Below are 57,152 nucleotides of genomic sequence, written 5' to 3' on the forward strand. Positions count from 1 at the left end.
ATACTATCGCTTTACCTTTCACTCAGCTTACATTTTTGTAAGATTTATCGCTATATGCGATTCATTAGCCAATACTGTGTAATCGCAAAATATTCCCGAACATTAGACTGAATGATAATAGGCTTTGGCGTTTTAGCAGAAAGTCCATCTACTTGTAACCCTTGTTTCTCAGCAATTTTTTTGGCACGAAATACATGAAAATCATTTGTAACAATCATCCCTTTTTTCTTATTTGCTGGAATAAGCGCCTTTGAAAATTCAATATTCTCGTCTGTATTTGTTGAACGATCTTCCATAATAATTCTTTGTTCTGCAATATTCTGCTTCATTAACCCTTGCTTCATAGCTAGCGCTTCCGAAATATCTTCTCCTTTTCCTTTACCGCCGGATACTATCACAATCGTCTGTTCGTGTGCCTTCAAGTATTCCGCTGCTTTATCAATGCGATATCGTAAAGAATAAGAAGGCTCCGTTCCTTTCACCTTCGCCCCTAAAAGAATCATGTAGTCTGCATCATCCGGCGCTTTCATATGACCATGCTTATAAATGTTATATTGTAAAATACTCATATAACCTACTACGATCATAATTAAAATTAAGCTATACTTAATAATTTTTTTCTTCTTTAACATCTACACATACTCCTATTTTTCTCTATATTCCCATCATAATATCCACTTGTTCATTTGTATATCTCAAATTTCCAATTCACCCTTATTTATCCTCAAAAGGTAATATTTATAATCAATATGGGAATATTGAGTAACGTATACATAATTTACAGCATGAATTTTATATAAGAGGTGTAGACATTGATTGCTTTTTTATGTAATGTAACATTCTTTTTTTTATTGTTTATTATAGCGATTAAACTATTAGGAAAATCAGCATTGGCACAGCTTACACCACATGATTTTGGTGCCATTATTTTTTTATCCTATCTAGCATTTCAAGCTATACCAGTTGATGGGATATGGGAAGGTGTTGTTGGTATGATTGTTATTACATGTCTTCACCTTTTCATTACGAAACTTAGTTTACTAAATAAGCTCAATCGTTTTATCCTTGGTCAACCTACGATTCTAATTAAACATGGAAATATTCTATTCGAGAACTTAAAACAAAGTAGATATCCAATAGCTGAGTTGCTTTCTAACCTTAGAGTAGCGGGATATCCTAGCGTAAGTGAAATCGAATATGCGATTTTAGAAGCAAATGGCGCAATTAGTATTTTACCAAAAAGAGAACTTGTTCCTCTTACTCCTAAAGATATGCATATGGATGTTACTTATGCCGGTCTACCAATCGCCCTTATTGTTGATGCGCATATCCAATATGATAATTTAAAATTAATCCATAAAAATGAGAAATGGCTCCGTAATGAGTTACTAAAAAAAGGATTTGAAGACATCCAAAACATTGCATTTGCTTCTGTTCAAGAAACAGATGGCTCTTTTACAATTAGCTTAAAAAATAAGAAATCCTCTTAATAAATTAAGGGGATTTCTATCATACTACATGCTCTCTTTCTATATTCCGTACTGATACAGGATGAGAAATACGATTCATTCCAAATACGATAATCGCTGTTAACAACTCTGCGACTGGCATTACAAGCCAAATTCCGTTTATACCAAACAACTTTGGCATAATCCATAGTAATGGAATGATAAATAATAAACCACGGCTCAAAATAATAAAAACTGACTTCCTCGTTTGTCTTACTGACTGAAAATATTCTCCATATACAATGTTATAACCTAAAAATACATATTGAATAAAGAAAAGACTGATTCCCGTTACAGTTAGTGTAAGTAATTCTGTTGATTGGACATCAAATAGACCGATAATGTATTTCCCAAAGAATAATCCAATTACAATCGCTACACATCCAAGTGCAACAGCTGTTTTTACTGCAAAGTGTAGCCCTTCTTTCAACCGTTCAGGTAAATTTGCCCCATAATGAAAACTTGCAATTGGTTGTAAAGCTGCTCCAACACCAAAGAACAATAATAGTGTCATGGAGTGAATACTATTGACCATCGCGTATGAAGCAACACCTAATTCCCCTGCATATTGAATAAAGGCTATATTAAATCCAATTGTTACAATCGCTACTGTTATTTCTGTGGTAAAACTCGGAAAACCAATCACCATAATTTGTTTGACTGTATCCCATTCAAAATGAAATTTCGTCCATTTTAAAATACTACTTTTTCTAAAGAAATGGCTTAATAGCACAAGAAAACCAATTGCTGCTGATAGAATAGTCGCTGCCGCTGCTCCTGTGACACCCCAACCAAACATAAAAATAAAGATATAATCAAATACAATATTTAACAACGCTGTTACAACAAGCCCTGCCATCGCTAAATTTGGGTTTCCATCGTTTCGTATAAACGTACTTAAAATATTTTCTAATACGTATATCATTCCAAATGTTAATAATACTGTTAAATAGTCTAATGCATACGGTAGAATTACTTCATTCGCTCCAAATAAATAAGCTAAATCTTCTATTCTCCATAAACAAATAGCCATTAATATACCCACAATTACAACTGCCACTATCATCGATTGCGTAAAGATAGACCGCGCTCGCTCTATTTTATTTTCACCTAATGCTATCGAGTATAGTGTAGCCCCGCCCATTCCAATCCACAATGATATAGAGAAGAAAATGGAAAAGGCCGGGACAGCAACGTTTACTCCCGCTAAGCCATTCGCTCCGACGCCCCTACTAATCATAACTGCATCGATTACAATGTTCACCGACATTAATACCATTCCAAGAACCGCTGGTATTAAATACGATATAAATAAACTTTTTATTGGTTTTTCTCTTAATTTCTCAGTTGTTTCCATAACAAAGTGCTCCTTTACAATTCTCTGTTCACATTTTAAACCTTCAAGTAACTTGAAGGTCAAGCGAGAATTTAAAATACATTTTTGTTATACAACCTCTTACTTCCTTTTTATTACTGGAATTTGTATCTCTGTAACTTGCTCTTCTGGATTCTCTGTCACAGACCAGTCAATTAAAGCGAGTTCAATTGCATCTCCAGATACTTCATATCCTTTTTCCTTGATATCCCTTAACAGCTTCTTATAAGTTCCATCCGTTTCTTCATATGGTCCATGATGATAAGCACAAGCGAACATCCCTTCTTTAATTTCATCTGAAGTAGTAATTTGAAACGGCATATACTCAAGAAGAATAAAGACACTGTTATATGATTGAAATCTTTTTTGAAGTAATCCTTCTTTTGATACTGTCACACCTAGGTCCCCTGAAAATAAACTATCATCTATTTGCTTCATATTTTTTTGAAGTGAATGGATATAATACTCAAACATATCATCCGTTATATTCGGTGCAATAGTTAACGCTGTAATTTTTCTCTTTGGTATTTTTTTAAATGTCACATGATTCGCTTTTGAAGCAGTAGCTTCTTTCATCATTTCAATTTTACGATTCATTTTCGCCAATGCATATTCAATTTCCCTTTGTTTCTTCAACATCATTTCTTGCTGTTTTTCCAGCAACTTTAAAGCATAAGGTGGATTTCTTTCATCAATATATGTCTTGATTTCTTTTAACGAAATATTTAACTGCCGTAAAAATTTAATTGTATCTAAAAGTGAAAATTGATCGATTGTATAGTATCGATAATTTGTTTGTGGATCAACAATGGATGGATGAAAAATACCTTTTTCATCGTAATAACGTAACGTTGATTCCGCAATATTATGCATTTTTGCCATTTCACCAATTGTAAAACGTTGATTCAATAACATATTTCCTACTCCGTTTCTTTCAAATAAATTTATTCCTGCAAACAAATTTATTTTCTTTTTCTTATCCTTCATTATATAGGCATATATTCCTTATTCAAAATGAAGCATCCGCAATGAAAATCTGCCAATTTAACATTGATTTTTCTTGAAAGTTATTATATATTTATTACAGGTTCAAATTACAAGTTCAAAAGAACCTGTACAAAGACCTCTTGTTTAATGTGTTTTACATAGTATTACATTAAGCAAACTCCGAGAAATCGTATAATAAAAACAAAAATGAAAAGGGGAGATGAGATGGAATTTTTCTTTCAAATTGCGTTAATTTTATTAAGTACAAAAATCGCTGGTGACATTAGTGTTAGATTAGGCCAACCTTCTGTGCTTGGAAAATTAATCGTTGGTATTATAATCGGTCCAGCTGTATTAGGATGGGTTAACAATTCAGATTTACTCACACAGTTAAGTCAAGTTGGAGTTATTCTCCTTATGTTTATGGCTGGTCTCGAAACAGATTTAAAAGAACTAAATGAAAATCGTAATTCTTCTTTAGCAGTTGCTATGGGAGGTATTATTCTTCCATTTGTAGGTGGTTATGTTGCAGGACTTGTCATTGGTATGGATCAAGCAAATGCTGTCTTTTTAGGATTACTTCTATGTGCAACAAGTGTTAGTATTTCTGTACAAACACTTCGCGACTTAGGAAAAATGAAGACACGAGAAAGCACAACGATGCTAGGAGCTGCTGTATTTGATGATATTCTTGTCGTTATTTTACTAGCCTTCGCCATGAGCTTCTTAGGTGCAGGTGATGTGAGCCTAACTATGATTATCTTGAAAAAAGTTGTCTTCTTTGCTTCCATTATCTTAATTGGATGGAAAGGCGTTCCGATGATTATGCGTTGGTTATCACCACTACGTGTATCAGAATCTATCATTAGTGCAGCTCTTATCATTTGTTTCGCTTTCGCATACTTTGGTGAAATACTAGGAATCGCTGGAATTATCGGTGCATTCGCAGCTGGTATTGCGATTTCTCAAACAGATTATAAACATGAAGTAGAAAAGAAAGTAGAGCCAATTGCTTATGCAATGTTCGTTCCGATCTTCTTTGTAAGCATCGGTATGAACATTACGTTTGCAGGTATCGGAGATAAAGTATGGTTTATCTTAGCATTAACAATCATTGCTGTGTTAACGAAGCTAATTGGTTGCGGACTTGGTGCACGAATGACTGGATTTGACTTACAATCTTCTACAATCATTGGATCTGGAATGGTTTCACGCGGTGAAGTCGCTCTTATCATCGCGGGGCAAGGACTTACTTCTGGACTACTAGCACAAGATTACTTTACAGCAATCGTTATCGTCGTTATTTTAACAACAATGATTACACCACCAATGTTAAAATATTCTTTCGGTGTAAAAGATAAGCAATTAAAACAAAGTGCATAGTAACTATGTAGAGTACTAGTTTCATAATATAAGAACGAGATGATTCTCTTCAAAAGACAATCATCTCGTTTTTTTATTTATACAGAAAATAGGAATATGCCTCTAAAAAAGCGAATGAAACATATATGTATCATTATAAATTCTTTTGGAGGTATTTTATGAATCGTAAAGATATTTTTTTAGAGCAACTTCTTGCTTGTCATAATGAAAACAATTGGTTTGTCTCACTACAAAGTGCACTCGATGGCCTTACAGAAGAACAAGCTGCTTGGAAAAATACAGATGGGACAAATTCTATTTGGGAAATCGTTAATCATCTAATTTTCTGGAACGATCGCATTCTAAAGCGATTTTATGGTTCTTCTGTTCAAGAGCATATCGAAACGAATGATGATACATTTCAAAATACAAGAAATTTAGATTGGAATTCTACAGTCGCCCAAATTGATACGATTATGGACAAGTGGCAAACCGCTTTACATACTTGTGATGAAACAAAACTCGACCTACCGCGATCAGCGGAAGACGAAGAAACATGGACCTCTGTTCTACTAAACTTTACAATTCATAATGCTTATCATATTGGACAAATTATCTCTATTCGTAAGCAACAGGGGAATTGGAATAGCGAACACGGTGTTCATTAGTAAAACGATACGCGAAAAAGCGAGCCCCTATCCTCTTCGGCTCGCTTTTCTATTCCTTTATACAATACGTTCCATCGCTGTCTTCAATACACCGACAACAAAAGCAATTTCTTCACTCGAAATAATAAGAGGCGGTGCTATTGTTAAAACGTTGTTGTAGCCTGCTGTTGTCATTCCATTACGTCCAATGATTAGTCCCTTTTCCTTACAAATGTTTACTACACTTGTAATTTTAGTATTATCAATTGGATCCTTTGTTACTTTATCACTTACCATTTCAATTCCAACAAGCAACCCTTTCCCTCTAATATCTCCAACAAGTGGATGATCCCCAATCTCTTCTTTTAACTGTTCTAATAAGAGAGATCCCATTTGTGCAGAACGCTCAATTAAATTTTCATTTTCCATAATCTCTAAGTTTTTAAGCGCTAACGCACAAGCAGCTGGATTGCCACCAAACGTGTTAATATGACGGAAAAATTCATATTCTCCTGTGCCTTTGAATGCTTCATAAATTTCTTTTTTCACTGCTGTTGCCGATAATGGTAAGTATGCACTTGTAATCCCTTTTGCCATTGTAACGATATCAGGTTTCACATCGTAATTCATAAAACCAAACGCTTTTCCCGTGCGCCCAAAACCACAGATGACTTCATCACTAATTAATAATGCGCCATGTTTTTGGCATGTCTGATGAACGGCTTTCATATAATCTTGCGGTGGCATCAAAATACCTCCGCCCGTAATAATTGGCTCCATAATAAATCCAGCTATCGTTTCACTTAATTCCCACTTCATAACACGATCAATTTCTTTCACACAATCTACATCATAAATATTTTGTGATGTAATCTCTGGCATTCGGTAACAGTCTGGCGGCGTCACATGTAAGAAACCTGAAGCAAATGGCTCATATTGATACCTCCGCTGTGCCTGTCCTGTAGCTGCCATCGCTGCCATTGTATTCCCATGATAACCACGATAACGTGATATAAATTTATAACGGTGTGGTTCCCCCCTATATGCATAATATTGACGAGCAATTTTAAATGCTGTTTCATTTGCTTCTGATCCACTATTTGAGAAGAAAATGACATATTCTCCTTCAAGCCATTCATTTAACTTTTCAGCAAGTCGAATTGCCGGTTCATGTGATTGTGACATTGGAAAATATGATAATGTTTGCAATTGCTCATACGCTGCTTCAGCAAGCTCTTTTCTTCCGTATCCACTATTCACACACCAAAGCCCACTCATACCATCTAAGTATCTTTTACCCTCTATATCTTCCACCCAACATCCTTCGGCTTTAGCCCCAACCATTGTGCTATTTGGGCTAAAAGGGCGCATGCCATGCCACACATACTTTTCATCCTTTTCTAATAACACATCTGTTTGTTTTGTTTTCACCATACATTCCACCTTCCAAAACAACTTATATTTCTTCAAGCTGCACTGGTGCCATGATGAGGTAAAACTTTTCCCTATTTATTTTCATTCCACATGAACGAAACAAATCCTACCAACTGCATAGTAATATTTTTAAGCGAAATTTCAAAATAAAAGAGCTCTCCATCCAACTGGAAAGCTCTTTTTCTGCTTAATGCGCAGATACATCACTAACCCCATGACCTGTGTTAGATTTAACAAGAATTTCATCAAATTTCGCTGCATCTTCTTTCTTACTTGAGAAGATTGTCCCTAAGTATGCTGCTAAAAATCCAAGTGGAATAGAAATAATCCCAGGTGTTGTGTAAGGGAATAACGCTTCTCCAACAAAGATTGCTTTCCCGGCTTCAGGACTCCAGACATTCGGGCTTAGTGCCACTAATACGATAGCTGAAACTAAACCAACAACCATTCCGCAAATAGCTCCTGTTGTATTAAAACGTTTCCAATAAATTGTAAATAAAATAACTGGTAGGTTCGCACTTGCAGCCACCGCAAATGCTAATGATACTAGGAATGCAACATTTAACGTTTGAGCAAATAACGCTAAAATAATAGATAATACCGCTACACCAATCGAAGCATAGCGTGCCATCGATACTTGTTCTTTTTCTGTTGACTTACCTTTACGAATAATCTCATTATAAAAATCATGTGCAAACGCTGAAGCTGCTGTTAAAACAAGACCTGCCACAACGGCCAAAATCGTCGCAAATGCAATTGCAGAAACGAAAGCAAATAAGAAATCTCCGCCAAGTGCTTTTGCTAATAAAGGTGCTGCCATATTACCAGCTGGGTTTGCCTGAATAATTGCCGCATTCCCTACAAATGCAGCTGCACCAAATCCTAAGAAAATCGTCATAATATAAAACGCACCAATTAACCATGTTGCATATACAACCGACTGGCGTGCTGTTTTCGCATCACGAACAGTGAAAAAGCGAACGAGAATATGAGGTAAACCAGCTGTTCCAAGAACGAGACCTAAGTTTAAAGAAATCGTATCTAATCCATCCTTATACTTCACTCCTGGATTTAAAAATGCTTCCTTTAGAGGTGTTGCAGTTTTCATCTGTGCAAACATTTCAGTTACGCTAAAATTAAATTTAGCAAATACAATTACTGAAATAATAAATGTCCCTGCCATTAGCAAGACAGCTTTTACAATTTGTACCCAGCTCGTCGCTGTCATACCTCCAAAAATCACATACACCGTCATTAACGTTCCAACAATTAAAACCGATGTCGTATATTCAATTCCTAATAATAGTTTAATAAGTGCTCCTGCTCCTACAAGTTGGGCAATCATATAAAAAATTGAAATTGTCATCGTATTTAAAGCAGCTACTCCGCGCACTTTTTTCGCATCAAAACGAGCTGCAATCATATCAGCTAATGTATATTTCCCTAAGTTTCTAAGCGGTTCGGCAACAAGGTATAATACAACTAAATAAGCAACAAGAAAACCTATGCTATAAAAGAAACCATCAAATCCAGTTAATGCAATTGCTCCTGCAATTCCTAGAAAAGAAGCAGCTGACATATAATCTCCCGCAATGGCCAGACCATTTTGCCATCCAGTCAAGCCTCCTCCTGCCGTATAAAACTCGCTCGCATTTTTCGTTTTTTTCGATGCAAAGTATGTTATGACGAGTGTACCAAGAACAATGATTAAAAAGAGTGCAAACGCCGTTACGTTCAAGATTATCCCCTCCCTTTTTGTATATCTTGAAGAATTTGTTGTGAAGCCCTGTCGAACGATTCCGCTTTTTTGCTATACATCATACATAATGCCCATGTCATAATAAATTGGGCAAAGGCAAAAATCCAAGCCCACGTCACATCGCCAAATGCTGATGTATTTAATACTTTTGAATACGATGTCAAAATAGGTAGTGCGATAAAAAAGCTCAAAAAGAAAATACTCATCGGAACAATGAATTTCCGTTTCTTTTCTAACAGTGCTTGAAATTCTGCTGACTGAACGACTTCTGTATAATTTACCTCACTTTGCAACTTGCGTGCTGAACTATCATCTCGTTTCATTTCCTCTGTCACCTCTCCCTCATTCTTTAAATCCAATCCCTTCGTATAACAAAAAACTAAATTTTATAAATATTCAGAAACTTATACTTAATTTTAGACAATCTTTCCTTCTCTGCAAAGATTTTTCGCTAGACATTTTTCGTCATATTTTTTCAATTTTTTAATATATTTTTGTGAAATAAAGGAAACGTTTATCGTACTACTTCTTGATTTTTCTCTTTCTCTAGATCGCGTGCCGTCTTACTTAATTCAACATCTTTCCCATTTTTATACGTACCAAATAAAAAATCATACACTGGGTTCGACACTCCAAACCAATAATTTTCATTCTTATAATGATGCAATATATGCTGTTTTTTTAACCATCTACCAAAACGAGTCGATGGCCGTATTGGCCTATGTGCGATATAATGTTTCCACTCATACACAAGCAGCATAACAATCATTCCCATTCCAAATGAAAGTGTAATCGTTACATGATTTGTCACTCCATACACAATGAACAAATAAATCGCAAACCCTGGCATGCTATACCAAACTGGTAAAAATAATAGTTTTAAATCATCAGGATACACATGATGATCATAATGTAATCTCTTTAACATTTTCAGTAGAAATGGATTCTTAGGAGGTTTCATATGAAACAAAAACCGATGTGTCACATATTCATTAATTGTATAAAAAATGATCCCCGCAAGGCATGATATAGCCGCTATCCCTGTAAATAATTGCATTTGCAAAATAATGATAAAAAGAATTAGTACTCCAAACATAATGATAATATCATGTTGCAAAAAAAACTCTTTCCATACTCTTTTCATTCACCCTATCCCCTTTCTTCGAACAAACAGCCGTAACATATCGTTACGACCGTTTCTTTTCCTATCTATATTATTCTCTTTAGATTACAAATTTGCTCGCTGTTCTATTGTAGAGAAAAAATTTTGCGAACCAAATATATTTTGTCTCGGTATAATGTGTTCAACTGCAAAGACAGTTACTTCTCCTCTCTGTACCTCTCCAATAATAAGTCCCAATATTTCATGATTTACAGCAAATGTTGGTTGCTTTGTTTGAAGTAATCTTTCAACAGTTTGAAGAATGGCTTCATATAAAGGATCCCTATCCGTTACTTCTTTTCGAATCTTTGGTGCTAATGTAATGATAATTTCTTTTCCATTAACTGTGGTTCGATACATAAAAATCTCCCCTTTAGTCTTATATGAACAACTGTAATGCTTTATATGCAAAATGAATCGAATACCCGACTAAGATAAAGCCAGCTCCCGCTGTAATATAACCGAGTGCCTTTGGCTTAAGCAATGTTCGTCCAAAGTGAACAGAAAAGGCAATATTTAAATTCCACAAAATAATGCCTCCAATGATGCAAAGACTATATAAAAAAGCCTCTTGTTTTGTTACCTTCGTAAGCAGCGAATTAAGTGTACTCCCATATACACCAAACCAAAAAACAAGATTTAACGGATTAGATACCGCAATTAAAAACCCTGCCATAAAGGATTGGCGAAGTCCACCTACCTCTTCTTGTTTATATTCCATATTTGAATGTGAAATTCCTTGTTTTACACTTTGAAATCCTAAATAAAACAATAAGAAAAAACCTATGCAATACATAAATGCTTGTACATATGTATACATAAATACAGAAGATAATCCAAAGTAAATTAAAAGCATAAATAAAATATCTGCACTCATCCCCCCTATCCCAACAAGCCAAGCATGCCAAAAACCACGTTCAATCCCTCTTTTTAACATTTCAATATTAATCGGTCCTACTGGTGCAGCTAATGAAATTCCTAGTATAAATTGCTGTATAATTGCTCCAATCATCGCTATATCCTTTCTATATCTTTTTACTATTAACTAATGAGAATATTGTTAAAAATAGACTAGATTTTATGAAAAATATACATATATAAAATGCCCTTTTTTATCCAAAACATGCAAAAAAGCCGCTCCTTTTGAAGTGCACCCCGATTGTTAGACACAGTCTAACAATCGGGGTGCACTTTTTTTATGGCGGCCTTCATTTCTTCACTTTATGATGAAATGGACATTTCCCTTCGATTGGCTCAATGTCATCTCCAATAAAATATTGCTTCCATTCACGGTGATTCGGATCGCCGTAATGACTAATATTCGGGTGTTTTGGCAATTGGTCCCATTTTTCAACTCGTTCTCTAACCATTTGTCTTGAGTACGAACCTTTCGGCCGATCTCCTTCTAATCCGTCAAATATGATTCGTGGCTGAAATCCAATAATAAGCGAGTTCCCTAAATGTCTCGTTTTTCTTTGTTTATAAGCTGGAGCATTCCCAAACGCAAACATTGGCTCCCCGCCAAATGAAAATTCCCATAAATGATGATCTGGATTTTCTGGAATCTGCTTTGGCCATAATTGATTATCTTCTTCATGTAAATATTGTAGGACCCTCCAAAAATACGCTCGGTAATGTTCAAGTGAGCATTCTTCACGTTCTGGCTCAACAAAAAGAAAAAATCCTCTTCTTACAACGGGTCGTTCGTTCATCAACTGTAAAAAAGTAAGCATTGTCTGTGGTAGATGACTCCAATCATCATGAGACAAGAATGAGTAGCGAAGTTCATTCTTCTTTAAAGCCGTTAAACCAAAATAGCAAGGAAAGGTTGGATCTAGTACAACGTTGGAGAATTTTTCAAATTCTTGCGAAACCCATCTTGGTATATCTATCCTATTTTTCATTCCTTCATTATCTAATAAATAGGACTGATTCATTCTCTCACCTCATTATGTACAATATTCACTTAAATATATTAGAAAAAAAGCTTGTCCTATACCATAAAAAAAACTTGTGTGAAAAATTATTTAAAAATACAAAAATTTAAAACCGCTTACTTGACTAAAATCTACCATTTCGTGTATATTTAAAATATCATTTAGCAGAATATTCGATAATATAGCATTTTCAGTTTTATGGATTCGCAAATATTTCAAATGAACTTCACTAAATGAAAAAGTAATCGTTTTTAGGAGGAATTGTAACATGCAAGGAAAAGTAAAATGGTTTAACAACGAAAAAGGTTTTGGATTTATCGAAATTGAAGGCGCTGACGATGTATTCGTACATTTCACAGCTATTCAAGGCGACGGCTACAAAGCTTTAGAAGAAGGTCAAGAAGTATCTTTCGATATCACTGAAGGAAACCGTGGACCTCAAGCTGCTAACGTAGTAAAACTTTAATCCCACATATAACAGGAGGTTGCCTAATCGGTAACCTCCTTTGTTATTCCTTTGTATATTTCTCTTTTACAGAGTAAAAACTATGTGAAATGTGACAGAATACAAAGGAGGAATGGAGATTGGGTTCCCATGTAAATGATTTTGAAGAAGTAAAATTCCGCGTAGAAACAGCACAAAAAATGGTAGGTTCTGCGACAATTACAATGGATCCAGAATCACTGGAACATGCGACTAATGCAGTTGAATCTGCACGCTCTCAACTTGAAACAATGAAATCTGTTGCAACAGATTTAGATGAGCCTTTTTTAATGAACGAAGAAAAAAAATTAAGTCTATGCGAACATCAATTGAAAGAAGCTAAGCACTAAAAAAGCATCCAGAGATTTACCTCTGGATGCTTTCTTATGATAATTGATCTCCATATTTTTTCAACTTCTCTCCAACAGTACATTGCCGAATACAAAAAGAATGGGCATAGTACTTACTATGCGTTTTCCGATAATGTTCCTGTAAAAAACATCCTTCGCAGTATGTTTCTAGTAAATCATTCACCTCTGTAATGAGCTGCTTTTTCTTCACCTCTGCACCTCTCTATTCGGTTATTTCTTTATGACTGTCAATTACTGTTCCTTCTAATGCTTGCGTTGCCAATTGATGCGCTTCTTTATTTTGTTTTCTTGCTACTGGTTCACAAACAAGCTTTAATTTCATCTTCTTTGCTTTTTGTTCAATCTGATCTAAATAATGATTCAAATGTTCATCGTAGCACGGCCATTCTCCAGCTAATTGCTGAAGGACGACTTGAGAATCGCCATGTAGTGTAACCAGTTCATATTTGATTCCTAATTCCTCTAGCACATTCATTCCATATAATAATGCTGCGTATTCCGCTTCATTATTATCATATATACCGTCTATATAAGCATTTCGACGAATCCGGTACACCTTCTGACCTTTTTTATAGTAAATACAGATACCAATTCCAGCCTCTTTCGTTTCCAGATCATATCCCCCATCAAAGTAAATGCGAATATCTTGTGGCTCCTCTTCTATTTGTTTACTGAGCTTTTTCATCTCTTTTAGCGTCCATTCCGCTCCCATTTCGTCATAAAATAATAATTCCTTTACTCTTCCAGTTTTCTCAAAATCAGTTGCAAATTGAAATGCTTCTTCTATGTTCATATAATCTGTTATTAATTCTGTTTGAAGACCATGTTTTGTTTTATAGAACCAAGTTATTTTGTATTTCATACTATTTCCCCTTATATATATGACTTCATACTTTTTATTTTAATATATATTTTACCTAGAGACACAATATTGTATGCGAATGAAAATGGGGTAATTATTATTTATAACATAACAAAAAAGAGTTGCTACATCACAAGCAACTCTTTCAATACATTTTACATAAATCTCTTAAATTGTACACGTTTATTAATCCCATACATAACAGGCATACCAATTGCCATTACGACAAATTCACCGGCTGCACATGTAAGCCATGTAAATAAGAATGGTAAATCAAATGCAAGATGAAGTTCAATCGCTATCATAAACATGGTAACTGTAAAGATAACTGTATTAAAAATCATCCGAGCCCAGACACCCTTAATAAAACGCATGGAAATAATAGTAGCAAGAAGTGCAAGAACAGATTGTCCCACTCCAAATACTAAATCATACGCAATCATAGGTGAGAAAAAGAGATTTGTTAAAAATACACCTAAGACAATTCCATAAATTGATTTCTTATTAAATACAACGAGATGATTAAACATCTCCGAAATACGAAATTGTACATTCGTAAAGCCAAATGGCTGAATAAGTGCAGAAACAGCAATATATAACGCTGCTAAAATACCATTACCAACTAATGTTTTTATATTCATGACAAAATCTCCTTAGTTTTTTTCCGTGGGATGGTTTCGAACCACGTGATTCGTTTTTAAACAACAATTTTATATTGTACGCAATAGTCAACCATTCGTCAATAGATTCTTCTCATTCACTACCTTTTTTCTTATAGACAACGTATAATAGAAAATATGAAAGATTTAGGAGGTTTCACTTCATGACAGCAACAATTCAAAATGAAAAAGTAATCGTTTCCATCTCTGAAAAAGGTGCAGAGTTACAAAGCGTTCGCTTAAAAGAAGACAACACAGAATATATGTGGCAAGGAGATCCTAAATATTGGGGGCGCCGTGCACCAATTTTATTCCCGATCGTCGGTAGATTAGTGGACAATACATATCATGTAGATGGTAAACCTTATTCATTGACACAACACGGCTTTGCTCGCGATCTTATATTCTCGGTAAAAGAGCAAAACGAAACAAAGATTACATATGCTGTGACTAGCAATCAAGAAACTTTAGAAAAATATCCGTACGAGTTTGAGCTACTTGTATCTTATGAACTAGATGAGCAAAACATACATGTTACTTATGAAGTGATTAACCCTACTTCAAAAGAAATGTTCTTTTCTATCGGAGCACATCCAGGCTTCAATTGTCCTTTAGTAGAAGGTGAATCATTTACAGACTACCACTTATCATTTAATGGCCCTGAACATTTAGAAACAAGCGTTCTAGAAGGACCGTTTCTTTCAAAAGAAAAACAACTAATTGTTGAAAACAAAGCAGAGTTACCACTTACATACGATTTATTCAAAAATGATGCCCTTATTTTTGAAAATATGGATACAAACGAAATTTCTATTCGCTCTCATAAACATAATAAGTTTGTAAAAGTAGCATTTGAAGGGTTCCCATTCGTTGGTGTTTGGACACCAGGTAATGATGCTCCTTTTTTATGTATCGAACCTTGGTATGGAATTGCCGATGAAGTTGAACCAGCAAAAGATTTCAAAGAGAAAAAAGGCGTACAATTCTTACAAGCGAATGAAACATTCACATGCCGCTACAGCATTACAATTGGATAAAGTGAAACTTTAATCAATGAGGGTTTTCTTCATCCCCCACTGATTATTAGCCATCACGAATCGGGCTTTTACGGGCAGCCCCTCTCCCACCTAACTTCTTTGTTTTTGCTGAATTTTGAGGTGGGGGGCTTACTGCACGTTAATGCGGGGTAAAGTGCATTTTTCATATTCAATCCCTCACCTTTAAAATTAGGTGAGGGATTATTATCAGCTAACGCTATATAATAATGGAGGTTGTCAATCTTGATTGAAGTATATATTGATGGTGCATCCAAAGGAAATCCGGGTCCTTCTGGTGCTGGGGTTTTTATTAAAGGTGTGCAGCCAGCTGTGCAATTATCACTACCACTTGGAATCATGTCTAACCATGAAGCCGAATATCATGCATTACTCGCCGCATTAAAATATTGCACAGAACATAATTATAGCATTGTATCTTTTCGTACAGATTCACAGCTTGTTGAACGTGCTATAGAAAAAGAATATGCAAAAAACAAAACATATGCACCACTTTTAGAAGAAGCACTAGCGTACATCAAAAGGTTTGATCTTTTCTTTATAAAATGGATTCCAAGTAGTCAAAACAAAGTTGCCGATGAATTAGCTAGAAAAGCCATTTTACAAAATTAATGGGGGTTTTTAGTATGAAAAAAGGATGGATTGCTCCTCTCGCTTTATTATTTGTCTCCTTTATTTGGGGATCCACGTTTGTTGTCGTTCAAAATGCAATGTCATTTGTTGGGCCATTTACTTTCAATGGTATTCGTTTTTTATTTGCTGGAATCATTTTATTATTTGTCCAATTCACGTTCTCGAAAAAAACTTCAAAACAAGAAATTCAACATAGTAGTATTGCTGGTTTAATTGTCGGATTTTTCTTATTTGTCGGTTATTTATTACAAACATTTGGATTACTCTATACCACTTCTTCTAAAGCAGGATTTTTAACTGGACTCAGTATTGTTATGGTTCCAATTCTTTCATTTATCTTTTTAAAACAAAGAGCTACACCTTTTATCATACTTGGCATTACCGCTGCAACAGCTGGCTTATATTTACTAACCGCTGGTGACTCTTTTCAATTGAATATTGGTGATATACTCGTTCTCGGCTGTGCAATTGCCTTTGCAGCACATATTCTCATTAACGGGTTCTTTTCCAAAAAAATCTCACCTTTATTACTAAGCACAGCCCAAGTATTATCTGTTGGAATTTTCTCTTCCATCTGTGCTTTTTTATTTGAGGATTGGGAGAAATTATTTTCACTCTCTTTATGGACCAATTCTGCTTTTTTATTTGCTCTACTTGCAACATCCCTATTTGCAACATCAATCGCCTTTTTTATTCAAACAGCTGCACAAAAACATATATCCCCAACAAGAGTTGCCATTATTTTCGCAATGGAGCCTGTCTTTGCCGCATTGACAGGTGTACTTGTCGCAAACGAACAGCTTTCCATTTCCGCAGTGCTTGGTTGTCTTTGTATTTTCTTAGGTATGATCTTTGTTGAACTTCCTTCAAAAACAAAAAAAGAAGCGCAGGCTGCGTGATGTTACGCTTGTAACATCCGCATAAAAGCCTTTGCGCTTTTTTTATCAGTAATTTTCTCTTCCTTTAATCGTTCTAATAAAGCGATAAAATAACTGCCATCAAATTGCAATTGATGTTTAATTGTTGCCTCAATCGCTGCATTCACAAGCCCATCAGATGCACCTGTATATCCTTGACCAAACATAATAAACCCTTGTGCATCCTCTGATAATTTAAATCCTTTTGTGTGTAAGAATGACAGATAATCTTGTACTGTTTGCATGCTGTTCCCACCTACCAAAAAATTCTCCACTTCCTATCATACATGTTTTAAGGCTTTATGAGAATGCATTTTCTTTGACAATCTTTCTTAAATTTCTTGATTTCCTAATAGATAAAAATAACATTACTATCGCAAGAAAATTCAAATATAGTCCTAACCAGATAATTAAACTACATTTTAAAATAAATCCACCAATAAAAAGGATTCACTTACAGCATCTAGAAATAGACATAGTGAACCTAGATTAACGTTAACTTTTTTCACGTCCCATCTATCTTAATTGTCCTATTTGGGACTTAAACTGAAAGGATAGTTGCCTACAAATAACGAGGTTAACAGAAATTCATACATTTTAATTGAAAAGGGGATATTTAATGAAACAAGCACTATTAATCATTGATGCACAGCAAGAACTGATTGACGGTAACGAACAAGAAACTGCAGTATTTCATAAAGAGCAATTATTAACGAACATAAATATAGCCATTCAAAAAGCACTTCAAGCAAATGCTCTTATTATTTTCGTCAGGGATACTGATGTCGCTTCCGGCATGGGGAAAGGATTTCAAGTACATGAGGAAATCAGAATTCCGCATGTAGCACAAATCATAGACAAACAAGCAACCAATTCATTTTATAACACCTCTTTACATACGATTTTAAAAGAGAAAGAAATTGGTCATCTTGTTATAGGTGGTTGTAAAACCGAGCATTGTATTGATACTGCCGTTAGAACAGCAACTGTACAGGGATTTGATGTCACCTTAATCAAAAACGGTCATTCCACAAATGATTCTACGATTTTATCAGCCCAGCAAATTATTGAACATCACAATAAAACACTACATGGTCATTATAATGTCGATCATTTTTCTATTGTTAGAGATGTCGAGGAAGATTTATTTTCCCCTATTCATAATCAATATCGTGAGTAGAAAAATGGTATTCATAAATGAAAAAAGATTCCTTTTTTAAAAGGAATCTTTTTTCATCCAAATACCTGTGCAGCAATTCCATATAATTCACCATTTCGTTTCAAAAATTGAGTGCTGTTTTTCAACATAATTGGTGGCTGATCTACCTTTTGAAATCCAGCTGTCTCGAGTACTTCCATAAACATTTCTTTTCCTTCTGGTACATCAATTCTAAGTTTTCCCTTATAATCTTTTGCCAAATGATGAACAATGCCACTTGCGATATTATCAGTTAGTGCAACAGTAGGTCCTATAATTCTATTTTCTGGAGTTTGCACACTCATTCCATATCCCACAATATTATTTTCTCTGTCTTTTACAACTACACATTGTTCAGATTGTTCGATTCTTCTCTGTATAAAATTACGTCTATTTACACCGAAAGCCGCTTCATCTAATTTCACAATTCTATCACTATCTCCTTCATCGTAATCCATAAAAATGTATTGCTTACTTCCGTCGTAATCTTTAGGAGTTACATACTGATTGCATATATATTTTGAAACATGACTAACCACTTGAAACCCTAATTTTTCATATAAAGGTTCTCCCTCTTTTGTAGCAATAAGCATAATCGGTGTCTTTTCTGAAACACTTCTTATACAAGCCTCTGTAATCCTTCTGCCAATCCCTTTCCCTTTATACTGCGGATGTACAATGACCATGCCAATAGATGCTAGTTTCTCTCCATATGAGATGATAGCTGCACTGGCAATTATTTCACCCTTCTCATTCTTTTCTCCATATACAATTCCTGATTGAAAAATAGTTTTGATTTCTCCTGAGCTATAATCCCAACCAACTGATTCGGATAAATGAATAAGACACGGGATATCTTTTTCCTCAATTCTCTCTATTACAATCACTATCTATCCTCCTTCTATATTCCATTAATGAATGTCTCCATACAACTCCCTTAAACATTCGAACTAGAAAAGCACTTATTATTTAACTGCAATATCATAACAAATTATTTTATCAATATTCCATTCAATTCTTTCTGAAATATCATAATTTCTAAATCACTTTTTAGCATCTTTTCAATGTCATATTTCATAATACACTCTCTTACCTCTGGTTGAAAAATAACAATGGCACCATACTTATCTTGAAACCATTTTTGTTGTCTTAGTAACTTGAATTTTTTGTTAACGATCCTTTGTTTTTTTGATGGAACAGAAAGAATTAACTGTAACGCCATCTTTTCTATTAACTCACTCATTTCATTCCCCTTCTTTCTCTGTTACAAACCCACTCTTACGTATGATCAATATATAAAACCCCTTCGAGCCATGCATGAAGGGATTTTATATAATTTTTTATCCCGCATTAACGGGCAGTAAGACCCCCACCTCAAAATTCAAAGAGTACCGAGCAAGATGGGATCAACTTGCCCATAAAATCCCGATTCGTGAGGGCTAATAATCAGTGGGGATGAAGACCTCCCCACTGGTTAAAGTTTCACTTTATCATATTCAACTACTCGATGCAGAATATGCCGCATGTCTCTTTTCAATTTTTTCTTCTATTTCTCTTATGTTCTCTTTATCGTTCAATAACAATTGTTTATTTTCTATCAATAATTGTTTAAAGGATTTTCTAATTTTTTTTCGCATGTTTCTTTTCCTCCTTCACGATTACAAATAACTTATCAAAGGATTATTTATATGAAAGATAAGTAATTATCTGTGTAGTTTTATAATAAAAGATTCGTGTGAAATCTATTTGAATTTCACATGAAAACTATGTATTTTTTCTGATAACTTTATCAATTAAAAGAAATTACATAAAAAATAACGCCTAATCAAAATGTATTTGATCAGACGTTATCTATAGTGATAAGCAACCTCTCTAGCATTGCTTTTACAGCATATTTATAAATATTTCAGGTCTTCCCCAGTTCATTTCTCCGCAAACAAATCGTACTTTCTCTTCATCAATTGTATGCAGTCCTTTGTCTAGCGCACATGAAATTGGAACTTCACAATGAATTTGTGCTAATTGTAATGATATATTTAAGTTCTCTAAATCACTTTCAATTTTTGTGCGCTGCGCTTTTGTTAATGCCGCTATATTTTCTAGCACTGCCGCTACTGTACCATGTTCTTGAATGAGTTTATATGCTGTCTTCTCACCAATTCCTTTTACACCTGGATAGTTATCACTCGTGTCTCCCATAAACGCTTTCGCGTGAACGATTTGCCAAGGCTCTACACCTTTTTCTTCCATAATCTTCTCTGGTGTATAATACTCATAGTTTCCAATACCCTTACGAAGAAGCATTACGGTAACGTGCGTATCAACAAGTTGTAGTAAATCTGTGTCGCCTGTTAAAATATATACTTCCGCCTCACTAGCGTATTCTTTTGCTAATGTACCAATACAGTCATCTGCTTCATAGCCTTTCATACCAATTACAGGAATCGATAACTTTGAAGTCATCTCTTGCACCAGATCAAATTGTGGAATCAATTCTTCTGGTGGTGCCACGCGGTTTGCTTTATAGTTTGAGAACGATTCGGTTCGGAATGTCGTACTTCCCATATCCCAGCACGTTACAATATGCGTCGGTTCAATCGCTTGCGCTGCTGTTAATAAATGTTTCATATAACCATGAATCCCGTTTGTTGGGGTACCATCTTGTCGTTTCATAAATTGTCCATAAACACTTGTTGCGTAAAAAGCACGAAATAATAGTGCCATACCATCAACTAACAATACTTTTTTCATAATTCCTCTCCTACTAACAAAAAATAATAACCTCACGTTATCTCGTAAGGTTATATAAACAGATTACCATTCTACGTTTCTATTCAACTTTACCTATTATACAATGTTTTTATATATTTAGCACCACTAACGGTTTAAGATGTTTGGTTACCGCATGTATGAAGTAATCCAGAATACGTATTTTTACCTGTTGAAACGACCACAGCCTTCGCAGTTCCATTTACAATATGTGTACCTTTAAAACATACATTTTCAAGTTGAAGTGGATTGTAGTCTTTCATTCGTTTTAATGGGATAAAACGTTTGCGTTCAAGATGATAACAGCTTTCAAATTTCTCTACGTTCGTTTCTTTTCCCGTTAGCAAAGATTCATCTACTAACAAGTTTTCTGCATAAATAATGCGTACATCAGCTGGAACTGTATCACCTGCTGAAAGAAAGACCATATCCCCTGGAACAAGCTCTTCAACAGGAAGTTTCATTATTTTCGATTCACTATTCGTTCCTGCAATGGTACATCCTTCTAATCTAGAAACAGTTGCTGTTACAATTTCACACTGATTTTCATTACAAACACGTTGTTTTGAAAATCCAGGAATCATTCCACCTAATTTCATCAAAACATCAGTAAGGATTGCTCGCTTAGAAGCTAATTCATTTTTCCCGTACACATGAATACGTTTCTGTGCTTCTTTAATAGAAAGGCCATCTCTTGTTGTTTTAAAATAAGCAAATACAGACTTCACATCTCTTGTTGCAATTTCAATTAACAAGTCTTTATTTTGTTTTAACATAGATTGTTCTTTCATCATTCTTTTATTTTGTTTATGAGACATGTTACCCACAAGTTTATTTACATATAACATATTATCGTCTCCTCCTTTACAACATAGGAAGAAACGCTTTGTTTCTCAATTTATCTCACTTTAACAACTCATTTATTTCTACAGCTCGTTAAAGTGTACCACGTTTAGCTCATAACTATCGGCTGAACGTTATCTTATGATAAATATAGAGGGAGGAACAAATCGTTTCCTGCCTACATCATATATTTTTGTTTCAAAGTATATGGGTAACGGAACCGAGTCAGAATTTGACATGCTCCTCACCTCCTCTTTCATTTTTTAGTCAGTATTTATACTATGAAAATGGTCATAGTTTGTTAATAAAAAGACCTCTACTCATAAGCGAGTAAAGGTCATTACATACATAAATAAGCGATTCCTAATCAACATAGAAATCTGCGAACCTCTCCCTCGCCGAGTTTTAGCACTGTATAGCATAGGTACATTACCAGCTACGTTAAGAAAAACCTTAATTCGATCATTCCTGTTGACCCATTGGCGTCTCTCGACATTTTTGGGCAGTAGCATTTCTCTATACAGGAGCCTCACCTAACAGAGACTTATTTTTTTATTATATAAAAAATGTTACTCCTATTTAAAATAGATGTCAATACTTTGAATTCAAAGTTTCTCAATATGTTAAACACCCAGCAATCACAATTCCGATGGAAATTGATAAAAACATAAGGAAAAGTCCGACAGCCTGATTATCATCCTCAATACTTTGATTAATATTAAAGCGCGGTGTACACCATTCAGCTAAATAAAACACAATAATTTGCGCTAATATTCCAATCGCTCCCCATAAAATCATATCCATTAGTGAAACAGAATGGGCAGCAGTTGAATACAAGACGATAGCAAGACCAAGAATTCGTCCTCCAAGTGTGTAGCTTGCTGCTTTATTCCCTTTCGCCATTAACGAAAATTCCTTCACTTTTGTTGTCACTTCCATAAGAAAAAGACCGATACATAAAAGACCGATTGAAACCCCTAAATAAAGTAAGAAATTTATCATTTATAATCCTCCTTTTTAATTCCTACAGGTAAATAATAAGATTCATTCCCCGTAATTTTTTCACCAGCACGTATACCAATACTACTTGGCTTCCCGGCAATTAAAAATGATCCAAATACATACGATAACTCCTCGTTCCCTTTTTCAGTCTCAAGAGAAACGACGGGAAGCTTTGTATACTTTTGAAATACAGGAAGCTCTCTTTTATACGTTTGATATGAATTTTGATCAATAATTTTGATATCTTTATCACGAATTGTAACTGTGTCGCCTTCTCTACCGAACGAAGGTTTTTGAACAAAAGAATTTTTTCCTAAAAACAGATCTGGTTCTAAGTAAGTAGGGAGCATGTATTCTTTAATCCATTGTTGTTCCTCATTTGTATAAAAAGCACCTGCCTCCGCTAATCCCCAGATGAGACATTGAACCGATTTCGGCTGCAGTAGAAAAGATGAAATCGGATTTATAATAAAAAGCTTTCCTTCCTTTACAAGTTGTAATAACTCAACCCCTACAAGATCTCCGTTTTTTGGATCGCGGTCCTCTACTAAGTGTTCAATAGGATATGTCTGGCGATACAAAACATCAATTCGCACACCATCTCCGTCCAATAAAGCCTCTTCAGTAATTCTGAGTTCTGACATTGACACCACTTTGTTGCTAACCTGACATAGCTGACTCAAATACCGAGTTGTATTCCAATCTTCTATATGTTCCTGATGGGCTGTAAAGACAACGTTTGGTCTTTCTATCCCCTTAGCCGCTTCCATCACAGCTTTTGTGATGCCAGAAGAGAGAAGACGTTCCTGATTCTCATTTGGATCATGATAATCTAATTCTTTGCAAACCTCTCCATTGATTTGAAAGCATTCCATGATAAAAGTCGGAGTATCACTATTAAACTCAAGCAATTTGATACCATCATCCGTCAAAGCAAAATCAAATCTCGAAATAATAGATTCAGGAAATAAAGATTTCATTCTGATAAAAGGCAGACTTGAAGATGGAAAGCCAAGTTCAAGAAGTTGGGCGTCAGACAAAGTCCGAAGCAACCTAGCAGTCTTAAAAAATACTTCTCCCATTCGTTCTGTTGCTAACTGCAAGGCTTGAATAGTTTTTTCTGAGATCTCAAAAACATGAAAAAGGCTGTACTCACTCCCGTATAAATCAGACCAGAATTGGGGAAATCTTGAATAAAATTGATTTCGTTTCTTTATGTAACGCGACATAATCTAACCTCCAAATCCACCCTTTGAACCGCTTCCAATTCCCCCTTTAAAATTAGATGAAGCTTGATAGGACTTAAATTCAGAAGAATTTTTGAAGGTTGATTTATTTTGATAGTATCTACCACCGTAATAATAACTCCCATGAGAACTTGAACGGCTATCATCGCATCGCCATACGCCAAGTTCATCATCCCAATCCCAATCTGCACAACTCTTATCTTTTGGTTTTGGAGGAAGATCTTCTGTACAGCCAGATAAAGTACCGGCCACTAAAGATGTCAGAACACCTGTTACTAACCATTTGGTTTTTGTCACTTTCCAACGCCCCTTTATATATTATATTTTTATTATAAAAGAATTCATGATAAAGTAGAAGAAAAAGAAAGAGGGATTACAATTGCGGTTAGAATATCGACTCAATGATGAAACGAAACAATATCCTGCCCTATGGAACTATGCCGATATTTCTGTGTCTGAAGCCGTCGCAAGAATGACTTGTGAGTACTTTATTAAAGAAGGAGATACATATGTCGTAACAGCGACCGCGATGGATCCCGACGGAACAGCTGTATTATATGTGCAAAAAGAAACGTTCTTCGATGATCCTTCAGAACCTACATATTCCCATATAGGTTTTGAGATTAGAGAACTACAAGAAGTAAATTCGATTTTAATAGAAAGTAAAGATGTATGGACCCATGACGAGATCTTAACATATCTTCATTCAGATATTTTGTACGTTCAAAAAGACGGAATATTTATGGAATTCACCTTAGATTCCAGAGAGATTGATGAAGACCGAAAATGCTATGTTTATTATGGTAATTTTACAGGTGAACACAGATAAAGTGAAACTTTAATCAGTGGGATTTCTTCATCCCCCACTGATTATTAGCCCTCAGGATAACAATCAAATGAAACTCCCATCATTAGGAGTTTCATTTGATTTCTAATATTTTTATGCGTTCCACACAATGAAATTCCAATCATTTTTAGCGTACGAAAAAATGTTCCTACAACAAAAAAACCTTACGTATAAAACGTAAGGTTTTTATATAGCCCCACACATGCCGTTCTCTCTAGATGTCCATAAACCTGCTCTCACAGGTGGATGTTCTCATAAATGCTTTCAGCTTCCTTCTTAAAAAGATGGCATGCTGTCTACATTTAGATATTGAACTTCCATATTATACTTATTGGTTTAAGACATACATAAGCTACGTACACCGTAGGAATTTTATATAATGTTAGTTGAAATAAGACCCCCGCACGTGCCGTCCCTCGTAAATGTCCAAAAACCCGCTACTCGCAGGTGGATGCTCTCACAGCTACCGTACATCTTCCTCCACAAAGAAGGCTTGATGATGGTCACTAAATATTGAGCTTCCGTATAACTAACATCGGTTTTAGACATAAATAAGTTACGTACACCGCAGGATGTTTTATTTACTTGTCGTTATCTTATCACATTGCATGCAATGTGTAAAATGTAATGTTTTGAAGCAATTTCTTGCTTGTGACCTTATTTTAATACAAAATATTTTTGCATGCAAGAGGTTACTGTCCTTCTTTTACAATTTGGTTTTCTGGATAAGAAATCCAATCACTCCAACTCCCTGCATATAACTTCACGTTACGAAAACCAGCTATTTGTAACGCTAATACATTCGGACATGCGGTTACACCAGATCCGCAATAGACGATTGTTTCTTTTTCTTTATTAAGGGGACGGAAACGTTCCTCTTGTTCCTCTTTACCTTGGAATTGACCTTCCGCTGTGATTCCACCTTTCCAGAAATAGTTTTCTGCCGTTGGTATGTGACCAGCCTGAGGGTCAACGAGTTCTTCGACGCCAGCATAACGATTCGGCTCTCTCGAATCAATCAACGTAACATCTGCATTTGTACGGATTTTTTCTTTCACACCCTCCATCGTTACAAGCATGTTGTCTTGTACATTGGGTATGAATTTTTTCCGTTCAATGGTTGGAACTTCCGCTGGTGTAGATAAATTTTGTTCTTTCCAAGCAGGAAATCCACCATTTAATACATGTACTTTTTGATGTCCTACATATGTTAGTAGCCACCATAGACGCGAAGCCATTGCACCAGCTTGACTGTCATACGCAATAACTGTCGTATGTTCATCAATACCAGCTTTAGAAAGTTTTTCAACAAAATCCTGAATAGCTGGAAGTGGATGACGGCCGCCATGCTCGGTAACAGGACTTGATAAATCAAGATTCAAATCAAAATATATCGCATGAGGAATATGTTCTTTTTCATACTGTTCTCTTCCCCAATTTGGATTAGCTAAGTCAAAACGACAATCGACTATGCGGACATGCTCATCTTCTATGTGATCACGTAACCATTCGACTGTAACAATCATACTTAACGACCTTCTTTCTCTTGCAGGCGACCTACATACTCCATAACCATATCTTCTGTTACAATTTTACGTTGTGGTGCAACACCTCGTTTAGCAAGATTATTAATTTGCTTCGTTACCATGTTAATTGCATCTACTGAAAAATGTTTTCCATTTGACGCAAGTGCTACTGCCGCTTCAATTGCCGCTTCACGCTGTGCTTCTAACTGTAAAAATGTTGTCACAATTTCATTTTGTTTACGAGAATGTGCTGTAATTGCTTTATGTACTTCCATCTTCTCTTCCCCCTAAATAATTTATACTTTCTTGCCAAATAGCTTCATAAGAAAATGACTAAAGTTCCATTGTAAGTCGAATCATATCTCGGCATACAATTCCATTTTCAATAATCTCTTCTTCATAATGCTTCGAAAAGTAATCAAAATCAATAGAAAAAATACGAAAACCACATTTTTGATACAATGCAAGCTGTGTAACACTAGAATTTCCTGTTCCTATTCCAAGTGTATGCATATGATGTTCCTTCGCTGTTTGCATTGCATGCTGCAGCAACTGCCTGCCGATTCCTTTTCCTTGCATCTCTTCTAAAACAGCAAGATTCATAATTTCCATCGTTTGTGGCCTTGTTTCAAGCAATACATATACACCTATAACATTTTCTTCCTCTTTCGCAACATAGATAAGACCGCGCTGCAAATATGCCTGAATTTGCGCCTCACTCGGATCAGCGAGCAATAGCAATGACTTCGGCGCTATGTCTTTAGAAATGCGTTCTATTACAATTCTCATAAAATTCCTCCTTTCTCTCTTGTTCTAAACCCTCCTTGTCTACCATAAGTAATACAAAGGAGGGATTCACCATGGACAACAATGAGAAAAAGTGCAACGTCATCTCGATTGATGGAAAGAAAAAGAAAAACGGAACATATTCCCACCCAAAATTAGTTGTAGATGGAAAAACATATGAGTTTTCTTCGTTCGTCTTATGCGGTGAAACACCAGATGGTAGACGCTTAGTTCTTACCCATATGATTTCTACAGATGAATTTGCAGGATTCGTAAAATCACTGGATGCTGTACTGCAAAAGAAAATTGAACGAATCTTTTTTTCATAGAGCTTATCAAATATGAATTTCCTTTTCGATTGCTGTTAACTGTTTCCTTAATTGTTCCTTACTTTGTTCATATAACGACACATCAATTGTTTCCGCTAAAGCAAATAAAATACTCGCATAGTATTGCTTAACATCTTCCTGTATTACTGTTCGGAATAAGTCCCATTTCAATTCCCATTCTTGTTTATAATGTTGGATAAATAATTTTTCTTCATCAGCTACATATTGAGATACGACAGGATCAAGTGATTCTTTAGTATCTTCCTGCATTCCTGCTTTATCATTTTTTTCAAAGAAACTTTTCTCATTTTTGAAATGAGATAATGCCTTTTTAAAATGTTTTATTTCTATAGAAGGAAACGGCTCTTTATGCGTAATAACTCGGTATTCATACTCCGCTGTCCCGTTCATAGAAATAGATTCATTTTCCAACTTACATTTTACTACAATTTCATCCTTTGCTCGCTGCATCGCTTCATCCATCCATTTTTCAAGACGCAGTGACGTTGCACGCATTTCTTGTAGTAAATCATGCTGAATGAAGGAGACAAGTTCCATAAGACATTCTTGCAGCTTGATTTTTACATTTCCATCTGTTCGAAGAGATGCCGGGTTAATAAATTCAGTAAACACATCGTTATAACGTAGAAATAGACGTTGCTGCACATAATATAACAGTTCTTTCACTTCATTTTGCATCGCTTGCTCTTCAGCAAGTACACTATACGATGAAATAATATGAAGTAGTTGCTCACGTTCTGCTTCATATTTTTTTATTTGCTTTTCTTTTTCATCATTCCCTTGCTTCGCTCCTTGTATCATATTGATAAGAAGCTTATCTGCACTTTGCAATGCACTATATAAAGAATGAACAGATACAAGCATTAAATCGCGCATCATAAAGGATGTAAATGACTCTTCAAACTTTGTAATCCCCGAATTTTTCAAAATCCCATACTTTTCTTTTTCTATATGCTTTCCTTGTTTCTCTTCAAGCGCACATAAACTTGATATTGCAAATAGACGTGGATTTCGGATACCATATTGCAGAAGCTGATCTGCAATATATCCTTTTACCATTTCAAGTTCCTCCTCAGACTGTGCTAAGTCTGCTGCATTAATTAAGAAGAACATTTTATCCAGCGCAAATGTATCTTTCACGCGACCAAGCTGAATTAAAAATTCACGATCCGCCCTTGAAAAGACATGATTGTAGTATGTTACAAATAAAATCGCATCAGCATTTTTAATATATTGGAATGCAACATCTGTATGCCGAGCATTAATAGAATCTGCTCCTGGTGTATCAACAAGTGCAACACCTTGTCTCGTTAAAGCACAATCGTAGTACAGTTCCATATATTCAACAAAACATGATTTTTCTTCGTTCGCTACATAATCCGAGAACTCTTCTAACGTAACTTGTACTTGTTCTCCCAAATGATGAGAAATCGCTTGATGTCCCCTCTGTACCGCACGTAAAAAACTAAACGTTGTTTTTTGTTTTCCGCTAGGTGATGGATATTTTAGGATCGTATCTATTTGTGATAATGCTTCTTCAAATGTCTCAATTTCATAATGAAACAATTTATAAACTGCTTTCATATCTTCTAATAGCGCCTGCTTCGATTTAAACTGAACAATTACTGTGCCATGAGGTTTATCTTCTGTAATCGGTAAAATTTGATTAATCGTCGCCGTTGTTGGATTTGGTGATACTGGGAGTACATTCGCACCAAGCAATGCATTTGCAAATGATGATTTCCCTGCACTAAAAGCTCCAAACAAAGCTACTGTAAATTGTTTTGTTTCAACACGCTTTCTTTTCCCTACGATTTCTTGATGTAAATGCTTAAGTGTAGGAAGTTGTTCTAATATCGTTTCTGCCTCTTTTACTTGCTCTAATATACGATGCATATTTAATGTTACTGTTGTTTTTTTATTTTCTTCCTTATACGAAATGCTGTCGCTTTGTACCTCTTGTTCTTGTAATGTAAATTTCTCATTTACAACATGCTTCTTACCTTGTAATACTTTTTCTACTTGTAATCCATCTGGCGCCGGTACATGATCGCCCCAAATACCTTGTAAGTATTTCTCATATTTATCATACGCCTCAATATATTGTAATTTCGTTTCCTTTGCCGTCTGTAACAGCGTATATTGTTCAATTTCTTGTTCAATATTGACAAGCTCTTTCTTCATTTTTTTCTGTAAAACGCTCGTACTTTTTTCGAAAATTTGCTGCGCTTGCATAAAATATCTTTTCTTCAATTCATTCGCAACATCCGCTGTATAAAGAAGTAAGTAATCTCCTGTAAATCCTGCACCTTGTTTAATGACTTCTGCTAATAATTCAGGGCCAAAAGAAATTTGCATTGCATATATGTCTTTTCCTATTTCTTCTGTAAACAACCTTTCCTCTTTTAAGAAAGCCACAATAAACTCTTTCACATGGAAATCAAGCTGCGTTTCAACAGTCTTCCCTAGAGCTGAATAAAAGGCATCTAAACGCCGCTGTTTTTCTTGCTCTGTTTTTCCTTTTGCAAATAACAAACCAACTTTAAATTTCGTTAATTTCGTTTCTAAGTATTGATTTGCTAGCTCTCTCATTTCAAACGGCATTAAGTAAGCGTTATCTAATATCGCTTGCAAACCTTTTATAAACTCATTTCTCACATCGGATTCTTTATTAGCCACACGTTGTTTATTTCCAATAAGCCCTTCCTTTTTTTCAACTATGTCTGCAAGCGATAGAGGTGATGCTAATTCTTTTTGATAGGGCATTAATTGTTTTTCATTTTCTGAAAGAATAAATGAAAAATGTTCTTGTAATAAATATGCCGTTTCTCTTTCCATGCCATTTCTCACATACTGTTCACGCTCTTTCATAATAGAAGAAAGCAATTTCTCTAATCTTTGAATTTCATTATGTGAATGGTTCATCATTCGTAAAGAAGTATAAAAAATGCCATCTACTTCAATATCCCAGTTAGAAAAGGATTGGCTCACACTTTTTCTATAATCCTCAAATGATAGCTCCTGTTCTTTATGCTTATCGATCTGATTTACAACAAGATAAACCGTTTTATTACGCTGCTTTAATTCTTTCACAAATTGCAAATTCACTTCTGATTGAACATGGTTATAGTCCATCATGTAAAAAATAACATCCGCAAGATGGAGCGTTGATTCTGTTGCTAATTGATGCGCATCATCTGTTGAATCAATTCCAGGTGTATCAACGAGCATGACACCATCAGGAATCGGCGCATCATTTCGATAAATATGAACACCAATTATTTCATCACCATTTTTACAAAGTTGCTTCAATTCTTCCGCTGAATATGCACCGTCATATTCATAGTGCTCCCCAGATTTCACTGTCACAACAACACGATCCTGTCCCTTTTCAATTTTAACAACGTTTGCACTTGTCGGAATCGGACTTGTTGGTAATAGCTGCGCTTTATATAAGTGGTTCATCATTGTCGATTTTCCAGCAGAAAAATGACCGCAAAAAGCAATCATAAGCTGTTCTTCCTTATATTTTTGAATCACTTCAAACAATTTCAAGCTATTCTCCGCGTCACCATGTTTCTGCCATTCTTCATAAAAACAAACAAGTTTTTTCATACTGTTTGTCTGTACTATGTTTGTCATCCCCTTGTTCCCCTTTATTCCAAGATGTATATACCCTATTATCATACTAAATTTTCAGGATATTCTCATTAAAAATAAAAAATCCCTTTCATTCTTTTTACAGATGAAAGGGATTCTATGTAAGTTTGTTCATTTTGTTGCTCCGACTCCATTTAACACATATTTTGTAACGATAGCATACACAGCAACCGTTCCTGCAACTAATGCATATACCATATTCATCACACCAACCTTTTTGATAATGATTATCACTTTTGCATACATTTTATCATTAAAGAGAATCATTATCAATATTAATTTCTAAAAAAGAAGCTCCTTGAAAATAAGGAGCTTCTTTACTACCTGTTTTAAAGGAGTGAAAAACTTGCTGTGCATCCTTATTATATCTCATAACAAACATCTTAACAGTTTCAAAAACTGGAAATTCCCCTCTCTCCTTTTCTTTACATTATTGTATAATAAAAGAGATTTATTTAAAGGAGGAAAACAATGACACAAAACATTTCACAAGGCGAGAGGATTCATTCTATTGATATTATTAGAGGAATTGCTGTATTCGGTATTTTTCTCGTTAACTGGCCCGTGATTGCTGGTGTTGATTCTCGTGACATTACAGGAAGTTATGAAGGGTTAGACAGCTATATTCGCCTATTTTATGACATGTTTATTCAAACAAAATTTTATACTATTTTTTCATTTTTGTTTGGATTAGGCTTTTTCATTTTTATGCAGCGTGCTGAAGCGAAAACAGATCATCCAAAAACATTATTCGTTCGTCGACTTCTCATTTTATTATTATTCGGCTTCTTGCATTACGTCCTTTTATGGGATGGTGATATTTTACATAGCTATGCAATTGCGGGGTTTTTCTTATTATTATTTTACAAAAGACAACCACATACCATTTTAGTATGTTCATTGATTCTATTAAGTCTTTTCCAACTATTTATGTTATTAGCTAGCATCATGATCGCTTTTATACCAATAGAAGAATTAACATCTTCTCTACCCATTATGCCATTAGAAAATTGGAGCGTACAAGTACAAGATCGCTTGCATGCCTTTTACTCTGAATCCATTGGGTTAAACATTTCAATGCTTCCAGAAACAGTTGGTTTATTCTTACTCGGCTTATACGCTGGCAAAAAAGACATTTTCCGCCGAGCAAAAGAATTAGATTCCAAACTAAAAAAGTGGCAAATCATTATGTTTATCTTAACACTTCCAATGTGGTTCTTTATGATTCGTTACTTTGTAACAAAACAGCCTTATGAACCAATCTACATGAGTGGTTTTACAATGTTTAGTGGGAAAACTTTATTTATCTTTTACATCCTCACACTTATGCGTTTATTACAAAAGAAGCAATGGCAAAAATTATTACAGCCTTTCCAATATGTAGGGCGAATGGCACTAACAAACTACATTTCACACACAGTAATTACATTGATTGCGTTCGGTCTATTTTTCAAAAATTATTTACCGGTTCCATTATGGATAGGCCCGCTATTTTGTATTAGTTTTTATACACTACAAATCTTTATTAGCCGCTGGTGGCTCTCTCATTATCAGTATGGCCCACTTGAATACATTTGGCGCCTTGGTACATATGGGAAATTGATGCCAATCAAAAAGAAAAGCAAGGTCTCGTGACGAGACCTTGCTTTTACTTATGCTTGCCTTACAGCACTTTGTACTGGAACTTGCTCTTCTTTTTCTTTCACTTTACGCTCTGGAACCATATTAAATACAATATTTAAAAGTACAGCTGACGCACTTCCAAGTACGATTCCGTTATCTGTTAAAATACGGATACTTTCTGGAAGCTGAGAGAATAACGTTGGAACGACTGTTACGCCAAGTCCAATACCAACGGAGCATGCTATAATTAATAAATTTTCTTGTTTTGCAAAGTCTACACTGCTTAACATCTTAATACCATATGCCATAACCATACCAAACATCGCTAGCATAGCACCACCAAGCACCGGTTTTGGAATAATCGTTGTGATAGCTGCAATTTTCGGAATAAAACCAAGTACGATTAACATACCACCACACGTATAAATGATAACGCGATTTCGTACACCTGTTAATTGAATAAGACCTACGTTTTGAGAATACGTCGTATACGGAAAGGCATTGAAAATCCCGCCTAAAATCATCGCTAACCCTTCAGCACGGTAACCTTTTGTTAACTCTTTTTCACCAATCTTTTTATTACAAATATCCGATAAGGCAAAATACACACCAGTTGCTTCTACAATCCCAACGCAAGCAACAAGAATCATCGTAATTACCGGTGTTAATTCAAATGTTGGTGTACCGAAGTAAAACGGCTGAATGCCATGAAACCAATCTGCTTCTCCAACCGCTTGTAAACTTACTTTCCCCATAAATGCTGCCACAATCGTACCAAATAAAAGACCAAGTAAAATAGAAATAGAACGGATAAAACCATCAAAGAAACGATACATAATGATAATAAATAGTAATACACCGAATGCTAATGATAAGTTCTCAATACTACCAAAATCTTTACTACCTAAGCCCCCAGCCATATCATTAATCGCTGCCGGAACTAATGTAACTCCAATAACTGTAACAACGGAACCCGTTACAACAGGCGGGAATAGTTTGACAAGCTTTCCGAATAGCTTTGCGAAAATAACAACGAATAATCCTGCTGCAATAATCGCTCCATATATGGAAGAAACACCGTATTGTTTACCGATTGCAATCATTGGTCCAACTGCTGTAAACGTACAACCGAGTACAACGGGAAGACCAATTCCAAAAAATCGATTCGATAAGGCTTGTAAAATCGTTGCGACACCACACATTAATAAATCGATGGATACTAGGTATGTTAATTCTCGTTGATTTAAGCCAAGTCCCCCGCCAACAATAAGCGGAACAATAATTGCTCCTGCGTACATCGCAAGCATATGTTGCACGCCAAGGGATGCGATTTTAAATGGGTGTTGCTTCATGACTATTTCACCTCCGCAGTCTCATGCTGAACAAATGTAACAGTACCGTTATCAAGTGATGCAATTTCTGCAAGTGATTCTACACGAACACCATTCTCACGCAGTTTCTTTCCTCCATCTTGAAATGCTTTTTCAATGACGATTCCAATTCCTGCAATACTTGCTCCAGCTTGCTCCACTAAACTCATTAATCCTAAAGCAGCCTGACCGTTTGCTAAAAAGTCATCAATGATTAAGACACGATCGTTCTCATCGATATGATTTCTAGATAATGAAATCTCATTTGTTTCTTGTTTTGTAAATGAGTATACTTTTGCAACGTACATATTATCTTGTAACGTTAACGATTTACGCTTTCTTGCAAAGATTACTTTTACACCAAGCTCTAAAGCTGCCATAACTGCCGGTGCAATTCCTGAAGATTCAATCGTCACGATTTTTGTAATGTTCTCTTCTTTAAAACGCTGTGCAAACTCTTTTCCGACTTCTTGCATAAGCACTGGATCAATTTGATGATTTAAAAATGCATCTACCTTTAATACATCACCAGATAAAACCGTTCCTTCATTTAAAATTTTTTCTTGTAGTACTTTCATGTTTGTTCCTCCTCTTATGCAATAAAAAAACTCCAAAAGCCGCCACCACTCGTTACAAGTGAGAGACGCGCTTTTGGAGTTTCGCAAAAAAGAATGCCAAACCAGCAATATATTCGTCCTCACTCATAGTCAAAGTATTTACGGTACTTCGGTAGAAACTTGCAGGCCATATCCCCGCCATTATATGAGTGTAGCTAACTATTTATTTTATAGATGGATTATAACGTACTTTTTTTATTTTGAAAAGTATTTCTAATAAAAAAACCGTACAAATTTTACGAAAACATCTTTTTTGTTCGAGTTTTGAAAACTCTTACATCTTTTTTCTCTCTTATAAGCTCGTTAAAATAAATGGTCCATTCTTTGTAATGGCTACCGTATGCTCGTATTGCGCTGCCAATGTCCCATCCATTGTCCTTGCAGTCCACCCATTTAAATCTACTTTTGAATATCGCATACCTACATTTACAATAGGCTCAATCGTTATGACCATTCCTTCTTGTAGTTCTGGTCCTTGACCTCGCTTTCCAAAATGAAAAATTGCAGGTTCCTCATGGATTTCCTTACCAATTCCATGCCCTGTAAAATCCCTTGCTACAGAAAACCCCTCCAAAGCTACATAACTTTCAATTGCATAGCCAATATCTCCTACATGCTTTCCAACTACCGCTTGCTCAATCCCTTTATATAAAGCATTCTCTGTTACTAGTAGTAACTTTTCTGCCTCATGAGAAATATCTCCTACTTTATAAGTCCATGCAGAATCAGCAAGCGCACCATTTAAGTTCACTACCATATCAATCGTAACAATATCCCCTTCATGCAACGGTTGATTAGTTGGAAAACCATGACACATTTCATCATTCACAGACGCACATATTGCATATGGATACTCGTTATATCCTTTTTGCTCAGGCGTTGCACCATAATTTTCTAAATACATTTCAACAAATGTATCAATTTCTAGTGTAGTAATACCCGCCTTTATCATCTTTGCAATTTCTTGATGACATGAAGCTAGCAATTTCCCAGATTCATGCATCAACTCTATTTCTTTTTTCGTTTTTATCGTTATCATTAAATCTCTCCTCATTTATCCTTCTATCCACGGGCTTTACACTCCCCTCGATATAAGTTATCCAAATTCAATCATACACACCTTCCTAGGAATTTCAAAAGAGTTATCATTTCACATTTTCTTCACAAATTCACATACCAAAACTTGTAAGAAGTCGTGACTTTTCAAGTTCTCATTATAGACATAGTTTTTATTGTATTAATGAACACTTTTTGAAAGCATATTCGAACGCAGTTAAATTATCTAAATTTTTCGTATTATAAAAATGTAAGATTTCATTTATCCAAGGAGGGTTATCATGGGCGAACATAAATTACATCAAACAGAATCCGAAACGACTGAAAAAAGTTCATTAAAAGGAACTTTAACTGCTGTTTTTTTTGTCGGCTTTTTCATTATTTTCACATGGTTTAGTGTCTATCAAATTTTTGTTAATCGGCTATAAGATATCGGTTTAAAAAGGGAGATGGGGATATGCACTTACATAAATACGAAAAAATTTGGCTTGTTTTTGGTGTCGGTTCACTGTTCGTATTTTTAGCTATTTTAGGAATTAGTGCTTTTTATATGGGAAACAAACCACCAAGTTGTTTAACTACAATTGACCCCGAAAAGGTTCACGCAACTGCACCATTTGATCAACCTGGTGTTAAAAAAGTGGGGGAAAATCATTATCAAGTTACAATTGTCTCACAAGCTTTTTCTTTTACACCAAACACAATCAAAGTACCCAAAGGCGCAAAAGTAGATTTTGTTGTTGCGACAAAAGATGTTGTACATGGATTTGAAATCGCAGGTACAAACGTTAATATGATGGTTGAGCCTGGATATGTAAGCACAGCTTCTCAAGTTTTCAAAAAAACTGGAGAGTATTTAATTGTTTGTAATGAATATTGTGGTACTGGCCATCATATGATGAGCGCGAAAGTAGAGGTGACCGAAAAATGATTGCACTACAAGATAAAATCAGTAAACGAGATGCGAAATTAGCCATGGCTCATATTCATATCGCATTTATTGCTCTTTTTCTAGGTGGGTTATGTGGATTACTGCAAGTTCTCGTTCGTTCAGGAAAATTCAATTTGCCTGCCGGCATTGGCTACTATCAAGTATTAACTACACATGGCGTCTTACTTGGACTCGTATTAACAACGTTCTTTATTATCGGCTTCTTATTTGCTTGTATGAGTAAAACAACTGGTGTCTTATCAAAAGGTGTTCGAAAAACAGGCTGGATTGGTTTTTGGCTTATGACCGTTGGGACAACAATTACTGCTATTTTTATTCTACTCAATAAAGCTACTGTACTTTACACGTTCTATGCTCCGTTACAAGCACACCCTGGATTTTACATCGGGCTTACTCTTGTTATTGTTGGTAGTTGGTTCAGCGGCTTTGCAATGCTTGCTCAGTATCGTACATGGAAAAAGCAAAACAAAGGAAAAATCGGACCATTACTTAGCTTTATGGCCGTTGTAACAATGGCACTATGGCTCGTTGCAACGCTCGGTGTTGCAGCTGCGGCACTTATCCAATTTATCCCTTGGAGTCTGGGACTTACTGACAAAATCGATGTCTTAGTCAGTCGAACATTATTTTGGTACTTCGGTCATCCACTCGTTTATTTTTGGCTCCTCCCTGCCTATATGGCTTGGTATGTCATTATACCGAAAATTATTGGTGGTAAAATTTTCAGTGACTCACTAGCTCGTTTGTCATTTATCTTATTTTTACTCTTTTCTATGCCTGTAGGATTTCACCATCAATTAACCGAACCAGGTATTGACCCTGGATGGAAATACTTACAAGTTGTCTTAACATTTATGGTTGTTATTCCCTCTTTAATGACTGCATTCTCCTTATTTGCAACTTTTGAACAGTTTGGACGCTCAAAAGGAGCTACTGGACTATTTGGATGGCTTCGTATGCTTCCATGGGGAGAGGCTAGATTTTTCGCCCCATTCGTCGGTATGTTAATGTTTATTCCAGCTGGTGCTGGTGGGCTTGTTAATGCAAGTAACCAACTAAATCAAGTCGTTCACAATACTGTATGGGTAACAGGACATTTCCATTTAACAGTGGCAACCTCTGTTGTATTAACATTTTTCGGAATCGCCTACTGGTTAATTCCGCATCTAACAGGACGCGTCATGACAAAAGAAATGAATCGACTCGCTATGATTCAAACTTGCGTGTGGGCTATCGGTATGTTCTTCATGTCTGCTGGTATGCACTTTGCCGGACTACTCGGAGCACCTCGCCGTTCTGCTTTTTCTACCTATGGAAATTCACAACAAGCACTCGAATGGATTCCATACCAAATTGCCCAAGCAGTCGGAGGATCCATTTTATTCGTTGGCATTGTAATTGCGCTCATCATTTATGTAGACCTGGTCTTCTTCGCGCCAAAAGGACAAACTGAGTTCCCAATCGGTGAAGTAGCCGATGCATCTGAACGTACACCGATGGTTTTCGATAATTGGAAGCTTTGGATTGGCATTACAGCGCTACTTATTTTATTTGCTTATACCATTCCGTTTATCGATATGATACAAAATGCTCCGCCTGGTTCAAAAGGGTTTAAATTATGGTAGATTAAAAGCAGAGGGCTATCCCCTCTGCTTTGTTTCGAGTATAGCTATTTAATCATGCACCTGCAGGCTGAAATCGAATACATCATTTTTAAAAATTCAAAGCAACTCCCATTTGTCGCTTGAATAAACGTACCAACCGCTTCAAATCCTGCTTTTTTATAAACTTTTATGGCCCTTTCATTAAACGTTGCCACTGATAACGTTATATACTTCGGCTGATACTTCTTTTCACAAAAAGCTAGACCTGCCTTTATAAATGCCAATCCTAAGCGATCTCCAGTCAGTTTTGGTTTCATTCCAAGTCCAATATCCACTGTATGAATATCTACTCTAGTAAAACTAAAAAATCCAATAAGCTGATTATTCTCACTAACAGCAAAAATTGTTTCTCCACGTATTGTAGGATCTAAAAACTCCGCTAAATCTTTTTGATCAGCTTCCATATCGTAAAAGGCATACCTGTCCTCATAATGCCAATTATATGCAATTTCTTCTGCTTGCTCTTGTGTCATCACTTCAAAAGTATAATTCACTCTTCTTCCTCCTTAAGTAACGCACGTATACAGTACTATATTAATTCATAAAAAGGAGCTGCACATAAGGCAGCTCCTTCTCTTTTTTATAACCCATAAATCTTTTTATATTTCGCTTCTAAATAATCCGCTAAATAATTCGCATTTAGCCCTTCACCTGTTACATCATCTAATATTTGTAATGGTTTTTTTGTTTTACCATATTGGTGAATATTTTTTGTAAGCCATTCACGAATTGGCGTCACATTTCCTTCTTCTAGCAATGCATCGAAGTTTGGAATTTCTTCTATCATCTTATGTTTAAATTGCGCTGCGTACATATAACCAAGTGCATAAGATGGGAAGTAGCCAAATGATCCATCTGACCAATGTACATCTTGCAACACACCTTGTGCATCCGTTTCTGGGCGGATACCTAAATAACTTTCCATCTTATCATTCCATGCTGCCGGCAAGTCTTTTACTTCTAATGTTCCATCAAATAATTCTTTCTCAAGCTCATAACGTACCATAACATGAAGAGGATATGTAAGTTCGTCTGCCTCAATACGTATAAAGGAGGGTTTTGATTCATTAATAGCATCATAAAATTCATCTACAGACATATTTTCAAACTGCCCATCACTAAATTGTTTCAATACATCATAATTTTTCTTCCAGAACGATTTATTACGCCCAATAAAGTTTTCAAAGAATAGCGATTGCGATTCATGAATTCCCATCGATGTACCACTGCAAAGCGGCGTTCCTTCCAGTTTTTCTGAGACATTTTGTTCATATACAGCATGTCCACATTCGTGAATTGTTCCGAAAACTGCCATACGGAAGTCATTCTCATCATAACGAGTCGTAATACGAACATCCCCTCTATTTAATGTAATCTCGAAAGGATGTATCGTTTCATCTAGACGGCCAGCATCGAAATTATAATTTAATTGTTTTAGTAGCTCTAAAGTGAAATTCTTTTGTTGTTCTTTTGAAAAATGTTCAAATAAAACATTCGTTTTTAATTCTTTATTGGACTCTGAAATTTCTTTTACAAGCGGAACAATACGTTCACGTAGTTGTCCAAACACATGGTCTAATACTTCTACTGTAATACCTGGCTCATACAGATCTAAAAGCGTATTATATTTATAAGTGTCATAACCCCAATATGTAATAAATTTCTTCTTATATTCAACAATTTTTTCTAAGTATGGTCGGAACATTTCAAAATCAGATTTTTCACGTGCTTCTCCCCAAACACTTTCCGATTTTGCTTGTAATTTGACAAACTCTTCATACTCGGCCTGTGGAATTTTTTTGTTTCGATCATACTCTTTACGGCACTCTTCTACAATTTTTTTTGTTGTTTCAGAAATTTTATTATCTACTATTAGCTGTTCTAATTCTTTTAAATATCTTCCCATCTCATCAGAAGTTGATAGTGAAAATACCTCCGATGAAAGCATTCCTATTACTTCAGAGCGTTGATCTACACCTTGTTTCGGTGCACCTGTACGTAAATCCCAAAATATAAGGCTCAATGCTTCTCCATAATTTTCTATCTTTTTCACATGAGCTAAAAATTCTTTTTCTACTTCATATGTAGCGATTGTCATATTCTATTGCCTCCTTTTTCTACCTCACCTTTATTTCGACATAAAGATACAAAATCCTTTTCTAGTAGAAAGAAAAAAGCTTAGCAAACGCTAAGCTTTTACAATACCTTACCTTCTACTGGAAGCACTTTTTTTACAGCCTCAATAACCTTTTCATTTTCATTTTCTGACAAGAATAAGGAAATAGCACCTTTATCTTCGCTCGTACGAATTAAGCGACCAATTCCTTGACGAAGACGTAAAATCATATATGGTACATCTACATCCCAAAACGGATCACTAACATGCTTACGTTTCGCTTCAAAAACAGGATCGTTTGGAGGGAATGGTAGTGACCAAATAATAACGTGTGACAGTGAAGAGCCTGGAATGTCTAAACCTTCCCATAAATGGACAGCACAAAGTACAGTCTCTTCTTCATTTTGGAAACGTGAAACAAGCTGGCTAATCTCTTGATCTCCTTCATATAAAAACGGAACGGACATCTGCTCTTTATTCACGTATTCTTTAAATGCTGCAAGCTCTTGTGTAGTACGGAATAATACAAGCGTACGCCCATTTGTTTTTTGAATGTTCTCAAGCGTATACTGGCATTTTCTTTCCCATTCATTTTCCTGGTTATATGATGGTAAATATACTTTCATTTGTTCTTCATAATCAAATGGAGAAGCTACTGAGAATGATAAATAGTCTTTTATCCCTAAACTATTTGCTGTAAATGCAAACGAGTCATTTTCAGATAGTGTAGCAGAAGAAAAAATGTACGGGATTTTTTTAGAGAACACTTTTTCTTGTAATACTTCTTCTACCGCACGTGGCATAATAACCAATGTGAAAGCACCGTCGCCTTCTTCTCCCCATGTAATTACATTTTTCTCATGCATAAAGAGACGAAGTGAATTCTCTAATACATCTAAGTGCTCATCAACAATGTTTAAATCATATGTGTTTACTGTGTGCATTTCACTTTCAAATACAAGTGCGTCACCAACTTCAGCAATTTTTGCATAAAGTCGTTTCGCTTCTGTAGTCACTTTTTCTGTTACTGTAATTTCTAAACGATCTGATCCAGCAATTTCTTTTTTACTTTCTTTTAACACATCGAAGAAACGCTCTGTTTGCCAAATTGTCTCTTCTACTAAATGAGCAAACTCTTCACGAATATCATTTTGTAATAATCTTGTTAATAGTTGCTCCATCATCGTTTGTTTTAATCGATATGTTAGTGCCTTTTGCGCTGCATATTCCACAAGGTGTCCTTCATCAAAGACAACACAGCTACTTTCTGGTAAAAGTGGCATTTGACCTTCACGCTTACGAGCATCATATGTCCAAATATGATCCATATAGAAATCTTGAGAGCAAATAATTAAATCAGCTGCTTTTCGGTAATGTTCACGGGAGAGCGTTTGACCACAACGGTGACGAGAATCGCATGTAAAGCAGTCTTGGAAATAATCCCAAGATACCTTTGCCCATTCTTCGTCATTTAATAACGGAAACTCTTTTCGATCGCCATAATGCGTAAAGTTTTGCATTGTTCCATGATCAAATACAAACTGAGGTAATTCATAATATAGGTCTTCAATTACTTCTGGAGCTCGTCCACTCATTACGTCTTCAAGTTTACGTAAACATAAATAATTATCCATTGATTTTGCTAAACGGACATCAACAGATAATCCTAATGCTTCTGATAATTTAGCAATGTCCCCTTCTTCTTTTACAAGCTGCTCAATTAGCGTTTCGTCTGCACAAGCAATAATAGCTGGCTTCCCTGTATAACGTGCATAACAAATTGCATATAAAAGATATACAATTGTTTTCCCCGTTCCTACACCCGCTTCCGCGAACATAACTTTCTTCTCTTGAAACGCTCGTTCTAATTGGAACGCCATAAAAATTTGTTCATCACGTTCTTCAAAACCTTTTTCCGGGAGGATATCGTAAAATACATCTCCAATCCACTCATTCAACTTATCATAAAAATTATCTTGTTTCCCTACTTCAAATGGTAATCTCTTCTCAGTAAACATCCTTAGCCTCCAACCAAAAAGTTTTTCTATAAAAAGATATAGCAACTGCTATTTAAAAATAGGCAGTTGCTTTCCCCTGTTGTAATACATAGAAATGAGCGAAAAAAATTTTCCTTTGTATAAAGGAAAACTTTTTTACTCTATTAATGACTTTAAATAACGCTTATCAATTAATGTCTCATGTGATAATGCGGATAAATATTCTTCCTGTGCTTTTTGTATTTCGTCTGCTGCTACACCTTGAAAATCAATTTCTTTTCCAAGCTCATCATACGTACGATGAATGGCCTTTTGAATCATTGAAAATTGGAAACCATCCATATCTCTTCCTCCTTTTGCACATTACATAATAGCCAGTATATGCGGTGGGAAGAGGTTTTATACTATGAATCGCGAGGTGGGCGTTTACCAAAGTACTGGTAATAATCTGTACGAATAAAACCGTTAAATAGTTTACGCTTTTTCGATGCATCTTTTCCATAACATTTTTCAAACGCTTCATAGCTCGTTAATAAATACATGGACCACGTATCTAATGGACGGAATACTTCTCCCGTTTCTTTATATAATTTTTCAACAAGCGCTTTTTCACTTAAACGTTCTCCGTATGGAGGATTCGTTACAACATAGCCATATTCCTCTTTTGTTGTAAAATCTTTTACTTGCATTTGTTTAAATGAAATTAAGTCGCCAAGTCCAACTTCATCCGCATTCTCTTGTGCAACTCTTATCATGCGGTGGTCGATATCTGAACCAATAATTTGTAATGGTTGGTCATAATTCGCTAAATCTTCAGCTTCTTGACGAGCTTCACGCCAATTTTCTTTGCCAATCCATCCCCAGGCATCAGATGCAAACTCACGGTTAAAACCAGGAGCAATATTTTGACCAATTAAAGCTGCCTCAATTGGAATTGTTCCGGATCCACAAAACGGATCCACAAACGGACGATCTGGTTTCCAATTTGTAAGTTTAATTAAAGCTGCAGCTAATGTTTCTTTCAATGGTGCCTCCCCTTGCTCAAGGCGATATCCTCTTTTATGAAGACCAACACCACTCGCATCAATTGTCAATGTTGCAATATCTTTTAACATTGCAATCTCGATACGGAATAAAGGACCATCTTCTTCAAACCAAGTTGTACGTCTATACGTTGTCTTTAATTTCTCAACGACAGCCTTTTTCACAATACGTTGACAATCTGAAACACTAAATAATGTTGACTTTAATGATTTTCCAATAACAGGAAATTCACCATTTTCCGGAATATAATCACCCCAATTTAACGCTTTCGTCTTTTCAAATAACTCATCAAATGTTGTTGCTTTAAATTCCCCAACTTTAATTTTCACACGATCGGCTGTACGAAGCCATAAGTTGGTACGACAAATTGCATTTATATCCGCTTCAAACGTTACTTTTCCATTTTCTACTTGGCATTCATAACCAAGATCGCGAACTTCTCGCGCAACTAAAGCCTCAATACCCATCGCGGCTGTTGCAATTAAAGTAACTTTTCCCATTTTCATTCACCTCTTATGTATAATCAAACAATAATTAAGAATTATTCCTTCTACTAATTATTAAATATTACGAAGCATTCTCTTATTTACCATTTTAACTCACATGTTATAACTTCATACAAATAAAAAGCCCTCCTCTTACAAAGGAGAGCTGAGTCATTCCATAATTGGTTCATAACGTTCTGTAAGCCATGTTCTGTTCCTTTGTACTGCAAACGGCTCACGCCTCGTACTCCGGTGGTAATCATCTATCTACAGGCTACTCGAGCCTGTCCTTTTCCATCGTTCATTTCCTTGGAAAAGATTCCCCTACCATTATTTGGGTTTCTCGCTCGTGGGGTTTACCTCGTTCCACTCCTATCATTTCTTCAAGGACTTCGTCACTGTGGCACTTTAAAGGTAGTCAAACCATATCCAAAAGGACTTAGGTTTTTTCCCTGCCGTTAAACCAGCCTCGCGGCCAGAATACCCTAGCTTATGAATTGGCTAGGCACGAACACTACAACCATCTCAGGTCGTGCGAGCATGGACTTTCCTCTACAACGTTGGCGTTGCAGCGATTACCCAAACGTTATGACAAACATTAGTATAGTGGAAACAAAAAGATTTTGCAATGCTTTTTTATATGTAACATGCTTCAATCTTTTTCTATCCTTAGATTACTCGTATAACTTACTTCCAAATACAGCTTTTTCTAGATTAGATAAACGTTTTAAAATATCCGTATTCGTATTGTTGTATACAGGTTGTGCAACTGGTGTTGGAGCTGGTTGCTGCGGAACTTGTGCTTTCACTAATTTCTGTTCTTCTAATTCACGTTTCAAACGAGCATTTTGTTGTTGTAATTGCTCAAGTTCCTTATGAAATGCTTCATAATCCTTAATAATCATATCAAGGAACTTATCTACTTCCTCTTGTTGATAACCTCTCATACCTGTCTTAAATTCTTTTTCCAAAATGTCTTTCGCTGTTAATTTAATTTTATCCGAAATCATTTTCTTCACCTCAAATTTTTACCAAAACTTTCATTAACTAAATTTTTTCAGAAACAATGACTTTTGTCAATCATATATACGTGATCTATATTACATATTACTCTGCATTATTCCACTGTTCCTCTTCTATTATATCTTGTAAATCAGAAAAAAGAATGAAATAACTGTGATAATTTTCTATTTCTCCTTTTTTCTTTGCTACTTCTACCATGTATTTAGGACTCCCTGGTTTTTCTTCATCATATACTGCCAAAAGTGCATCACTTTTTTCAATAAAAAATTGATTTTTTAATCGAAACTGTTCTGGACTTTCATATTTTCTTTTTGTAATGCTATCAACATGGTCTGCTTGTCCTAAAACAAACTCATACAGTTCTCGATTTCCTTCTTTCCAATTTTCCTCTTGTTCTAAAAAAGGAGTAAACACAGCAAGCTTTAAATCAGGGTATTCTAGCTGTAATTCAAAAACAACTTCAGCAGCCCATAACTCTACTCCTAACTGTCCACTAATAGTAACCCACTCCAACCCTTCTTCTATAAAAGCAAGTAACTTACGACGCAATGCTTTTTTTATACATACAACACCTGGATGATCATTTTTAAAAATTCCAAGTTCAAATGGTTTATATCCTGTTACTGCAACAACTTTCATATCAACACTCCAATAAAAAGAAAAGAACTAGCATTTTGCTAGTTCTAACATAACATTTACTTTTTAAACATTCCACCGACGTTTGGTCCTCCGTTTGGTCCTGGTCCGAATGGGGATACTTGTGGTCCTACATTTGGTCCTGGTCCGAATGGAGATACTTGTGGTCCTGCATTTGGTCCTGGTCCGAATGGGGATACATGATGGCCATGACCACATGGGCCACAAGGTCCACCAGGTCCGCCGAATCCACCAACTCCACCAGGTCCACCGAATCCACCAACTCCGCCAGGTCCACCAACTCCGCCAGGTCCACCAGGTCCACCAGGTCCACCGAATCCACCAACTCCGCCGAATCCTGGATCAACGGGGTCTACAACATTCACATTTGAATTTGTTTGCGGGAAGAAATGTTGATTTTTAATTTGCTGATGATGAACATGTGTTGTATGAGTTGGGTGAATATGCGGTACCACCGTTGTAGAAAAAGTGTGTGTTACACATTGCTTTGTTGGATGAACGACAGGTGGTGTTGTACAAATAGGTCCTGTAGGCTTATGCCCTCCAAAACAAGGATGACAATGATGCATAGTTTTTTCTCTCCTCTCTCATAAAAAAAATCTGACTACACTTTACAATATGAGAAAGGGGTAAAAGCCGCTTGTTATATATACCTATTTATTTAATGGAAATTTGTCTATATGATAGCTGTTCATATACGATAACTTGGACACACAACTATCATCCTTTAGCAAAAAAGCCTCCAACTTGTTTTACAATCCCAGTTACTTGATTCATCGCATTCATCATTTGACCCGCTGTATTCATCATTTTATTCACATCGTAGTTGCCATCTGATGTCTTAAATTGAGATACAAAACTAGAAAATTGACTTGGCTGTTGCTTTTGTTTGTTCATCGTTGGATATGGTTGAAAAGGCTGTTTCGGTGGGTAAAACATTGACGACTGATTCATAAACGATTGTGGTTGCTGCGGTACATACGATTGTTGATTCATATAAGACTGTGGTTGCTGCGATACATACGATTGTTGATTCATATAAGACTGTGGTTGCTGTGATACATACGATTGTTGATTCATATAAGGCTGTGGTTGCTGATTCATAAAAGATACTTCAAATGGCTGATGATAATTCATTTGATTTCCGTAATAAGGAGCGAATGGATACATATTATAACGTAAATATGTATCCTCATTATATTGATAAGCATTTGGCTGTGTATATGCATTCGGCTGTTGAAACATGTATTTCCCCCCTCTAACTAAGTTTCTACATATAGAATATGTACCTATAAAATAAAATGTGTAACCTTATAAATGTCTGTTTTTGTCGGAAGTTTAAATTTTTAAAAAAATAAGAAAGTAAGCCTTTTCATGTTAGGATAGTAGGGAAGAAGATTCTCATGGGGGAGGAATCAACATGATATTAGGGGATTTAAAACAAGCTTTCGCTCAAAAAAAGGGGTACTCTACAGAGGATATGAATGAGTTGCTTGATTTTGCTAGACATCACTATTTAGAAGGAAAAATCTGCATCTCAGAATATCGAGTCTTAATACGTGAATTAGAAATAAATGGGGCAAAGCCCACACATACAACTGTAGAATCATAAAAACAAGAGGGTTTCCCCTCTTGTCACTTACATTGTTCTACTATATTTTGCAACGTATATAAAATCGCCTGATGTGTTTCATAAAACCGCTTACCTTTACCCTTATTTACAAAACATTGCAGCGCATTATTTTGTAAATTTTCATATACTTGGTCAATTTGTTGCACATGTATATACTTAGGATTCTCATGCTTTATCCATTGATAAGCTAATTCTTTCCACACTTCTAACTCCTGATCAACCATATCCACAAAAGGCTTCATATCTTGATAAAAATCAAACTCTTTCTCTTCTCTTTTTTTTATAATTGTTTCATCATTGTACCGTATTAATTTTATTGAAGACTGCATTAATGTTCCATAATCCAATTTATTTCCACCCTCTTATGCGCTTACTATGACGTTTTGAAATGTTTGGAGCCAACTTCCTTTTTCTTCGTGATGTAATAATTTATCCTCCATATGTTGAATGTGCATTTCTGTTATTTCTACTTTATTGCATATATTTTCACGTTTATCTTTTAAAGAATGATTAACTCTAAGTGAAACATTCATTTCCAGCAAATCAAGAGCACTTAACATTTGATCCATTTTTTTCATTACATTTCCCTTCTGAACCATCGCCATTTATAAAACGCCTCCTTCTTTGCTTTTCCTTTGTCATGTTATTTCGACGATTCACTTATCACTCCTGCATGACTGACAAAACTAGTTGATATTCGGCAAAGAAATCGGTTTGTATGAGTTTTATAGAACTGGTAACAATACAAAAGGGAGGTGTTTACCATGGCTAAAAATAAAAATGAGAAGAAGAAAAAACCAAACAAACAACAAAATAAACCTGAAACCGGAAATCCGAAGCTAGATGGTCCGAACTTTCCTGCTACATAAAGTGAAACTGTAATCGGTGGAGGCTGCTCCTCTCACCTAGCTTCCTTAATTTCTCTTACATTGCAATTGAAACTGTAAGAAACGTCAATTCATTTATGTAATCAATTAGTCCCGCCTTCCTATAAAAGGACGGGACTTTTCTTATTATATCATGAAGTCATTACTCCTTTGAAAAAAGCGATTCAATGTGGAAAAAATATGTACATGATGTTGTTTTTGTAGAAACCATTCTGTAATATCAACTTCTTCTTTCGGTTCCTCGAACAAAAACAACGCCTCAGTATCCACTTTTTGATGAAACCAATCTTTCTCTAAGCTATTTTGATGAATAACAATTGAAAAAACATCCCTTAATCTCGGTGTATCTTTCTCTTTTGGAATTGTAAAATACTGCTCGTAATCCATTCTTGATCCTGTAGGGAATGTTCGCAAAGAAAAATCATAAAATAAGGCTTTATATTCAGGATGAAATAATAACCACGCCAAATTTTTCCCCAGTTCTATACGTTTTTGTAGCTTTTCAAACTGATAAACTGAAAAACCATATAAGTTTCCTTTTGTTGTCGGGAAAATTACAGCATTCAAATGAAAGAGTTCTTGAAATTTAAACAGTAAAGTTTGAAATACATGCTTTTGAAAATATGAGTGTTCAATAACCGGTTTCTGAATCTTATTTTGTTCATTAATAATAAGTGCTGTAATAAGACGTGTGAGATCTCTTTTATTCCAAAAATCTTTCCATTCCTTCTCCATAAAAATAGATACGTTAAAATACTGTAATAAATGAAAAAGCGGTCTAGTCATTTTCTTACTGTACTCATATAACAACAACTGTGGGTATGCATCTGAAAAAATAAGCCAATTTGCACTTTCATAAGTAAGGAAAAGTTGCTTTCTCATTCTTTCAGATAAAACATTCGGATAGTATTTCCCTGCTAAATCTGTCATATTCCACCCAGCATTTCTTGAAACCATACTCGCCAAAAATGACCACCGGATTTCTTTATTCCTCAAGTAATATTCTTGATAAGTATGTGTACGTGAAATATTGTCTATATTTGCTAGAGCCGTCTGTTGTTTAATATGCGCTATTAAGCGTTTCTCTTCTATTGTACAAGAAACCCCACTACGCTCTCTATTTATTTCCTCGTACTCATTCTGCATGAGCATACATAAATCACCACATCTCTCTTGAAAAAAATCGCATCTTTTTTGTTTTTTTTGATATAATCACCTTTGTAAGTAATTCTAGGTAAGTTGGAGTGGACAAACTATGACCATTCGTTATCCAAACGGAAAAAGGTATAATCAGGCATTACAACCACAAAAAACACAATTTAAAAAACATACTTATGGCAATAGAGGTATGTCACTTGAAGAGGAACTAAATGAAACAAATCAATATTATTTAACCCATAATATCGCATGCGTACATAAAAAACCCACCCCTCTTCAAATTGTAAAAGTGGATTACCCCGCTCGAAGTGCTGCAGTTGTGAAAGAAGCTTATTTTAAACAGCCTTCTACAACGGACTACAACGGTGTATACAAAGGCAAATACATTGACTTCGAAGCGAAAGAAACAAAAAATAAAACAAGTTTTCCACTGCAAAATTTTCATCTTCATCAAATTAAGCATATGGAACAAGTAATAGCTCATAATGGAATTGCATTTGTTATTATTAAATTTACGCTTTATGATGAATTTTATTTACTCGATGCAAAACATGTCATTTCATTTTGGAATCGTCAAGATGCTGGTGGACGCAAATCGATTAAGAAACAAGAAATCGAAGAGCACGGATACTTGTTATCATGCGGTTATCACCCTCGAATTGATTATATTCGTGTACTAGACATGGCTTATTTTTCGTGATAGAGTCAACAATAAGGCTCTTTTTTCGACTTTTGGGGAGAAAATGAAAGGTAGGAGAAAGTATAATGTCAGAAAATTATCGTTCTCGTACAGAACGAAAACATGCACAACATCAACAACAAGAAAAAAAACAAACGGAGAAACCAAAGAAAAAAGGCTCCTTTTTCAAGAAATTTTTAATTGGTTGCCTACTTCTTGGCATTGTTGGTCTTATAGCTGGAGTTTCCGCTTTTTTTGTAATGGTAAAGGATGCTCCAAAGCTAGATAAAGCAAAACTTGTCAATCCACTATCAACTAAATTTTATGATAAAGACAAGAACTTCTTTTATGAATATGGTGCCGAAAAGCGAACAAATATCACTTACGATCAAGTTCCAAAAGTAGTAGAAAGTGCGTTCCTAGCAACAGAAGATGCTCGATTCTATCGACATGATGGAATTGACTTTAAACGTACAGGAAAAGCAATTCTTGAAAATGTCACAGGTGGTTTTGGTTCTCAAGGTGGTAGTACAATTACCCAACAGGTAATTAAAAACTATTTTCTAACGATGGAAAAAACATCAAAACGTAAAGTACAGGAATGGTATTTAGCTTATAAATTGGAGCAACAATATTCCAAACATGAAATTTTAGAAATGTACTTGAACAAAATCAACCTTGGGAATCGCTCTTATGGGGTTGCAACAGCAGCGCAAAACTATTATGGAAAAGACTTAAAAGATTTAAAATTACACGAAGCAGCGATGCTTGCTGGATTACCTCAAGGTCCAAACATTTATGATCCAACAAAAAAAGAAAATATTGATCGAGCAACAAAACGTCGTAACGTTGTATTAACGTTAATGAATCGACATGGCTTTATTTCAAAACAAGAAATGGATGAAGCACTAAAAATCCCTGTAACAGAAGGGCTTCTTCCATCTAAAGAAGTCACTGAAATGCCTTATCCAGCCTACTTAGATGCAGTTGTAAAAGAAATTGAAAAAGAAATGCCGGATGTAAATATCGGATCTGATGGTTTACAAATTTATACTAATCTTGATCCAAAAGCACAGGACTATGCAGAACAATTACTAGATGGAGATATTATTGATTATCCAAACGATCGCTTCCAAGGCGCTTTCGTATTCATGGATACCCATTCTGGCGAGGTTCGTGCAATTGGTGCTGGGCGTAAAGAAAGCAAAACAACATTTAAAGGGCATAATATGGTTGTTGATATGCAACGACAAGTAGGTTCGACTATGAAACCAATCTTTGACTACGGCCCTGCTATTGAATATATGCAATGGTCAACCTATCATCAATTAAATGACTCAGAATATACGTATTCTAATGGTAAAAAAATTCGAAATGCAACAAACAGCTATAAAGGTGATGTTTCTTTACGTGAAGCATTGAAAAAATCACTTAACATTCCTGCTTTAAAAACAGCCCAAGCAGTCGGTTTAGATAAATCACAAGAATTTGCTGAAGGACTTGGAATGACATTCCGTGAAGGAAAAGCAGTAGAATCTAACGCGATTGGTAGTAATGATGCTACTCCTTTACAAGTTGCTGGTGCATATGCTGCTTTTGGAAATGATGGCGTTTATAACAAACCACATTTTGTGACAAAAGTTGTTTTTCCTGATGGTAAAGAGAAAATCTTTAAACCAAAAGAAAAACGAGTAATGAAAGACTACACAGCATATATGATTACTGACGTTCTTCGTGATGTTGTAAAACCAGGTGCTGGTGGTACAGGTCCAACTGCTTATGTATCAGGAATAGATGTTGCTGGTAAAACAGGAACGCAGAACTATGATGCAAGTGTATTAAAAAAATATAATATTCCAGAAAGTGCCAATAGGGACAGTTGGTTTGCTGGTTATTCACCACAATATACAATGTCAGTATGGACAGGATATGAAAAAGACTCTGAAGAAAATTACATTGCAGATAAATCATCATCAGTTCGAATTGCACAACACATTTTCAAAGAAATGATGAGTAAATTTGCTACAGATAAATCTCGTTTTGAGCAACCTTCTTCTGTAGAACGTTTAAATGAAGAGCTCTATGTGAAGGGTGCGAAAAAGGATGCTGTTAAACAAATCAAAGTTGACCCACCAACTGGTGTAACACCTTCTTATGATGCAGCATCTAATACAATTAACCTGAGTTGGTCTGGACCTTCAGATGCTACTTCTTACTCTGCAAGTTATAAAGCAAATGATGGGTCTAGTGGTAGTCTATCCGTAAGCGGTACAACCGCTTCACTTGGCGGTGTAAAACCAGGTGTAACCTACAGCTTCTCAGTAGTAGCGAAAAAAGGAACCGGCACAAGCGATGCAGCTGGGGTATCTTTCACTGTTCCTGGTGAGAGTGAAGAAGCTAAGAAGAAAGCTGAGGAAGAAGCTAAGAAAAAAGCCGAGGAAGAGGCTAAGAAAGCTGAAGAGGCTAAGAAAGCCGAAGAAGCTAAGAAAGTTGAAGAAGCTAAGAAAGCTGAAGAAGCTAAGAAAGTTGAAGAAGCTAAGAAAGCTGAAGAAGCTAAGAAAGCTGAAGAAGCTAAGAAAGCTGAAGAAGCCGAGAAAGCTGAAGAAGCTAAGAAAAAAGCTGAGGAAGAAGCTAAGAAAAAAGCCGAGGAAGAAGCTAAGAAAGCTGAAGAAGAGGCTAACAAACAAAAACCAGACAAGCCAGCCGGTGGTAATGGAGATACCCCAACACCGGAAAATCCAACACAGTAATCCAAAAAAGAAGTCACCTTTCTCTAAAGAGATGGTGACTTCTTTTTTTGGATTATTTTTTTTGCATATAACTTTTCTATTTCTACATACAACTGTTCCAACTGAATATAGGAATGATAATGATTTGGTTGCTCTTTAATAAATGAGTAACGTTCTATAAAGTTAATTGGTTTGATCTGTAGCTCATCAGCCTTATCCTTCATATTCTTTAACCCTGGCACAGGTTGTCCATTTAACCAATATAAAATCGATAAGAAATGAGCTGCAAAGTGAATCATTGGGTTTCTTGCTTCTTTTCGTTTTCGATCCCGGAAAAATATCGAAATATCTTCTTTTTTTTCTTTCCATATATCTAACACAGTTGGAATACCCATCTCTATCTCATTCCATGGTTCATATTGTTTTTCAATGTCAAATAAAAAATAATGACTTTCTAGCAATTGCACAAAAGTTTCATCTGTATGATAGATAATCTTGTCTATATCCCCTTCAAAAAAAGGAGTATATCGAAATTCATCCGGTATTTGAACGACTTGTTCCATCTATTTTTACTTCCCCTTCATTCTCTTCTTACCTTCACGGCACACTTCTAGTAACCGACATTCTTCACATTGCGGCCGCTGCGCTTTGCAATGATAACGTCCAAAAAAAATCATTCGGTGATGCGTAACGCCCCACTCTTCCATTGGTACTTTCTTCATTAATGTTTTCTCTACCTCTAGCACGGAATCTTTCCAACGGCAAATAGCCAAGCGCTTACTTACTCGTTCTACATGTGTATCCACAGCGATAGCTGGGATACCAAATGCTACAGAAACAACTACGTTTGCAGTCTTTCTGCCGACACCTGGTAGTTTTGTTAATTCATCACGGTCTTTTGGAACCTCTCCGTTATAATCATCAAGTAACATCTGACATAATTTTTGAATATTTTTTGCTTTATTTCGATACAATCCAATTGAACGAATATCTTGTTGTAATTCTTCTAAAGACACATTTAAATAATCTTCAGGCGTCTTATATTTTTGGAATAAATTTTTTGTTACTTTGTTTACAAGCACATCTGTACATTGGGCAGATAATGCAACTGCAATTACAAGTTCAAATGGATTATCATGATTCAATTCACAATGTGCTTCTGGATACATATCCGCCATCGTATCTAAACAATGACGAATTTGCGTTTTGTTTAACATAACTTTCCTCCTATATTACTGTTCCAACCAATTATAAAAGGGCACTTTCCCTGTATATTTTGCCTCTTGCTTTGTGACTTGCTGTGGGCGTTGTTGATTTGCTCTAAATTTCCGCCCTTGGTCTTGCGCTTGGTCAACCGTCTTAATTCCGTTCTTTTTCCACTCAAAGAGAATGCGATCAATATAGCGGAAATTAAGTTTCCCACTCATTACAGATTCTCGAAGAGCTGCCTGAATCAAATTCGGATGATGTTGATCCTGGTCTTGCCACATCGCTAATGTTTCACATTCAAAAGGCGATAATGGTCTCCCAAATTCCCGTTCAAAAATTGTATATAAATTTACTTGAAGTTGTTTTTGTTCTTCTTTTTCTTCTTCTATTGTTTCATTCATTAAGAAATGCAAGATTTTTTCCCAAAGCGGTTGTAATGAATAACTTTCACACATCATCGCCTCAGATTTTTGACTACCCTCTAATGCTAAAAAGCCTTTTTGAATTAAAGCTTGAATGATTTCCATACACTTCATTTCTGTTATTGTCATTCGTTCTGCAATTTCTGAAGGAGTTGGAAAAGAATTACCCGACTCTAAAAAGGTATGTACATGGAGTACAACCATAAATTCCATCTCATTTAAACCTATTTTTTTATATTGCATCATAAGCAATTTTGGAATTGCAATGCTGCCTTGTTCAAACCATTGTAACATCATTTTTTTCTTCATGACCATACACCTCGCTTTCTAGTATAACACACCTGTTATGATTTTCTTTTACCACAATTCGTCAAAAAACCTCCCTATAGATAGGGAGGTCGTCTTCATTTGTTCAAAGTAATTTATCCAGGAAAAAATTTAAGCCTGTACTTTACTTTTCATAAACGTATTAATACGCTCTAACGCTTTCTCTAATTGTTCAAGAGATGTTGCATAGGATAAGCGAACATTGTTTGGTGCGCCGAATCCTGTTCCTGGAACAAGAGCTACTTTCTCTTCTTCTAACAACGCTTTTGCCCACTCATCAACCGTTTCATATCCAGCTAACGTTACAGCCTCTTTTACGTTCGGGAATAAATAAAATGCACCTTGTGGTTTAATACAAGTGAAACCAGGAATTTGAATTAATTTATTATAAATAATGTTTAATCTTTCTTCGAATGCTTGACGCATCATTTCTACAGGCTCTTGCGACCCAGCATACGCAGCAATTGCGCCGTATTGAGCAATTGAAGTAGGGTTTGACGTACTATGACTTGCTAAATTCGTCATCGCTTTAATAAGCTGCTTATTTCCTGCTGCATAGCCGATACGCCATCCTGTCATAGAATGCGATTTAGACACACCATTAATAATAAGTGTTTGTTCTTTTAATGCATTAGAAAGCTGGGCAATTGAAGTATATTCCACGCCACCATAAACCAATTTCTCATAAATTTCATCAGAAACAATTAAAATGTCGTGCTCTAAACATACTTCTCCAAGCTGCTGTAATTCTTCTTTGCTGTAAATCATTCCTGTTGGGTTGCTTGGTGAATTAATAATAACAGCTTTCGTTTTCTCTGTAATTGCTCCGCGTAGCTGCTCTGGCGTAATTTTATACTCATTATCTTCTAAGCCTTCTACATAAACTGGCTTACCACCAGCAAGCTTTACTTGTTCAGGATAACTTACCCAATAAGGAGTTGGAATAATAACTTCATCTCCTTCATCAAGTAACACTTGGAATAATGTATAAAGTGCATGCTTCGCACCATTACATACAATAATTTCAGTCCCATCATACGCTAGTCCTTGATCGCGAGTAAATTTCTTCGCAATTTCTTGTTTTAACGCCTTTAATCCACCAGTTGCAGTATATTTCGTATGTCCCTCTAACATCGCTTTATGCGCAGCATCCATAATATGCTCTGGCGTATTAAAGTCAGGTTCTCCTGCTCCTAATCCAATTACATCATGGCCCTCAGCTTTTAATGCTTGTGCCTTTGCTGTAATTTCTAAAGTTGCAGACGGTGTTAAAGCAGCTACTCGCTTTGCTAATTTCATTTGTGGTTCCCCCTACATCTATTTTTCAATGCTATATCGCTTCAAAAACTCACCATCTTGAAATGCAAGATAATAGTAAGTATAACGATTTTCATCATCAATATATGTAACTTCCCATAATGGTACATTGTTTTCAACACCTAATTTTGCTTTCAGGAATTGTTTTGGCTTTTGCTCTTTGGCAACAATTTGCAATGCATCTTTTTCAGAGATACCCTCGCTCTGTTTCTTTACTAAAACATTTCCTTTTTTTTCAGGTACCCAAACAACGATTTTTTCCCCTTTTTCATCTACACCTTGTACGACTGCATATGAAGATTTTCCGTTATAATACTCAACGGTTTTTATCTTTGTAAGCTTTGCTTTTTCTTTTGCAATCTCTACAACTTTTGACTCTTTCGGAATTTTCTTATCCATTGTCGCATTATAAATATGCACCCCATATAACCCAATGGCAACGATAACGATAATGATGGCAAAGATCCACTTTTTCATTGTATCACTACGTTCTATATATCGTAAATACTGCTGTTTCTTTTTCGTTTTCGTCTAATGCCAACCCGAACATGAGGTCCTGTTCTTTTAAAGTGCGATTCAGACTATCAACAATTTTATATAAATCAGACGAATATTTAATACGCGTCGTTGATAGCACTTCGATTTTCTTCTCCATGAAAACTCCTCCGTTACACAAAAATTTCTAATTATAGAAGAACGCAATGCGGTTACAATAAGAGTACATTCTTTACAACCCCTGCTTCATCACCCATCTATTATAGCAGGACATGTTCAGCAAAAAAAGGGTTCAAACCCAAAACTGAAACA

Annotated in this window: 65 protein-coding genes, 3 other RNA genes and 3 riboswitches; of the genes, 18 read left to right on the plus strand and 50 right to left on the minus strand. The window is 35.6% G+C overall.

Features of this window, described 5'->3' with window-relative positions; genetic code table 11:
• Positions 1-50: 50 nt before the first annotated feature.
• Positions 51-632, minus strand: a complete 582-nt coding sequence (locus AAIE21_RS06755; protein WP_343266061.1) for a YdcF family protein — start codon at positions 630-632, stop codon at positions 51-53.
• 180 nt (positions 633-812) lie between these two features.
• On the opposite strand from AAIE21_RS06755, the gene AAIE21_RS06760 reads away from it, so the two are divergent.
• The gene (locus tag AAIE21_RS06760) at positions 813-1,490 is read left to right on the plus strand and encodes a DUF421 domain-containing protein (RefSeq protein ID WP_343266062.1); all 678 of its coding nucleotides are present in this window, start codon (positions 813-815) and stop codon (positions 1,488-1,490) included.
• Positions 1,491-1,509: 19 nt separating this feature from the next.
• Here AAIE21_RS06760 and AAIE21_RS06765 read toward each other — a convergent pair whose 3' ends face one another.
• Positions 1,510-2,865, minus strand: a complete 1,356-nt coding sequence (locus AAIE21_RS06765; RefSeq protein ID WP_343266063.1) for an MATE family efflux transporter — start codon at positions 2,863-2,865, stop codon at positions 1,510-1,512.
• A gap of 99 nt (positions 2,866-2,964) precedes the next feature.
• Positions 2,965-3,798 (minus strand): MerR family transcriptional regulator, encoded by an 834-nt coding sequence (locus AAIE21_RS06770; protein WP_343266064.1) that lies wholly within the window; start codon positions 3,796-3,798, stop codon positions 2,965-2,967.
• Between the two features lie 297 nt (positions 3,799-4,095).
• On the opposite strand from AAIE21_RS06770, the gene AAIE21_RS06775 reads away from it, so the two are divergent.
• The gene (locus tag AAIE21_RS06775; protein WP_343266065.1) at positions 4,096-5,253 is read left to right on the plus strand and encodes a cation:proton antiporter; all 1,158 of its coding nucleotides are present in this window, start codon (positions 4,096-4,098) and stop codon (positions 5,251-5,253) included.
• Positions 5,254-5,411: 158 nt separating this feature from the next.
• The gene (locus AAIE21_RS06780; protein WP_343266066.1) at positions 5,412-5,900 is read left to right on the plus strand and encodes a DinB family protein; all 489 of its coding nucleotides are present in this window, start codon (positions 5,412-5,414) and stop codon (positions 5,898-5,900) included.
• A gap of 57 nt (positions 5,901-5,957) precedes the next feature.
• Here the strand turns inward: AAIE21_RS06780 and AAIE21_RS06785 are convergent, their stop codons facing one another.
• The 7 genes from AAIE21_RS06785 to AAIE21_RS06815 form a co-directional block, all read right to left on the minus strand.
• Positions 5,958-7,313 carry an aspartate aminotransferase family protein gene (locus AAIE21_RS06785; RefSeq protein WP_343266067.1) on the minus strand — a complete coding sequence of 452 codons (1,356 nt, stop codon included), beginning with the start codon at positions 7,311-7,313 and terminating at the stop codon, positions 5,958-5,960.
• A gap of 187 nt (positions 7,314-7,500) precedes the next feature.
• The gene (locus tag AAIE21_RS06790; protein WP_343266068.1) at positions 7,501-9,051 is read right to left on the minus strand and encodes a solute symporter family protein; all 1,551 of its coding nucleotides are present in this window, start codon (positions 9,049-9,051) and stop codon (positions 7,501-7,503) included.
• Between the two features lie 2 nt (positions 9,052-9,053).
• Complete coding sequence (locus tag AAIE21_RS06795; protein WP_343266069.1) at positions 9,054-9,395, minus strand: DUF485 domain-containing protein; 342 nt, start codon at positions 9,393-9,395, stop codon at positions 9,054-9,056.
• A gap of 191 nt (positions 9,396-9,586) precedes the next feature.
• Positions 9,587-10,216, minus strand: coding sequence for a sterol desaturase family protein (locus AAIE21_RS06800; RefSeq protein WP_343266070.1), 630 nt, complete (start codon positions 10,214-10,216; stop codon positions 9,587-9,589).
• Between the two features lie 84 nt (positions 10,217-10,300).
• Positions 10,301-10,594, minus strand: coding sequence for a cytoplasmic protein (locus AAIE21_RS06805; protein WP_343266071.1), 294 nt, complete (start codon positions 10,592-10,594; stop codon positions 10,301-10,303).
• A gap of 19 nt (positions 10,595-10,613) precedes the next feature.
• Positions 10,614-11,246 carry a LysE family transporter gene (locus tag AAIE21_RS06810; protein ID WP_343266072.1) on the minus strand — a complete coding sequence of 211 codons (633 nt, stop codon included), beginning with the start codon at positions 11,244-11,246 and terminating at the stop codon, positions 10,614-10,616.
• A 196-nt stretch (positions 11,247-11,442) separates the two neighbouring features.
• Entirely contained in the window at positions 11,443-12,171 is a 729-nt protein-coding gene (locus tag AAIE21_RS06815) for a YqcI/YcgG family protein (protein ID WP_343266073.1), read from the minus strand.
• Between the two features lie 268 nt (positions 12,172-12,439).
• Between AAIE21_RS06815 and cspB the strand changes: the two genes are divergently transcribed.
• Together cspB and AAIE21_RS06825 are read left to right on the plus strand one after the other, a co-directional pair.
• The gene (gene cspB / locus AAIE21_RS06820; RefSeq protein ID WP_343266074.1) at positions 12,440-12,637 is read left to right on the plus strand and encodes a cold shock-like protein CspB; all 198 of its coding nucleotides are present in this window, start codon (positions 12,440-12,442) and stop codon (positions 12,635-12,637) included.
• Between the two features lie 119 nt (positions 12,638-12,756).
• Positions 12,757-13,005, plus strand: a complete 249-nt coding sequence (locus tag AAIE21_RS06825) for a DUF2564 family protein (protein ID WP_343266075.1) — start codon at positions 12,757-12,759, stop codon at positions 13,003-13,005.
• A 34-nt stretch (positions 13,006-13,039) separates the two neighbouring features.
• Here AAIE21_RS06825 and AAIE21_RS06830 read toward each other — a convergent pair whose 3' ends face one another.
• The 3 genes from AAIE21_RS06830 to AAIE21_RS06840 form a co-directional block, all read right to left on the minus strand.
• Positions 13,040-13,216, minus strand: a complete 177-nt coding sequence (locus tag AAIE21_RS06830) for a zinc-finger domain-containing protein (RefSeq protein ID WP_343266076.1) — start codon at positions 13,214-13,216, stop codon at positions 13,040-13,042.
• Between the two features lie 12 nt (positions 13,217-13,228).
• Positions 13,229-13,888 carry a ribonuclease H family protein gene (locus AAIE21_RS06835; RefSeq protein ID WP_343266077.1) on the minus strand — a complete coding sequence of 220 codons (660 nt, stop codon included), beginning with the start codon at positions 13,886-13,888 and terminating at the stop codon, positions 13,229-13,231.
• A 155-nt stretch (positions 13,889-14,043) separates the two neighbouring features.
• A complete protein-coding gene (locus AAIE21_RS06840; RefSeq protein WP_343266078.1) occupies positions 14,044-14,529 on the minus strand; it encodes a QueT transporter family protein in 486 nt (161 codons plus the stop codon).
• 6 nt (positions 14,530-14,535) lie between these two features.
• A riboswitch (PreQ1 riboswitch) is annotated at positions 14,536-14,580 on the minus strand.
• Between the two features lie 131 nt (positions 14,581-14,711).
• On the opposite strand from AAIE21_RS06840, the gene AAIE21_RS06845 reads away from it, so the two are divergent.
• The 3 genes from AAIE21_RS06845 to AAIE21_RS06855 all read left to right on the plus strand — a co-directional run bounded on the left by AAIE21_RS06845 (position 14,712) and on the right by AAIE21_RS06855 (position 17,134).
• The gene (locus AAIE21_RS06845; RefSeq protein ID WP_343266079.1) at positions 14,712-15,584 is read left to right on the plus strand and encodes an aldose 1-epimerase family protein; all 873 of its coding nucleotides are present in this window, start codon (positions 14,712-14,714) and stop codon (positions 15,582-15,584) included.
• Between the two features lie 243 nt (positions 15,585-15,827).
• Positions 15,828-16,214: a reverse transcriptase-like protein gene (locus tag AAIE21_RS06850; protein ID WP_343266080.1), complete on the plus strand. Its 387-nt coding sequence runs from the start codon at positions 15,828-15,830 to the stop codon at positions 16,212-16,214.
• 14 nt (positions 16,215-16,228) lie between these two features.
• On the plus strand, positions 16,229-17,134 hold the full coding sequence (locus tag AAIE21_RS06855; protein ID WP_343266081.1) for a DMT family transporter: 906 nt from the start codon (positions 16,229-16,231) through the stop codon (positions 17,132-17,134).
• A gap of 2 nt (positions 17,135-17,136) precedes the next feature.
• Here the strand turns inward: AAIE21_RS06855 and AAIE21_RS06860 are convergent, their stop codons facing one another.
• Complete coding sequence (locus AAIE21_RS06860) at positions 17,137-17,397, minus strand: DUF6123 family protein (protein ID WP_343266082.1); 261 nt, start codon at positions 17,395-17,397, stop codon at positions 17,137-17,139.
• A 374-nt stretch (positions 17,398-17,771) separates the two neighbouring features.
• On the opposite strand from AAIE21_RS06860, the gene AAIE21_RS06865 reads away from it, so the two are divergent.
• Positions 17,772-18,332: an isochorismatase family protein gene (locus AAIE21_RS06865; RefSeq protein ID WP_343266083.1), complete on the plus strand. Its 561-nt coding sequence runs from the start codon at positions 17,772-17,774 to the stop codon at positions 18,330-18,332.
• A gap of 53 nt (positions 18,333-18,385) precedes the next feature.
• Here the strand turns inward: AAIE21_RS06865 and AAIE21_RS06870 are convergent, their stop codons facing one another.
• The 8 genes from AAIE21_RS06870 to AAIE21_RS06905 form a co-directional block, all read right to left on the minus strand.
• Positions 18,386-19,240 carry a GNAT family N-acetyltransferase gene (locus AAIE21_RS06870; RefSeq protein WP_481858666.1) on the minus strand — a complete coding sequence of 285 codons (855 nt, stop codon included), beginning with the start codon at positions 19,238-19,240 and terminating at the stop codon, positions 18,386-18,388.
• Positions 19,241-19,341: 101 nt separating this feature from the next.
• Positions 19,342-19,593, minus strand: a complete 252-nt coding sequence (locus AAIE21_RS06875) for a hypothetical protein (protein WP_343266085.1) — start codon at positions 19,591-19,593, stop codon at positions 19,342-19,344.
• A 253-nt stretch (positions 19,594-19,846) separates the two neighbouring features.
• Complete coding sequence (locus AAIE21_RS06880) at positions 19,847-19,987, minus strand: FbpB family small basic protein (RefSeq protein WP_343266086.1); 141 nt, start codon at positions 19,985-19,987, stop codon at positions 19,847-19,849.
• 247 nt (positions 19,988-20,234) lie between these two features.
• Entirely contained in the window at positions 20,235-21,101 is an 867-nt protein-coding gene (locus tag AAIE21_RS06885) for a 5'-3' exonuclease (protein ID WP_343266087.1), read from the minus strand.
• Positions 21,102-21,235: 134 nt separating this feature from the next.
• Entirely contained in the window at positions 21,236-21,967 is a 732-nt protein-coding gene (locus AAIE21_RS06890; protein WP_343266088.1) for a P-type ATPase actuator domain-containing protein, read from the minus strand.
• Between the two features lie 379 nt (positions 21,968-22,346).
• Positions 22,347-22,510: riboswitch (M-box (ykoK) riboswitch) on the minus strand.
• A gap of 67 nt (positions 22,511-22,577) precedes the next feature.
• Positions 22,578-22,964: a DUF350 domain-containing protein gene (locus tag AAIE21_RS06895; RefSeq protein ID WP_343266089.1), complete on the minus strand. Its 387-nt coding sequence runs from the start codon at positions 22,962-22,964 to the stop codon at positions 22,578-22,580.
• The gene (locus AAIE21_RS06900; RefSeq protein ID WP_343266090.1) at positions 22,961-24,193 is read right to left on the minus strand and encodes a glutathionylspermidine synthase family protein; all 1,233 of its coding nucleotides are present in this window, start codon (positions 24,191-24,193) and stop codon (positions 22,961-22,963) included. Before AAIE21_RS06900 ends, AAIE21_RS06895 begins: the two co-directional genes overlap by 4 nt.
• 3 nt (positions 24,194-24,196) lie before the next feature.
• Positions 24,197-24,508 carry a hypothetical protein gene (locus tag AAIE21_RS06905; protein ID WP_241815504.1) on the minus strand — a complete coding sequence of 104 codons (312 nt, stop codon included), beginning with the start codon at positions 24,506-24,508 and terminating at the stop codon, positions 24,197-24,199.
• Positions 24,509-24,590: 82 nt separating this feature from the next.
• On the opposite strand from AAIE21_RS06905, the gene AAIE21_RS06910 reads away from it, so the two are divergent.
• Positions 24,591-25,040, plus strand: a complete 450-nt coding sequence (locus AAIE21_RS06910) for a hypothetical protein (protein ID WP_343266091.1) — start codon at positions 24,591-24,593, stop codon at positions 25,038-25,040.
• A gap of 207 nt (positions 25,041-25,247) precedes the next feature.
• Here AAIE21_RS06910 and ssrS (AAIE21_RS06915) read toward each other — a convergent pair.
• From ssrS (AAIE21_RS06915) to AAIE21_RS06935, 5 genes are all read right to left on the minus strand, one after another.
• Positions 25,248-25,431: non-coding RNA, 6S RNA (ssrS, locus tag AAIE21_RS06915), on the minus strand.
• A 21-nt stretch (positions 25,432-25,452) separates the two neighbouring features.
• Positions 25,453-25,635, minus strand: a non-coding RNA gene (gene ssrS / locus AAIE21_RS06920) — 6S RNA.
• 115 nt (positions 25,636-25,750) lie between these two features.
• On the minus strand, positions 25,751-26,584 hold the full coding sequence (locus AAIE21_RS06925) for a sulfurtransferase (protein WP_343266092.1): 834 nt from the start codon (positions 26,582-26,584) through the stop codon (positions 25,751-25,753).
• A 2-nt stretch (positions 26,585-26,586) separates the two neighbouring features.
• Positions 26,587-26,859: a DUF2533 family protein gene (locus AAIE21_RS06930; protein ID WP_090692404.1), complete on the minus strand. Its 273-nt coding sequence runs from the start codon at positions 26,857-26,859 to the stop codon at positions 26,587-26,589.
• Positions 26,860-26,917: 58 nt separating this feature from the next.
• Positions 26,918-27,373 carry a GNAT family N-acetyltransferase gene (locus AAIE21_RS06935; protein WP_343266093.1) on the minus strand — a complete coding sequence of 152 codons (456 nt, stop codon included), beginning with the start codon at positions 27,371-27,373 and terminating at the stop codon, positions 26,918-26,920.
• A gap of 71 nt (positions 27,374-27,444) precedes the next feature.
• Here AAIE21_RS06935 and AAIE21_RS06940 point away from each other — a divergent pair, with 71 nt between their 5' ends.
• On the plus strand, positions 27,445-27,699 hold the full coding sequence (locus AAIE21_RS06940) for a DUF3931 domain-containing protein (protein WP_000369734.1): 255 nt from the start codon (positions 27,445-27,447) through the stop codon (positions 27,697-27,699).
• 6 nt (positions 27,700-27,705) lie between these two features.
• On the opposite strand, the gene AAIE21_RS06945 is transcribed toward AAIE21_RS06940, so the two are convergent.
• Complete coding sequence (locus AAIE21_RS06945) at positions 27,706-31,362, minus strand: dynamin family protein (RefSeq protein ID WP_343266094.1); 3,657 nt, start codon at positions 31,360-31,362, stop codon at positions 27,706-27,708.
• Between the two features lie 489 nt (positions 31,363-31,851).
• On the opposite strand from AAIE21_RS06945, the gene AAIE21_RS06950 reads away from it, so the two are divergent.
• On the plus strand, positions 31,852-33,015 hold the full coding sequence (locus tag AAIE21_RS06950) for a DUF418 domain-containing protein (RefSeq protein ID WP_343266095.1): 1,164 nt from the start codon (positions 31,852-31,854) through the stop codon (positions 33,013-33,015).
• Positions 33,016-33,032: 17 nt separating this feature from the next.
• Here the strand turns inward: AAIE21_RS06950 and pbuX are convergent, their stop codons facing one another.
• The 3 genes from pbuX to AAIE21_RS06965 form a co-directional block, all read right to left on the minus strand.
• Complete coding sequence (gene pbuX, locus AAIE21_RS06955; RefSeq protein ID WP_343266096.1) at positions 33,033-34,355, minus strand: xanthine permease PbuX; 1,323 nt, start codon at positions 34,353-34,355, stop codon at positions 33,033-33,035.
• Positions 34,356-34,357: 2 nt separating this feature from the next.
• Positions 34,358-34,951 carry a xanthine phosphoribosyltransferase gene (locus tag AAIE21_RS06960; RefSeq protein ID WP_343266097.1) on the minus strand — a complete coding sequence of 198 codons (594 nt, stop codon included), beginning with the start codon at positions 34,949-34,951 and terminating at the stop codon, positions 34,358-34,360.
• Between the two features lie 106 nt (positions 34,952-35,057).
• Positions 35,058-35,159: riboswitch (purine riboswitch) on the minus strand.
• Between the two features lie 123 nt (positions 35,160-35,282).
• Positions 35,283-36,029 carry a type I methionyl aminopeptidase gene (locus tag AAIE21_RS06965; protein ID WP_343266098.1) on the minus strand — a complete coding sequence of 249 codons (747 nt, stop codon included), beginning with the start codon at positions 36,027-36,029 and terminating at the stop codon, positions 35,283-35,285.
• A gap of 298 nt (positions 36,030-36,327) precedes the next feature.
• On the opposite strand from AAIE21_RS06965, the gene AAIE21_RS06970 reads away from it, so the two are divergent.
• Genes AAIE21_RS06970 through AAIE21_RS06980 form a run of 3 tightly spaced genes read left to right on the plus strand, consistent with a single transcriptional unit; the run spans position 36,328 to position 38,623 of the window.
• Positions 36,328-36,474 carry a cytochrome c oxidase subunit 2A gene (locus AAIE21_RS06970; protein WP_343266099.1) on the plus strand — a complete coding sequence of 49 codons (147 nt, stop codon included), beginning with the start codon at positions 36,328-36,330 and terminating at the stop codon, positions 36,472-36,474.
• Between the two features lie 29 nt (positions 36,475-36,503).
• Entirely contained in the window at positions 36,504-36,977 is a 474-nt protein-coding gene (locus AAIE21_RS06975; protein WP_343266100.1) for a cytochrome c oxidase subunit II, read from the plus strand.
• Positions 36,974-38,623, plus strand: a complete 1,650-nt coding sequence (locus AAIE21_RS06980) for a b(o/a)3-type cytochrome-c oxidase subunit 1 (RefSeq protein WP_343266101.1) — start codon at positions 36,974-36,976, stop codon at positions 38,621-38,623. Before AAIE21_RS06975 ends, AAIE21_RS06980 begins: the two co-directional genes overlap by 4 nt.
• A 44-nt stretch (positions 38,624-38,667) precedes the next feature.
• On the opposite strand, the gene AAIE21_RS06985 is transcribed toward AAIE21_RS06980, so the two are convergent.
• The 10 genes from AAIE21_RS06985 to AAIE21_RS07030 form a co-directional block, all read right to left on the minus strand.
• Positions 38,668-39,156: a GNAT family N-acetyltransferase gene (locus AAIE21_RS06985; RefSeq protein WP_343266102.1), complete on the minus strand. Its 489-nt coding sequence runs from the start codon at positions 39,154-39,156 to the stop codon at positions 38,668-38,670.
• A gap of 86 nt (positions 39,157-39,242) precedes the next feature.
• Positions 39,243-40,760 (minus strand): carboxypeptidase M32, encoded by a 1,518-nt coding sequence (locus AAIE21_RS06990; RefSeq protein ID WP_343266103.1) that lies wholly within the window; start codon positions 40,758-40,760, stop codon positions 39,243-39,245.
• Between the two features lie 98 nt (positions 40,761-40,858).
• On the minus strand, positions 40,859-42,796 hold the full coding sequence (locus AAIE21_RS06995; RefSeq protein WP_343266104.1) for an ATP-dependent DNA helicase: 1,938 nt from the start codon (positions 42,794-42,796) through the stop codon (positions 40,859-40,861).
• Positions 42,797-42,931: 135 nt separating this feature from the next.
• Positions 42,932-43,117 carry a DUF3921 family protein gene (locus tag AAIE21_RS07000; RefSeq protein ID WP_343266105.1) on the minus strand — a complete coding sequence of 62 codons (186 nt, stop codon included), beginning with the start codon at positions 43,115-43,117 and terminating at the stop codon, positions 42,932-42,934.
• 62 nt (positions 43,118-43,179) lie between these two features.
• Entirely contained in the window at positions 43,180-44,319 is a 1,140-nt protein-coding gene (locus tag AAIE21_RS07005) for a THUMP domain-containing class I SAM-dependent RNA methyltransferase (RefSeq protein WP_343266106.1), read from the minus strand.
• 180 nt (positions 44,320-44,499) lie between these two features.
• Positions 44,500-44,891, minus strand: an RNA gene (gene rnpB / locus AAIE21_RS07010) — RNase P RNA component class B.
• Between the two features lie 87 nt (positions 44,892-44,978).
• Positions 44,979-45,314, minus strand: a complete 336-nt coding sequence (gene gpsB, locus AAIE21_RS07015) for a cell division regulator GpsB (protein WP_174099665.1) — start codon at positions 45,312-45,314, stop codon at positions 44,979-44,981.
• Between the two features lie 97 nt (positions 45,315-45,411).
• Positions 45,412-45,966 carry an SLOG family protein gene (locus AAIE21_RS07020; RefSeq protein ID WP_343266107.1) on the minus strand — a complete coding sequence of 185 codons (555 nt, stop codon included), beginning with the start codon at positions 45,964-45,966 and terminating at the stop codon, positions 45,412-45,414.
• A gap of 56 nt (positions 45,967-46,022) precedes the next feature.
• Positions 46,023-46,553 carry a CotD family spore coat protein gene (locus tag AAIE21_RS07025; RefSeq protein WP_343266108.1) on the minus strand — a complete coding sequence of 177 codons (531 nt, stop codon included), beginning with the start codon at positions 46,551-46,553 and terminating at the stop codon, positions 46,023-46,025.
• A 151-nt stretch (positions 46,554-46,704) separates the two neighbouring features.
• A complete protein-coding gene (locus tag AAIE21_RS07030; protein ID WP_343266109.1) occupies positions 46,705-47,229 on the minus strand; it encodes a YppG family protein in 525 nt (174 codons plus the stop codon).
• A gap of 175 nt (positions 47,230-47,404) precedes the next feature.
• On the opposite strand from AAIE21_RS07030, the gene AAIE21_RS07035 reads away from it, so the two are divergent.
• Positions 47,405-47,596 carry a YppF family protein gene (locus AAIE21_RS07035; RefSeq protein WP_006094322.1) on the plus strand — a complete coding sequence of 64 codons (192 nt, stop codon included), beginning with the start codon at positions 47,405-47,407 and terminating at the stop codon, positions 47,594-47,596.
• Positions 47,597-47,619: 23 nt separating this feature from the next.
• Here the strand turns inward: AAIE21_RS07035 and AAIE21_RS07040 are convergent, their stop codons facing one another.
• From AAIE21_RS07040 to AAIE21_RS07050, 3 genes are all read right to left on the minus strand, one after another.
• Complete coding sequence (locus AAIE21_RS07040) at positions 47,620-47,946, minus strand: YppE family protein (RefSeq protein WP_481858667.1); 327 nt, start codon at positions 47,944-47,946, stop codon at positions 47,620-47,622.
• A 33-nt stretch (positions 47,947-47,979) separates the two neighbouring features.
• Positions 47,980-48,222 carry a hypothetical protein gene (locus AAIE21_RS07045; protein WP_343266111.1) on the minus strand — a complete coding sequence of 81 codons (243 nt, stop codon included), beginning with the start codon at positions 48,220-48,222 and terminating at the stop codon, positions 47,980-47,982.
• 408 nt (positions 48,223-48,630) lie between these two features.
• The gene (locus tag AAIE21_RS07050; RefSeq protein ID WP_343266112.1) at positions 48,631-49,656 is read right to left on the minus strand and encodes a DUF2515 domain-containing protein; all 1,026 of its coding nucleotides are present in this window, start codon (positions 49,654-49,656) and stop codon (positions 48,631-48,633) included.
• Positions 49,657-49,759: 103 nt separating this feature from the next.
• Here AAIE21_RS07050 and recU point away from each other — a divergent pair, with 103 nt between their 5' ends.
• Entirely contained in the window at positions 49,760-50,362 is a 603-nt protein-coding gene (recU, locus tag AAIE21_RS07055; protein WP_174099658.1) for a Holliday junction resolvase RecU, read from the plus strand.
• A 65-nt stretch (positions 50,363-50,427) separates the two neighbouring features.
• Positions 50,428-53,091 carry a PBP1A family penicillin-binding protein gene (locus AAIE21_RS07060; RefSeq protein WP_343266113.1) on the plus strand — a complete coding sequence of 888 codons (2,664 nt, stop codon included), beginning with the start codon at positions 50,428-50,430 and terminating at the stop codon, positions 53,089-53,091.
• A gap of 23 nt (positions 53,092-53,114) precedes the next feature.
• Here the strand turns inward: AAIE21_RS07060 and AAIE21_RS07065 are convergent, their stop codons facing one another.
• The 6 genes from AAIE21_RS07065 to AAIE21_RS07090 all read right to left on the minus strand — a co-directional run bounded on the left by AAIE21_RS07065 (position 53,115) and on the right by AAIE21_RS07090 (position 57,000).
• Entirely contained in the window at positions 53,115-53,633 is a 519-nt protein-coding gene (locus AAIE21_RS07065; protein ID WP_343266114.1) for a YpoC family protein, read from the minus strand.
• Positions 53,634-53,639: 6 nt separating this feature from the next.
• Positions 53,640-54,287, minus strand: a complete 648-nt coding sequence (nth, locus tag AAIE21_RS07070; protein ID WP_343266115.1) for an endonuclease III — start codon at positions 54,285-54,287, stop codon at positions 53,640-53,642.
• 15 nt (positions 54,288-54,302) lie between these two features.
• Positions 54,303-55,010 carry a DNA replication protein DnaD gene (dnaD, locus tag AAIE21_RS07075; protein WP_343266116.1) on the minus strand — a complete coding sequence of 236 codons (708 nt, stop codon included), beginning with the start codon at positions 55,008-55,010 and terminating at the stop codon, positions 54,303-54,305.
• Between the two features lie 129 nt (positions 55,011-55,139).
• Positions 55,140-56,327 carry an aspartate transaminase AspB gene (gene aspB, locus AAIE21_RS07080; protein WP_343266117.1) on the minus strand — a complete coding sequence of 396 codons (1,188 nt, stop codon included), beginning with the start codon at positions 56,325-56,327 and terminating at the stop codon, positions 55,140-55,142.
• A gap of 18 nt (positions 56,328-56,345) precedes the next feature.
• The gene (locus tag AAIE21_RS07085; protein WP_343266118.1) at positions 56,346-56,822 is read right to left on the minus strand and encodes a cell wall elongation regulator TseB-like domain-containing protein; all 477 of its coding nucleotides are present in this window, start codon (positions 56,820-56,822) and stop codon (positions 56,346-56,348) included.
• A gap of 7 nt (positions 56,823-56,829) precedes the next feature.
• Positions 56,830-57,000, minus strand: a complete 171-nt coding sequence (locus tag AAIE21_RS07090; protein ID WP_000412180.1) for a YpmA family protein — start codon at positions 56,998-57,000, stop codon at positions 56,830-56,832.
• Between the last annotated feature and the right edge of the window lie 152 nt (positions 57,001-57,152).

This window comes from Paenibacillus sp. 102 (assembly GCF_039549175.1).
In the GTDB taxonomy this organism is placed as follows: Bacteria; Bacillota; Bacilli; order Bacillales; family Bacillaceae_G; genus Bacillus_A.

Coding starts and splice junctions, on each gene's coding strand:
- AAIE21_RS06800 (WP_343266070.1), bottom strand. CDS start 10,216: ATGAAAAGAGTATGGAAAGAGTTTTTTTTGCAACATGATATTATCATT.
- AAIE21_RS06875 (WP_343266085.1), bottom strand. CDS start 19,593: ATGAGTGAGTTAATAGAAAAGATGGCGTTACAGTTAATTCTTTCTGTT.
- AAIE21_RS06945 (WP_343266094.1), bottom strand. CDS start 31,362: ATGACAAACATAGTACAGACAAACAGTATGAAAAAACTTGTTTGTTTT.
- AAIE21_RS06860 (WP_343266082.1), bottom strand. CDS start 17,397: ATGCAAACAGTACAAGATTATCTGTCATTCTTACACACAAAAGGATTT.
- AAIE21_RS06840 (WP_343266078.1), bottom strand. CDS start 14,529: ATGAATATAAAAACATTAGTTGGTAATGGTATTTTAGCAGCGTTATAT.
- AAIE21_RS07085 (WP_343266118.1), bottom strand. CDS start 56,822: ATGAAAAAGTGGATCTTTGCCATCATTATCGTTATCGTTGCCATTGGG.
- AAIE21_RS06965 (WP_343266098.1), bottom strand. CDS start 36,029: ATGATAACGATAAAAACGAAAAAAGAAATAGAGTTGATGCATGAATCT.
- cspB (WP_343266074.1), top strand. CDS start 12,440: ATGCAAGGAAAAGTAAAATGGTTTAACAACGAAAAAGGTTTTGGATTT.
- AAIE21_RS07005 (WP_343266106.1), bottom strand. CDS start 44,319: ATGGGAAAAGTTACTTTAATTGCAACAGCCGCGATGGGTATTGAGGCT.
- AAIE21_RS07040 (WP_481858667.1), bottom strand. CDS start 47,946: ATGCAGTCTTCAATAAAATTAATACGGTACAATGATGAAACAATTATA.
- AAIE21_RS06810 (WP_343266072.1), bottom strand. CDS start 11,246: ATGATTGGAGCAATTATACAGCAATTTATACTAGGAATTTCATTAGCT.
- AAIE21_RS06795 (WP_343266069.1), bottom strand. CDS start 9,395: ATGAAACGAGATGATAGTTCAGCACGCAAGTTGCAAAGTGAGGTAAAT.
- AAIE21_RS06890 (WP_343266088.1), bottom strand. CDS start 21,967: ATGTTATATGTAAATAAACTTGTGGGTAACATGTCTCATAAACAAAAT.
- AAIE21_RS06935 (WP_343266093.1), bottom strand. CDS start 27,373: ATGAGAATTGTAATAGAACGCATTTCTAAAGACATAGCGCCGAAGTCA.
- gpsB (WP_174099665.1), bottom strand. CDS start 45,314: ATGATTTCGGATAAAATTAAATTAACAGCGAAAGACATTTTGGAAAAA.
- dnaD (WP_343266116.1), bottom strand. CDS start 55,010: ATGAAGAAAAAAATGATGTTACAATGGTTTGAACAAGGCAGCATTGCA.
- AAIE21_RS06805 (WP_343266071.1), bottom strand. CDS start 10,594: ATGTATCGAACCACAGTTAATGGAAAAGAAATTATCATTACATTAGCA.
- AAIE21_RS06975 (WP_343266100.1), top strand. CDS start 36,504: ATGCACTTACATAAATACGAAAAAATTTGGCTTGTTTTTGGTGTCGGT.
- AAIE21_RS06940 (WP_000369734.1), top strand. CDS start 27,445: ATGGACAACAATGAGAAAAAGTGCAACGTCATCTCGATTGATGGAAAG.
- aspB (WP_343266117.1), bottom strand. CDS start 56,327: ATGAAATTAGCAAAGCGAGTAGCTGCTTTAACACCGTCTGCAACTTTA.
- pbuX (WP_343266096.1), bottom strand. CDS start 34,355: ATGAAGCAACACCCATTTAAAATCGCATCCCTTGGCGTGCAACATATG.
- AAIE21_RS06960 (WP_343266097.1), bottom strand. CDS start 34,951: ATGAAAGTACTACAAGAAAAAATTTTAAATGAAGGAACGGTTTTATCT.
- AAIE21_RS06930 (WP_090692404.1), bottom strand. CDS start 26,859: ATGGAAGTACATAAAGCAATTACAGCACATTCTCGTAAACAAAATGAA.
- AAIE21_RS07060 (WP_343266113.1), top strand. CDS start 50,428: ATGTCAGAAAATTATCGTTCTCGTACAGAACGAAAACATGCACAACAT.
- AAIE21_RS06900 (WP_343266090.1), bottom strand. CDS start 24,193: ATGTCGCGTTACATAAAGAAACGAAATCAATTTTATTCAAGATTTCCC.
- recU (WP_174099658.1), top strand. CDS start 49,760: ATGACCATTCGTTATCCAAACGGAAAAAGGTATAATCAGGCATTACAA.
- AAIE21_RS06845 (WP_343266079.1), top strand. CDS start 14,712: ATGACAGCAACAATTCAAAATGAAAAAGTAATCGTTTCCATCTCTGAA.
- AAIE21_RS07000 (WP_343266105.1), bottom strand. CDS start 43,117: ATGGATGGTTTCCAATTTTCAATGATTCAAAAGGCCATTCATCGTACG.
- AAIE21_RS06880 (WP_343266086.1), bottom strand. CDS start 19,987: ATGCGAAAAAAAATTAGAAAATCCTTTAAACAATTATTGATAGAAAAT.
- AAIE21_RS06895 (WP_343266089.1), bottom strand. CDS start 22,964: ATGATAAATTTCTTACTTTATTTAGGGGTTTCAATCGGTCTTTTATGT.
- AAIE21_RS07045 (WP_343266111.1), bottom strand. CDS start 48,222: ATGGCGATGGTTCAGAAGGGAAATGTAATGAAAAAAATGGATCAAATG.
- AAIE21_RS07025 (WP_343266108.1), bottom strand. CDS start 46,553: ATGCATCATTGTCATCCTTGTTTTGGAGGGCATAAGCCTACAGGACCT.
- AAIE21_RS06925 (WP_343266092.1), bottom strand. CDS start 26,584: ATGATTGTTACAGTCGAATGGTTACGTGATCACATAGAAGATGAGCAT.
- AAIE21_RS06775 (WP_343266065.1), top strand. CDS start 4,096: ATGGAATTTTTCTTTCAAATTGCGTTAATTTTATTAAGTACAAAAATC.
- AAIE21_RS06990 (WP_343266103.1), bottom strand. CDS start 40,760: ATGACAATCGCTACATATGAAGTAGAAAAAGAATTTTTAGCTCATGTG.
- AAIE21_RS07065 (WP_343266114.1), bottom strand. CDS start 53,633: ATGGAACAAGTCGTTCAAATACCGGATGAATTTCGATATACTCCTTTT.
- AAIE21_RS06835 (WP_343266077.1), bottom strand. CDS start 13,888: ATGAAATACAAAATAACTTGGTTCTATAAAACAAAACATGGTCTTCAA.
- AAIE21_RS06765 (WP_343266063.1), bottom strand. CDS start 2,865: ATGGAAACAACTGAGAAATTAAGAGAAAAACCAATAAAAAGTTTATTT.
- AAIE21_RS06865 (WP_343266083.1), top strand. CDS start 17,772: ATGAAACAAGCACTATTAATCATTGATGCACAGCAAGAACTGATTGAC.
- AAIE21_RS07030 (WP_343266109.1), bottom strand. CDS start 47,229: ATGTTTCAACAGCCGAATGCATATACACAGCCAAATGCTTATCAATAT.
- AAIE21_RS06855 (WP_343266081.1), top strand. CDS start 16,229: ATGAAAAAAGGATGGATTGCTCCTCTCGCTTTATTATTTGTCTCCTTT.
- AAIE21_RS06770 (WP_343266064.1), bottom strand. CDS start 3,798: ATGTTATTGAATCAACGTTTTACAATTGGTGAAATGGCAAAAATGCAT.
- AAIE21_RS07050 (WP_343266112.1), bottom strand. CDS start 49,656: ATGCTCATGCAGAATGAGTACGAGGAAATAAATAGAGAGCGTAGTGGG.
- AAIE21_RS06885 (WP_343266087.1), bottom strand. CDS start 21,101: ATGAAAAAAGTATTGTTAGTTGATGGTATGGCACTATTATTTCGTGCT.
- AAIE21_RS06995 (WP_343266104.1), bottom strand. CDS start 42,796: ATGTTTACTGAGAAGAGATTACCATTTGAAGTAGGGAAACAAGATAAT.
- AAIE21_RS06785 (WP_343266067.1), bottom strand. CDS start 7,313: ATGGTGAAAACAAAACAAACAGATGTGTTATTAGAAAAGGATGAAAAG.
- nth (WP_343266115.1), bottom strand. CDS start 54,287: ATGTTAAACAAAACGCAAATTCGTCATTGTTTAGATACGATGGCGGAT.
- AAIE21_RS07090 (WP_000412180.1), bottom strand. CDS start 57,000: ATGGAGAAGAAAATCGAAGTGCTATCAACGACGCGTATTAAATATTCG.
- AAIE21_RS06970 (WP_343266099.1), top strand. CDS start 36,328: ATGGGCGAACATAAATTACATCAAACAGAATCCGAAACGACTGAAAAA.
- AAIE21_RS06950 (WP_343266095.1), top strand. CDS start 31,852: ATGACACAAAACATTTCACAAGGCGAGAGGATTCATTCTATTGATATT.
- AAIE21_RS07035 (WP_006094322.1), top strand. CDS start 47,405: ATGATATTAGGGGATTTAAAACAAGCTTTCGCTCAAAAAAAGGGGTAC.
- AAIE21_RS06780 (WP_343266066.1), top strand. CDS start 5,412: ATGAATCGTAAAGATATTTTTTTAGAGCAACTTCTTGCTTGTCATAAT.
- AAIE21_RS06815 (WP_343266073.1), bottom strand. CDS start 12,171: ATGAATCAGTCCTATTTATTAGATAATGAAGGAATGAAAAATAGGATA.
- AAIE21_RS07020 (WP_343266107.1), bottom strand. CDS start 45,966: ATGAAAGTTGTTGCAGTAACAGGATATAAACCATTTGAACTTGGAATT.
- AAIE21_RS06980 (WP_343266101.1), top strand. CDS start 36,974: ATGATTGCACTACAAGATAAAATCAGTAAACGAGATGCGAAATTAGCC.
- AAIE21_RS06755 (WP_343266061.1), bottom strand. CDS start 632: ATGTTAAAGAAGAAAAAAATTATTAAGTATAGCTTAATTTTAATTATG.